This is a genomic window from Pantoea sp. X-Soil-TKNS-1279, assembly GCF_059730565.1.
Genome location: NZ_AP035948.1, coordinates 3,333,918 through 3,391,588, shown reverse-complemented (window position 1 = coordinate 3,391,588; position 57,671 = coordinate 3,333,918). Strand labels below are relative to the sequence as shown.

At 54.1% G+C, this 57,671-nt stretch carries 54 protein-coding genes and 5 tRNA genes (2 of these 59 cut by a window edge); 49 read left to right on the top strand and 10 right to left on the bottom strand.

All coding sequences use genetic code 11. The features are described from left to right. The 3 genes from garL to AC6I8N_RS15875 all read left to right on the top strand — a co-directional run. On the top strand, positions 1-232 hold the final stretch of the coding sequence (garL, locus tag AC6I8N_RS15885) for a 2-dehydro-3-deoxyglucarate aldolase (protein WP_021184542.1). It extends 539 nt beyond the left edge of the window; the window shows 232 of its 771 coding nt (coding positions 540-771); its start codon lies beyond the left edge, outside the window; its stop codon occupies positions 230-232. Positions 233-251: 19 nt separating this feature from the next. Continuing rightward, on the top strand, positions 252-1,136 hold the full coding sequence (garR, locus tag AC6I8N_RS15880; protein WP_021184541.1) for a 2-hydroxy-3-oxopropionate reductase: 885 nt from the start codon (positions 252-254) through the stop codon (positions 1,134-1,136). An 85-nt stretch (positions 1,137-1,221) separates the two neighbouring features. Continuing rightward, the gene (locus AC6I8N_RS15875; protein WP_497829447.1) at positions 1,222-2,361 is read left to right on the top strand and encodes a glycerate kinase; all 1,140 of its coding nucleotides are present in this window, start codon (positions 1,222-1,224) and stop codon (positions 2,359-2,361) included. Between the two features lie 62 nt (positions 2,362-2,423). Here the strand turns inward: AC6I8N_RS15875 and barA are convergent, their stop codons facing one another. After that, a complete protein-coding gene (gene barA / locus AC6I8N_RS15870) occupies positions 2,424-5,150 on the bottom strand; it encodes a two-component sensor histidine kinase BarA (protein WP_497829446.1) in 2,727 nt (908 codons plus the stop codon). 80 nt (positions 5,151-5,230) lie between these two features. Here barA and rlmD point away from each other — a divergent pair, with 80 nt between their 5' ends. The 6 genes from rlmD (at position 5,231) to queE (ending at position 13,968) form a co-directional block, all read left to right on the top strand. Continuing rightward, positions 5,231-6,547 (top strand): 23S rRNA (uracil(1939)-C(5))-methyltransferase RlmD, encoded by a 1,317-nt coding sequence (gene rlmD / locus AC6I8N_RS15865; RefSeq protein WP_208723727.1) that lies wholly within the window; start codon positions 5,231-5,233, stop codon positions 6,545-6,547. Between the two features lie 32 nt (positions 6,548-6,579). Then, complete coding sequence (gene relA, locus AC6I8N_RS15860) at positions 6,580-8,811, top strand: GTP diphosphokinase (RefSeq protein ID WP_021184537.1); 2,232 nt, start codon at positions 6,580-6,582, stop codon at positions 8,809-8,811. A 280-nt stretch (positions 8,812-9,091) separates the two neighbouring features. Beyond that, a complete protein-coding gene (mazG, locus tag AC6I8N_RS15855) occupies positions 9,092-9,883 on the top strand; it encodes a nucleoside triphosphate pyrophosphohydrolase (RefSeq protein WP_208723728.1) in 792 nt (263 codons plus the stop codon). Positions 9,884-10,137: 254 nt separating this feature from the next. Continuing rightward, entirely contained in the window at positions 10,138-11,775 is a 1,638-nt protein-coding gene (gene pyrG / locus AC6I8N_RS15850; protein ID WP_036626558.1) for a glutamine hydrolyzing CTP synthase, read from the top strand. A 75-nt stretch (positions 11,776-11,850) separates the two neighbouring features. Then, positions 11,851-13,149, top strand: a complete 1,299-nt coding sequence (gene eno, locus AC6I8N_RS15845) for a phosphopyruvate hydratase (protein WP_013510243.1) — start codon at positions 11,851-11,853, stop codon at positions 13,147-13,149. Positions 13,150-13,296: 147 nt separating this feature from the next. Then, positions 13,297-13,968 (top strand): 7-carboxy-7-deazaguanine synthase QueE, encoded by a 672-nt coding sequence (gene queE, locus AC6I8N_RS15840; protein ID WP_497829445.1) that lies wholly within the window; start codon positions 13,297-13,299, stop codon positions 13,966-13,968. A gap of 85 nt (positions 13,969-14,053) precedes the next feature. On the opposite strand, the gene queD is transcribed toward queE, so the two are convergent. After that, positions 14,054-14,416, bottom strand: coding sequence for a 6-carboxytetrahydropterin synthase QueD (queD, locus tag AC6I8N_RS15835; protein WP_190274667.1), 363 nt, complete (start codon positions 14,414-14,416; stop codon positions 14,054-14,056). Between the two features lie 292 nt (positions 14,417-14,708). Here queD and cysJ point away from each other — a divergent pair, with 292 nt between their 5' ends. The 3 genes from cysJ to AC6I8N_RS15820 are packed head-to-tail and all read left to right on the top strand — an operon-like array spanning position 14,709 to position 18,969. Further along, entirely contained in the window at positions 14,709-16,514 is a 1,806-nt protein-coding gene (cysJ, locus tag AC6I8N_RS15830; RefSeq protein WP_497829444.1) for an NADPH-dependent assimilatory sulfite reductase flavoprotein subunit, read from the top strand. Continuing rightward, positions 16,514-18,238 (top strand): assimilatory sulfite reductase (NADPH) hemoprotein subunit, encoded by a 1,725-nt coding sequence (gene cysI / locus AC6I8N_RS15825; RefSeq protein WP_208723731.1) that lies wholly within the window; start codon positions 16,514-16,516, stop codon positions 18,236-18,238. Before cysJ ends, cysI begins: the two co-directional genes overlap by 1 nt. Further along, the gene (locus tag AC6I8N_RS15820; RefSeq protein ID WP_497829443.1) at positions 18,235-18,969 is read left to right on the top strand and encodes a phosphoadenylyl-sulfate reductase; all 735 of its coding nucleotides are present in this window, start codon (positions 18,235-18,237) and stop codon (positions 18,967-18,969) included. Before cysI ends, AC6I8N_RS15820 begins: the two co-directional genes overlap by 4 nt. Before the next feature lie 48 nt (positions 18,970-19,017). Here AC6I8N_RS15820 and AC6I8N_RS15815 read toward each other — a convergent pair whose 3' ends face one another. Continuing rightward, positions 19,018-19,302 (bottom strand): YciI family protein, encoded by a 285-nt coding sequence (locus AC6I8N_RS15815; RefSeq protein WP_208723732.1) that lies wholly within the window; start codon positions 19,300-19,302, stop codon positions 19,018-19,020. Positions 19,303-19,311: 9 nt separating this feature from the next. Next, positions 19,312-20,331 (bottom strand): aminopeptidase, encoded by a 1,020-nt coding sequence (locus AC6I8N_RS15810; RefSeq protein ID WP_021184528.1) that lies wholly within the window; start codon positions 20,329-20,331, stop codon positions 19,312-19,314. A 246-nt stretch (positions 20,332-20,577) separates the two neighbouring features. On the opposite strand from AC6I8N_RS15810, the gene cysG reads away from it, so the two are divergent. From cysG to rpoS, 13 genes are all read left to right on the top strand, one after another. Continuing rightward, positions 20,578-21,993 carry a siroheme synthase CysG gene (gene cysG / locus AC6I8N_RS15805; protein WP_497829442.1) on the top strand — a complete coding sequence of 472 codons (1,416 nt, stop codon included), beginning with the start codon at positions 20,578-20,580 and terminating at the stop codon, positions 21,991-21,993. 9 nt (positions 21,994-22,002) lie between these two features. Continuing rightward, positions 22,003-22,911 (top strand): sulfate adenylyltransferase subunit CysD, encoded by a 909-nt coding sequence (gene cysD / locus AC6I8N_RS15800; protein ID WP_021184526.1) that lies wholly within the window; start codon positions 22,003-22,005, stop codon positions 22,909-22,911. Positions 22,912-22,921: 10 nt separating this feature from the next. Then, positions 22,922-24,349: a sulfate adenylyltransferase subunit CysN gene (gene cysN / locus AC6I8N_RS15795; RefSeq protein ID WP_497829441.1), complete on the top strand. Its 1,428-nt coding sequence runs from the start codon at positions 22,922-22,924 to the stop codon at positions 24,347-24,349. Further along, a complete protein-coding gene (gene cysC / locus AC6I8N_RS15790; protein WP_021184524.1) occupies positions 24,349-24,954 on the top strand; it encodes an adenylyl-sulfate kinase in 606 nt (201 codons plus the stop codon). Before cysN ends, cysC begins: the two co-directional genes overlap by 1 nt. 54 nt (positions 24,955-25,008) lie before the next feature. Then, positions 25,009-25,329 (top strand): DUF3561 family protein, encoded by a 321-nt coding sequence (locus tag AC6I8N_RS15785; protein ID WP_021184523.1) that lies wholly within the window; start codon positions 25,009-25,011, stop codon positions 25,327-25,329. 171 nt (positions 25,330-25,500) lie between these two features. Beyond that, positions 25,501-25,818, top strand: coding sequence for a cell division protein FtsB (gene ftsB / locus AC6I8N_RS15780; protein WP_036626556.1), 318 nt, complete (start codon positions 25,501-25,503; stop codon positions 25,816-25,818). A 3-nt stretch (positions 25,819-25,821) separates the two neighbouring features. Continuing rightward, the gene (ispD, locus tag AC6I8N_RS15775; protein WP_021184520.1) at positions 25,822-26,538 is read left to right on the top strand and encodes a 2-C-methyl-D-erythritol 4-phosphate cytidylyltransferase; all 717 of its coding nucleotides are present in this window, start codon (positions 25,822-25,824) and stop codon (positions 26,536-26,538) included. Further along, positions 26,538-27,020, top strand: a complete 483-nt coding sequence (gene ispF / locus AC6I8N_RS15770) for a 2-C-methyl-D-erythritol 2,4-cyclodiphosphate synthase (protein ID WP_497830702.1) — start codon at positions 26,538-26,540, stop codon at positions 27,018-27,020. Before ispD ends, ispF begins: the two co-directional genes overlap by 1 nt. Further along, positions 27,017-28,060, top strand: coding sequence for a tRNA pseudouridine(13) synthase TruD (gene truD / locus AC6I8N_RS15765; protein ID WP_021184518.1), 1,044 nt, complete (start codon positions 27,017-27,019; stop codon positions 28,058-28,060). Before ispF ends, truD begins: the two co-directional genes overlap by 4 nt. Beyond that, entirely contained in the window at positions 28,041-28,802 is a 762-nt protein-coding gene (gene surE / locus AC6I8N_RS15760; protein WP_497829440.1) for a 5'/3'-nucleotidase SurE, read from the top strand. Before truD ends, surE begins: the two co-directional genes overlap by 20 nt. Next, on the top strand, positions 28,796-29,422 hold the full coding sequence (locus tag AC6I8N_RS15755) for a protein-L-isoaspartate(D-aspartate) O-methyltransferase (protein WP_497829439.1): 627 nt from the start codon (positions 28,796-28,798) through the stop codon (positions 29,420-29,422). Before surE ends, AC6I8N_RS15755 begins: the two co-directional genes overlap by 7 nt. Positions 29,423-29,582: 160 nt before the next feature. Next, positions 29,583-30,671, top strand: a complete 1,089-nt coding sequence (nlpD, locus tag AC6I8N_RS15750) for a murein hydrolase activator NlpD (protein WP_415175589.1) — start codon at positions 29,583-29,585, stop codon at positions 30,669-30,671. A gap of 50 nt (positions 30,672-30,721) precedes the next feature. Beyond that, positions 30,722-31,714: an RNA polymerase sigma factor RpoS gene (gene rpoS, locus AC6I8N_RS15745; RefSeq protein ID WP_013510222.1), complete on the top strand. Its 993-nt coding sequence runs from the start codon at positions 30,722-30,724 to the stop codon at positions 31,712-31,714. Positions 31,715-31,880: 166 nt separating this feature from the next. Here rpoS and mutS read toward each other — a convergent pair whose 3' ends face one another. Further along, positions 31,881-34,442, bottom strand: coding sequence for a DNA mismatch repair protein MutS (mutS, locus tag AC6I8N_RS15740; RefSeq protein ID WP_497829438.1), 2,562 nt, complete (start codon positions 34,440-34,442; stop codon positions 31,881-31,883). Positions 34,443-34,787: 345 nt separating this feature from the next. Here mutS and mltB point away from each other — a divergent pair, with 345 nt between their 5' ends. Beyond that, entirely contained in the window at positions 34,788-35,870 is a 1,083-nt protein-coding gene (mltB, locus tag AC6I8N_RS15735; protein WP_021184513.1) for a lytic murein transglycosylase B, read from the top strand. Positions 35,871-35,956: 86 nt separating this feature from the next. After that, complete coding sequence (locus AC6I8N_RS15730; RefSeq protein ID WP_497829437.1) at positions 35,957-36,295, top strand: zinc ribbon domain-containing protein YjdM; 339 nt, start codon at positions 35,957-35,959, stop codon at positions 36,293-36,295. A 34-nt stretch (positions 36,296-36,329) separates the two neighbouring features. On the opposite strand, the gene AC6I8N_RS15725 is transcribed toward AC6I8N_RS15730, so the two are convergent. Then, positions 36,330-37,217: a dihydrodipicolinate synthase family protein gene (locus AC6I8N_RS15725; RefSeq protein WP_497829436.1), complete on the bottom strand. Its 888-nt coding sequence runs from the start codon at positions 37,215-37,217 to the stop codon at positions 36,330-36,332. 166 nt (positions 37,218-37,383) lie between these two features. On the opposite strand from AC6I8N_RS15725, the gene tam reads away from it, so the two are divergent. The 15 genes from tam (at position 37,384) to luxS (ending at position 48,118) form a co-directional block, all read left to right on the top strand. Then, a complete protein-coding gene (gene tam, locus AC6I8N_RS15720; protein WP_497829435.1) occupies positions 37,384-38,160 on the top strand; it encodes a trans-aconitate 2-methyltransferase in 777 nt (258 codons plus the stop codon). 100 nt (positions 38,161-38,260) lie between these two features. Further along, the gene (gene pncC, locus AC6I8N_RS15715; RefSeq protein ID WP_497829434.1) at positions 38,261-38,755 is read left to right on the top strand and encodes a nicotinamide-nucleotide amidase; all 495 of its coding nucleotides are present in this window, start codon (positions 38,261-38,263) and stop codon (positions 38,753-38,755) included. 96 nt (positions 38,756-38,851) lie between these two features. Further along, complete coding sequence (recA, locus tag AC6I8N_RS15710; protein ID WP_497829433.1) at positions 38,852-39,922, top strand: recombinase RecA; 1,071 nt, start codon at positions 38,852-38,854, stop codon at positions 39,920-39,922. Between the two features lie 106 nt (positions 39,923-40,028). After that, positions 40,029-40,538: a regulatory protein RecX gene (locus tag AC6I8N_RS15705; protein ID WP_497829432.1), complete on the top strand. Its 510-nt coding sequence runs from the start codon at positions 40,029-40,031 to the stop codon at positions 40,536-40,538. A gap of 136 nt (positions 40,539-40,674) precedes the next feature. Further along, positions 40,675-43,302: an alanine--tRNA ligase gene (gene alaS, locus AC6I8N_RS15700; RefSeq protein WP_497829431.1), complete on the top strand. Its 2,628-nt coding sequence runs from the start codon at positions 40,675-40,677 to the stop codon at positions 43,300-43,302. A 249-nt stretch (positions 43,303-43,551) separates the two neighbouring features. Next, complete coding sequence (gene csrA / locus AC6I8N_RS15695) at positions 43,552-43,737, top strand: carbon storage regulator CsrA (RefSeq protein ID WP_013510212.1); 186 nt, start codon at positions 43,552-43,554, stop codon at positions 43,735-43,737. A 284-nt stretch (positions 43,738-44,021) separates the two neighbouring features. Next, a tRNA-Ser gene (locus AC6I8N_RS15690) sits at positions 44,022-44,114 on the top strand. A 9-nt stretch (positions 44,115-44,123) separates the two neighbouring features. Next, positions 44,124-44,200, top strand: a tRNA-Arg gene (locus AC6I8N_RS15685). Positions 44,201-44,287: 87 nt separating this feature from the next. Further along, positions 44,288-44,364, top strand: a tRNA-Arg gene (locus tag AC6I8N_RS15680). Between the two features lie 58 nt (positions 44,365-44,422). Further along, positions 44,423-44,499 (top strand) — tRNA-Arg (locus AC6I8N_RS15675). A gap of 53 nt (positions 44,500-44,552) precedes the next feature. Further along, positions 44,553-44,629 (top strand) — tRNA-Arg (locus AC6I8N_RS15670). A 195-nt stretch (positions 44,630-44,824) separates the two neighbouring features. Next, positions 44,825-45,391: a fructose-1-phosphate/6-phosphogluconate phosphatase gene (gene yqaB / locus AC6I8N_RS15665; protein ID WP_415175012.1), complete on the top strand. Its 567-nt coding sequence runs from the start codon at positions 44,825-44,827 to the stop codon at positions 45,389-45,391. Then, positions 45,388-45,816 (top strand): YqaA family protein, encoded by a 429-nt coding sequence (locus tag AC6I8N_RS15660; RefSeq protein ID WP_497829430.1) that lies wholly within the window; start codon positions 45,388-45,390, stop codon positions 45,814-45,816. Before yqaB ends, AC6I8N_RS15660 begins: the two co-directional genes overlap by 4 nt. A gap of 31 nt (positions 45,817-45,847) precedes the next feature. Beyond that, positions 45,848-47,452, top strand: a complete 1,605-nt coding sequence (gene gshA / locus AC6I8N_RS15655; RefSeq protein WP_208723745.1) for a glutamate--cysteine ligase — start codon at positions 45,848-45,850, stop codon at positions 47,450-47,452. 150 nt (positions 47,453-47,602) lie between these two features. After that, positions 47,603-48,118: an S-ribosylhomocysteine lyase gene (gene luxS, locus AC6I8N_RS15650; RefSeq protein WP_036626543.1), complete on the top strand. Its 516-nt coding sequence runs from the start codon at positions 47,603-47,605 to the stop codon at positions 48,116-48,118. Between the two features lie 51 nt (positions 48,119-48,169). On the opposite strand, the gene AC6I8N_RS15645 is transcribed toward luxS, so the two are convergent. Both AC6I8N_RS15645 and AC6I8N_RS15640 read right to left on the bottom strand, forming a co-directional pair. Then, on the bottom strand, positions 48,170-49,456 hold the full coding sequence (locus AC6I8N_RS15645) for an HlyC/CorC family transporter (RefSeq protein WP_021184499.1): 1,287 nt from the start codon (positions 49,454-49,456) through the stop codon (positions 48,170-48,172). A 13-nt stretch (positions 49,457-49,469) separates the two neighbouring features. Beyond that, positions 49,470-50,270 (bottom strand): cytochrome C assembly family protein, encoded by an 801-nt coding sequence (locus AC6I8N_RS15640; RefSeq protein ID WP_013510206.1) that lies wholly within the window; start codon positions 50,268-50,270, stop codon positions 49,470-49,472. Positions 50,271-50,436: 166 nt separating this feature from the next. Here AC6I8N_RS15640 and ffh point away from each other — a divergent pair, with 166 nt between their 5' ends. The 5 genes from ffh (at position 50,437) to rplS (ending at position 53,946) form a co-directional block, all read left to right on the top strand. Continuing rightward, the gene (gene ffh / locus AC6I8N_RS15635) at positions 50,437-51,798 is read left to right on the top strand and encodes a signal recognition particle protein (protein ID WP_036626542.1); all 1,362 of its coding nucleotides are present in this window, start codon (positions 50,437-50,439) and stop codon (positions 51,796-51,798) included. A 142-nt stretch (positions 51,799-51,940) separates the two neighbouring features. Then, positions 51,941-52,189, top strand: a complete 249-nt coding sequence (gene rpsP, locus AC6I8N_RS15630; RefSeq protein ID WP_013510204.1) for a 30S ribosomal protein S16 — start codon at positions 51,941-51,943, stop codon at positions 52,187-52,189. 18 nt (positions 52,190-52,207) lie between these two features. Continuing rightward, a complete protein-coding gene (gene rimM / locus AC6I8N_RS15625; protein WP_497829429.1) occupies positions 52,208-52,756 on the top strand; it encodes a ribosome maturation factor RimM in 549 nt (182 codons plus the stop codon). Positions 52,757-52,791: 35 nt separating this feature from the next. Then, on the top strand, positions 52,792-53,556 hold the full coding sequence (gene trmD / locus AC6I8N_RS15620; RefSeq protein ID WP_021184497.1) for a tRNA (guanosine(37)-N1)-methyltransferase TrmD: 765 nt from the start codon (positions 52,792-52,794) through the stop codon (positions 53,554-53,556). A 42-nt stretch (positions 53,557-53,598) separates the two neighbouring features. Further along, positions 53,599-53,946 (top strand): 50S ribosomal protein L19, encoded by a 348-nt coding sequence (rplS, locus tag AC6I8N_RS15615; RefSeq protein WP_013510201.1) that lies wholly within the window; start codon positions 53,599-53,601, stop codon positions 53,944-53,946. A 67-nt stretch (positions 53,947-54,013) separates the two neighbouring features. On the opposite strand, the gene AC6I8N_RS15610 is transcribed toward rplS, so the two are convergent. Continuing rightward, on the bottom strand, positions 54,014-54,535 hold the full coding sequence (locus AC6I8N_RS15610; protein WP_208723748.1) for a GNAT family N-acetyltransferase: 522 nt from the start codon (positions 54,533-54,535) through the stop codon (positions 54,014-54,016). 300 nt (positions 54,536-54,835) lie between these two features. Here AC6I8N_RS15610 and AC6I8N_RS15605 point away from each other — a divergent pair, with 300 nt between their 5' ends. Both AC6I8N_RS15605 and tyrA read left to right on the top strand, forming a co-directional pair. Then, positions 54,836-55,915 (top strand): 3-deoxy-7-phosphoheptulonate synthase, encoded by a 1,080-nt coding sequence (locus AC6I8N_RS15605; protein ID WP_021184457.1) that lies wholly within the window; start codon positions 54,836-54,838, stop codon positions 55,913-55,915. Between the two features lie 6 nt (positions 55,916-55,921). After that, positions 55,922-57,043 carry a bifunctional chorismate mutase/prephenate dehydrogenase gene (tyrA, locus tag AC6I8N_RS15600; protein ID WP_497829428.1) on the top strand — a complete coding sequence of 374 codons (1,122 nt, stop codon included), beginning with the start codon at positions 55,922-55,924 and terminating at the stop codon, positions 57,041-57,043. Between the two features lie 33 nt (positions 57,044-57,076). Here the strand turns inward: tyrA and pheA are convergent, their stop codons facing one another. Next, positions 57,077-57,671, bottom strand: partial view of a bifunctional chorismate mutase/prephenate dehydratase gene (pheA, locus tag AC6I8N_RS15595; RefSeq protein ID WP_021184455.1) — the 3' portion only. Its footprint extends 569 nt past the window's final position; only the last 595 of its 1,164 coding nucleotides appear in the window; its start codon lies beyond the right edge, outside the window — the gene reads right to left on this strand; the stop codon is at positions 57,077-57,079.

The window sequence follows — 57,671 nt, the reverse complement described above, 5'->3', positions numbered from 1 at the left end:
CTCTGCTGCGCTGGGTTATCTCGGCCAGCCTGCTCATCCGGAAGTACTGAAAGTCATTAAATACATTTTTGAACGCGCCAAAGCGGCGGGTAAGCCGAGCGGCATTCTGGCTCCGGTAGAAGCCGACGCCCGTCGTTATCTGGAATGGGGAGCCAGTTTTGTTGCCGTTGGCAGCGATCTGGGTGTTTTCCGCAACGCCACACAGGCGCTGTGCGACAAATTTAAGAAGTAACTGACCAAGGGGCAACGTAATGAAAATTGGATTTATCGGCCTGGGCATCATGGGCAAACCGATGAGTAAAAACCTGCTGAAAGCGGGCTATTCGCTGGTGGTACGTGACAACAACGCAGCAAGTGAAGCCGAGCTGGTTGAGCTGGGGGCTACAGTCGCGAAAAGCGCGAAAGAGGTGGCGCAGCTGGTAGATGTGGTGATCACCATGGTGCCAAACTCACCGCAGGTGAAAGAAGTGTGCCTGGGCGAGAACGGCATCATTGATGGTGCGAAACCCGGCCTGATCGTGATTGATATGAGCTCCATTGCGCCACTGGCCAGCCGTGAAGTCCACGACGCACTGGCAGTGAAAGGCATCAAGATGCTGGATGCGCCGGTCAGCGGCGGTGAGCCGAAAGCAATTGAAGGCACGCTGTCGGTGATGGTTGGCGGCGATAAAGCGGTGTTTGACCAGTGCTACGACATCATGAAAGCGATGGCGGGTTCGGTGGTCCACACCGGTGATATTGGTGCGGGCAACGTTACCAAGCTGGCAAACCAGGTGATTGTGGCGCTGAATATTGCCGCAATGTCTGAAGCGCTGTCGCTGGCGACCAAAGCGGGTGTAAACCCGGAACTGGTCTATCAGGCGATTCGTGGTGGCCTGGCAGGCAGCACGGTGCTGGATGCCAAAGCGCCGATGGTGCTGGACCGCAACTTCAAGCCGGGCTTCCGCATCGATCTGCACATCAAGGATCTGGCTAATGCGCTGGACACCTCGCATGGCGTGGGTGCGCAATTGCCGCTGACCGCTGCGGTGATGGAGATGATGCAGGCGCTGAAGGCCGACGGTCTGGGTACCGCCGACCACAGTGCGCTGGCCTGCTATTATGAAAAATTAGCGAAAGTTGAGATTACCCGGTAGCTCGCGCGTCCGGTATCGCTGATACCGGACAGCCAGGTTGCCTTAGCAGGACGGATTTCCGTCATCAACCGCGCTCGGATTGCCTATGAAAATCGTTATCGCACCGGATTCGTATAAAGAGAGTTTATCCGCCCTGGAAGTGGCTTCAGCGATAGAAGCGGGATTCCGCGACATCTTCCCTGAAGCTGACTACGTAAAAATACCGGTCGCCGACGGTGGTGAAGGCACGGTAGAAGCGATGGTGGCGGCAACGCAGGGAAGCATTGTCAGGCTGACGGTCACCGGACCGCTGGGTGAGCCTGTTGATGCGTTTTACGGTTTGTCGGGTGATGCCCGCACCGCGTTTATCGAAATGGCGGCGGCCAGCGGCCTGGAACTGGTGCCAACCTCGCGTCGTGACCCACTGATTACCACCTCCTTTGGTACTGGCGAACTGATCAAGAACGCGCTGGATCGTGGGGTGGGACATATCATCATTGGTATTGGCGGTAGCGCCACCAACGATGGCGGCTCGGGCATGATGCAGGCGCTTGGCGCGCGTTTGCTGGATCAGCAGGGCAACGAGATTGCCTACGGCGGCGGGGCCTTGCCACAGTTAGCCCGCATTGAAATCGCTGGCCTGGATGCGCGCATTCGGCAATGTCGTTTCGAAGTCGCATGTGATGTGACCAATCCGCTCACCGGAGAACAAGGGGCTTCGGCGGTGTTTGGCCCGCAGAAGGGGGCGACACCTGAGCTGGTACAGCAATTGGATCGGGCATTGGCGCATTACGCCGATATTATTCATCGCGACCTGGATATTGATGTACTGCATATTGCGGGGGGCGGTGCGGCAGGCGGCATGGGTGCGGCGCTGCATGCGTTTTGCCAGGCTGACCTGCGTCGCGGTATCGAGATTGTTACCGAAGCGCTGGGCCTTGCCGAGCAGGTGCATGATGCCGATCTGGTGATTACCGGTGAAGGTCGCATCGACAGCCAGACCATCAACGGCAAAGTGCCGATTGGTGTGGCGCAGGTGGCAAAACGATTTAATAAGCCGGTCATCGGCATTGCGGGCAGTTTGACGGCCGATGTGGGCGTAGTACATGAACATGGGCTGGATGCCGTGTTCAGCGTGTTGTTTGGTATCTGCTCGCTGGAAGACGCGCTGGCGAATGCCGCGCAGAATGTGCGTCTGACGGCTCGTAACGTGGCGGCAACGATTAAGGTTGGCAACAGCCTGTAGCGGCGCGATTTATCGCGCCGGTTTTTCCCGTATCGCGCATGTAATTGCGTGATACGGGGGAATTATACCTGCAACAACGTGCGCGCTTCGCGTGCCACGTTTTCCATCTCGTCGCTCAACTCCAGCAATTCCGGCTCCAGCGCAGCAATATCACTTTCCTGATGCAGACTCTTTTCCAGTTGCCGACACAGTTCCTTCAAACGCGGTACGCCACTGTAGCTGGCGCTGCCATGTAGCTTGTGAATGATTTCACGCAGCCCGGTCACATCGTTGTTTTCCATACACTCTTCCACGCGCTGTGCCACTTCTGGCAGGAAATCCAGCAGCATCTGCAACAGATCGCGTGCGAGATCCTCCTTATGTGCTGCCTGGCGTAATGCCAACGCCCAATCCAGTGAAGGGGCCACCGCCGGGGCGGGTGAGCTGAGAGCGGCGTTACGCGGCGCATAACGTTGCAGCAGTTGGCTGAGTTTATCCTCATCAATCGGCTTCGCCAGATAATCGTTCATTCCGGCATTGATCAACTGCTCGCGTTCGCCATCCAGCGCATGAGCAGTGACCGCCACAATCGGCGTTGCTGCATGCAACGGCAGGCTGCGGATAATCTCACTGGCGCGGATACCGTCAATCTCCGGCATTTGAATGTCCATCAGAATCACATCCAGCGGGCGCAGACGTGCCTGGCGAATCGCCTGTTCGGCGTTGTCGCACAGAATGATGTGTTCGACCTGTTCCTCCAGCAGGGCACCGATCAACTTCAGGTTGGCCGGATTGTCATCTACCGCCATCACCGTCAACGGTTGGCGTGCCCCACGCGGCAGGGCTTCGCGTTGTCGGCTGTGGAAGTCGAGCAGCATCGGTAACAGGCGTGTCAGCGATACCGGTTTGGTCAGGCAACCGGCAATGCCGCGGGCACGCAGTTCATCGGCATGCAACATCATTTCACTGGGGAGCGCCAGCAACACCGAATCGGCGCGGCTTAACAGGTGCGTGATCAAGTCATCCGGTAAGGCCGATGTGGTTTTGCCGTCAACCGGAAGCCCCATCAACAAGAGCGGGAAGTGGGCATCGCCCAATTCTTCCAGCGTGGCGGCATGATGTACCTGCAACGGGGTGCCGCTCAGCATCTCCAGTACCGCTTTTGCCACCGCCGGATGCGGCTCGATGTAGGCCAACAGGGAGGGACGCAAATCCTCCAGCGCACGCGGATGCGGGGGCGCATTCGGATTGAGATCCAGTTGGATATGAACCCAAAAGGTCGACCCTTCGCCCTGGCGGCTGTGGAAAGCGATTTCGCCACCCATTTCATGTACCAACTTCTGGGTGATCACCAGACCCAGTCCGGTGCCGCCGTGACGGCGCGAGATGCTGGCATCCGCCTGACGGAATGCCTGGAATAGCTGCGTTTGTTGTTGATCGGAAATACCAATGCCGGTGTCGTGCACCTGAATTTCCAGTGCGACACGCGTGGTGTTGGTATTGCGCAGTTCAACGCGCAGGTCGATATGCCCTTGTTCGGTAAACTTGATGGCGTTGCCGATCAGGTTAATCAGAATCTGTTGCAGGCGCAGGGGATCGCCAATGACATTGTCCGGCACCTGTTGTTCCAGGCAAACGGTGATTTCCAGCCCTTTCTCGTGGGCAGAAGGCGCCAGCAACACCAGGGTTTCATCCAGCGTGGCGCGCAGGGGGAAGGGGATCGACTCCAGCACCAGTTTGCCCGCTTCCAGCTTGGAGAAATCAAGAACGTCATTGATGATGCTCAACAGGTTGGCGGCGGAGCGCTCAATGGTGCTCATATAATCGCGCTGGTTGGTGCTAAGGCCGGTTTTCAGCATCTGACGGGTGAAGCCAATCACCCCGTTCAACGGCGTGCGGAGTTCATGCGACATATTAGCCAGGAATTCGGATTTGATGCGCGCCGCTTCCTGGGCGCGTTTTTTCGCCAGATCCAGCTCGACGTTTTGGATCTCCAACTGCTCCAGCGTTTCCCGCAGGTCGTACGTTGCCTGGTCAATATTCTGCTGCATCTCTTCATGGTAGGCGGTCAGCGACATCGCCATCGCGTTGATACCGTTCTTCAGAATGCTCAGCTCGCCCAGCATGTAGCCTTCGACGCGGCTGTCGAGTTGACCTCGGCGAATGCGGTCCACGGTGGTGACCATATTACGAATCGGACCAGTGACGTCGCGCATCAGGCGGTAGGCGAACAGCATGGCGATACACAGGCAAAACAGCAGCAGCAGGGTGGCGACAAACACCTCTTTGTATTGCTCAAGACGTACTGATTGCAGATCCAGCTCGATCGCCACATAACCCAGCGGATTGCCGGTGGGCTTTGCATCTTCGCGCGGCAGTTCATCGACGGAATAGCGCTCCGACACGATCGGCGTGCGGAGCACCATCAGGTTGCCACGACGTTCAACCGAGACGCCATCTTCCAGCGTGGAGATATCCTCTTTCTGCACCAGACTGAGGTTCTGGTTGTTATTTGAGGTGACGTAGATGTGATTGTTGTTGTCGAAAACGGTAATCGCACGGACAATATCGGAATGTCGGCGATGCAGCAGGCTGACCAGTTCGCGTATCGCATCGCGGTTGTGCCATGTCATGCCATATTCGGCGGAAACCGCCAGCGGCTCGATAATGTTCGCACCCGCATCCTGGACCTGATGCTGCAATTCGTTATAGCGGTGAACCACGAAAAAAGTACTGAGCAACAGGCCAATCATCAGCGTTGGCGCCAGTATCAGGATCATCATTCGCGCCCGCAGGCTGTATTTGGTCATAATTAAGGCCTGGCGACTCCTGGCAAGTTTATCCCTGTGCAAACTGCACAACCCAATCAGAATAGAGAATTTACAACACTATGGCGCAATTTTACTCCGCAAAACAGCGGGTGACGACCAGGCAACGTATTACCGTCACTATCGAAGACCTTGATCCCTTTGGACAAGGTGTTGCGCGCCATAATGGCAAAGCGATGTTTGTCAGCGGTGCGCTACCCGGCGAGCAGGCTGAAGTGACGCTGTTGGAAGATAAACGCCAGTACGCGCGCGCAAAAGCCACGCGTATCACCAATCCCAGTGCAGAGCGAGTGGCACCGCGCTGCCCACACTTTGGCGTGTGTGGCGGTTGCCAGCAACAGCATGTCTCGGTGGCGTTGCAGGAACAAAGCAAAGCCAAGGCGCTGGCGAGGATGCTGAGTCGTGACGCCCCTTTGCCGGTGCGCGTCGATGAAATCATCAGCGGCCACGCCTGGGGTTATCGTCGTCGCGCGCGCTTGGGGTTGCAGTGGCACCCAAAACAGCAGCGTTTGCAGATGGGGTTTCGCCAGGCGGCCAGTAATGATTTGGTGGAGTTGACGCAATGCCCCATTCTGGCGCCCGAACTTGAAGCGTTATTACGGCCTCTGCACCACTGCCTCAGTGGCTTAAATGCGGTGAAACGTCTGGGCCATGTTGAACTGGTGCTGGCGGATAATGGCCCGCTGATGGTGCTGCGCCATCTTGATGCATTGTCCTCAGACGATCGTGCAAAACTGGAACGCTTTTCGCATGAACATGATTTGATGCTGTATCTCGCTGATGGTAGCGATGATCTGACAGCCCTGAAGCCTGATACGCCGTTTTATCGCTCATTCAACCTGCAACTGACCTTCAGCCCACAGGATTTTATTCAGGTGAATGATGGGGTGAATCAGCAAATGGTAGCGAAAGCCATCGACTGGCTCGACCTGAAGCCACAGGACCGGGTGCTGGATCTGTTTTGCGGCATGGGCAACTTCACATTGCCTATAGGAAAGTTCGTAGAAAATGCCGTTGGTGTGGAGGGCGTTGCAGCATTAGTACGGCAGGCAGCGTATAATGCAGACCTGAATAATCTGAAAAATGTCCGTTTTTTCCAGCATAACCTGGAGGAAGACGTTGCGCGCCAGGCATGGGCTGCGCAGGGATTTAATAAGGTGTTACTGGACCCGGCGCGTGCCGGGGCGGCGGGTGTGATGTCGCACATTGTTAAACTTGCGCCGGAACGCGTGGTCTATGTTTCTTGTAACCCGACAACACTTGCCCGCGACAGTCAGACATTACTGTCTGCGGGTTACCATTTGGAAAGGGTCGCGATGCTGGATATGTTCCCTCATACCAGCCATCTCGAATCCATGGTGCTGTTCAGCAAAACATAAGCGACACCTAAGTCGCTGTGGCAGGAGAGGATATGGTTGCGGTTAGAAGTGCGCATTTAAATACGGCGGGGGAGTTTGCCCTCGACCAGTGGATTGCCAGTTTGGGCATTGCTAACCCGCAATCCTGTCAGCGTCTGGCTGACACCTGGCGCTACTGTGAAGCCGAAACGCACGACCATCCTGATCAAGCTCTGCTGTTGTGGCGCGGTATCGAGATGGTGGAAATTCTCTCGATGCTGAGTATGGATATCGACAGCCTGCGTGCCGCGCTGATTTTCCCGCTGGCGAATGCCGACGTGGTCAGCGAAGAGGAGCTGGAGCAAACCGTCGGCAAAGGCATTGTTTCGTTGGTGCATGGCGTGCGCGATATGGATGCAATCCGTCAGCTGAAAGCGATCCATAACGACTCGATGGCCTCTGAACAGGTCGATAACGTGCGCCGTATGCTGCTGGCGATGGTGGAAGATTTCCGCTGCGTCGTCATCAAGCTGGCGGAACGTATCGCTCACCTGCGTGAAATGAAAGACGCGCCGGAAGATGAGCGCGTCCTCGCCGCGAAAGAAAGCACCAATATCTATGCGCCGCTGGCTAACCGCCTCGGTATCGGCCAGCTCAAATGGGAGCTGGAAGATTACTGCTTCCGCTATCTCCATCCCGATGAATACAAACGTATTGCTAAGCTGCTGCATGAGCGGCGTATCGATCGTGAACAGTACATCGAAAACTTTGTCGATAACCTGCGTAAAGAGATGCAGAAAGAGGGCGTGCGTGCTGAGGTGTATGGCCGTCCGAAACACATCTATAGCATCTGGCGCAAGATGCAGAAAAAATCGCTGGCGTTTGATGAGTTGTTCGACGTGCGCGCGGTGCGTATCGTCGCGGAACGTTTGCAGGACTGCTATGGTGCGCTGGGTACGGTGCATACCCTGTATCGTCACCTGCCCAGCGAGTTTGACGACTACGTCGCCAACCCGAAGCCTAATGGTTATCAGTCCATCCACACCGTGGTGCTGGGGCCGCAGGGCAAAACGGTAGAAATCCAGATTCGTACCCGTCAGATGCATGAAGATGCTGAGCTGGGTGTAGCGGCGCACTGGAAATACAAAGAAGGGCCGACCAGCAGCAATACACGCGGTGCAGCAGGCCATGAAGAACGTATCGCCTGGCTGCGTAAGTTAATCACCTGGCAGGAAGAGATGGCGGACTCTGGCGAGATGCTGGAAGAAGTGCGCAGTCAGGTGTTTGACGATCGCGTTTATGTCTTTACCCCGAAAGGGGATGTGGTGGACTTGCCTGCCGGTTCAACCCCGCTCGATTTCGCCTACCACATCCACAGCGATATCGGCCACCGCTGCATCGGCGCGAAAATTGGTGGGCGCATCGTGCCGTTCACCTATCAGTTGCAGATGGGCGACCAGGTTGAGGTGATCACGCAGAAGCAGCCAAACCCGAGTCGCGACTGGCTTAACCCGAACCTCGGCTATATCACGACCAGCCGTGGCCGTTCGAAGATTCACAACTGGTTCCGTAAGCAGGATCGCGACAAGAATATTATTGCTGGTCGCCAGATTCTGGATACGGAGTTGACGCAGCTGGATATCAGCCTGCGTGAGGCGGAGAAACTGCTGCTGCCGCGCTATAACGTCACCTCGTTGGATGAGTTGCTGGCGGCGATTGGCGGTGGCGATATTCGCCTTAATCAGATGGTTAACTTCCTGCAAGGCAAGCTGAATAAGCCGAGCGCGGAAGAGGAAGATCGCGAAGCACTGCGCCAACTGACGCAGAAATCGTATACGCCGTCAGCGCGTAAAGAGAGCGGCCGCGTGGTGGTGGAAGGGGTCGGCAACCTGCTGCACCACATCGCTCGTTGCTGTCAGCCCATTCCGGGCGACGATATCGTCGGCTTTATTACCCAGGGACGTGGCATCTCGATCCACCGTGCCGATTGTGACCAGTTGGCTGAGCTGATCTCCCATGCGCCGGAGCGCATTGTCGATGCGGTGTGGGGCGAAAGTTATTCCAGTGGTTATTCGTTGGTGGTGCGCGTCACAGCGAACGACCGTAGCGGTCTGCTGCGTGATATCACCACGATTCTGGCGAATGAGAAGGTGAACGTGCTGGGCGTCTCCAGCCGCAGCGATACCCGCAAGCAACTGGCAACCATTGATATGGATATCGAGATCTATAACCAGCAGGTGCTGGGCCGCGTACTGGCTCGACTGAACCAGGTGCCGGATATTATCGACGCACGGCGGTTACACTAATTTTTCTCCTCACCTTAACCCTCACCCTAACCCTCTCCCGCAAGCGGGAGAGGGAACTGATCGAGCCGCACATCGCCCTCTCCCTCTCCCCTATGGGAGAGGGAACCGATCAGCCGCATATCTCCCTCTCCCTTATGGGAGAGGGAGCCGATCAGGCGCACATCTCCCTCTCCCTTATGGGAGAGGGAACCGATCAGGCGCACATCTCCCTCTCCCTTATGGGAGAGGGCCGGGGTGAGGGTAACCGACCGCACCCAACTTATTCTTAAAGGATCCGCCCATGAATGCCCTCCAACGCCTGCTCACCATCATGCAAACCCTGCGCGATCCGCAGCAAGGCTGCCCGTGGGATCGTCAGCAAACGTTCGCCTCAATCGCGCCTTATACGCTGGAAGAAACCTACGAAGTACTCGATGCCATCCAGCGTGAAGATTTTGATGATCTGCGTGGAGAATTAGGCGACCTGCTGTTCCAGGTGGTGTTTTACGCGCAAATGGCCAACGAGCAGCAGCGCTTTGATTTTGAAGATATCTGCAACGCTATCAGCGATAAACTCGAACGCCGTCATCCGCACATCTTTGGCGATGTCAAAGCGGAGGACGCGCAGGAGGTGCTGAAAAACTGGGAAGCCATCAAACATAGCGAGCGTGCGGAAAAAGCGCAGCATTCGGCGCTGGATGATATCCCTAAAGCGCTGCCCGCGTTGATGCGTGCGCACAAAATCCAGAAACGTTGCAGTAACGTTGGTTTCGACTGGAATAGCCTGGGGCCGGTGCTGGATAAAGTGCATGAAGAGATTGACGAAGTGATGCATGAAGCGCAGCAGGCGGTGGTCGACAGTGACAAACTTGAGGAAGAAATCGGCGATTTATTATTCGCTACGGTAAATCTTTCTCGCCATCTTGGCAGCAAAGCGGAAGTGGCGCTACAGAAGGCCAATGACAAATTTGAACGCCGTTTTCGCCAGGTGGAAACGTTGATTGGCGCGCAGGGGATGGCGATGAGTGACGCCACGCTGGAGCAGATGGAAGAAGCCTGGCAACAGGTGAAACTCAGTGAGAACAAGGAGTAACGTGATCCGCTGCGATTTGTTGATTATTCCAGCGTTGTGCATAAAATCGCCGCTTGAGCTTACTCGATTCAGCCATGCGGTGACTTTGTGACGTGCGTCAACATTTCAACCCTGGCTATCCGCTATGTTACCCGCTGCACTGCGTAGGAGGAGAGGGTGGTGATTGATCAATTGTGGCAGGTGACGACTTCAGGTATACTGTTTTCCCGTCCTGGTTATTCCACCGTCTTTAAACCTAAACTCTCAGGTTCAGCATGACAACGAACTATATTTTTGTGACCGGCGGGGTCGTTTCCTCTCTGGGGAAAGGCATTGCCGCAGCCTCCCTCGCAGCCATCCTTGAAGCGCGTGGTCTGAATGTGACCATCATGAAACTCGATCCGTATATCAACGTCGATCCGGGTACCATGAGCCCAACTCAGCACGGTGAAGTTTTTGTCACCGATGACGGGGCCGAAACCGATCTGGATTTGGGTCACTATGAGCGCTTCATTCGTACCAAAATGACGCGTCGCAACAACTTTACGACCGGTCGTATCTACTCAGAAGTGCTGCGCAAAGAGCGTCGTGGCGACTATCTGGGCGCGACCATTCAGGTTATCCCACACATCACCAACGCCATCAAAGAACGCATCATTGAAGGTGGCGAAGGTCACGACGTCGTTCTGGTGGAAATCGGCGGCACCGTGGGGGATATCGAGTCACTGCCGTTCCTCGAAGCGATTCGCCAGATGGCGGTCGATGTGGGCCGTGAACACACCATGTATATGCACCTGACGCTGGTGCCGTACATGGCTGCCGCAGGCGAAGTAAAAACCAAGCCAACGCAGCACTCGGTAAAAGAACTGCTCTCCATCGGGATTCAGCCGGATGTGTTGATCTGCCGTTCTGACCGCGCCGTACCGGCTAACGAACGCGCCAAAATCGCGCTGTTCTGTAACGTTCCGGAAAAAGCGGTTATTTCACTGAAAGATGTCGACTCCATCTACAAGATCCCGGGTTTGTTGAAATCACAGGGTCTGGATGACTACATCTGCAAACGCTTCAACCTGAATGCCCCGGAAGCCAACCTGGCCGAATGGGAGCAGGTGATTTACGAAGAGGCTAATCCGGGCGGCGAAGTGACTATCGGTATGGTCGGCAAATATGTCGAACTGCCGGATGCCTACAAATCCGTGATTGAAGCGCTGAAACACGGCGGCCTGAAAAACCGCGTCACCGTTAACATCAAGCTGATCGATTCGCAGGATGTTGAAACGCGTGGTGTCGAATTACTGAAAGATCTGGATGCTATCCTGATTCCGGGTGGCTTTGGCTACCGTGGGGTGGAAGGCAAACTGATGACCGCGCAATACGCGCGTGAAAACAACGTGCCTTACCTCGGTATCTGCCTGGGAATGCAGGTTGCACTGATGGAATTTGCCCGCAATGTGGCGGGTATGGCTGGCGCCAACTCAACTGAATTTGTGCCAGACTGTAAGTACCCGGTGGTTGCGCTGATCACCGAATGGCGTGACGAAGAAGGCAACGTCGAAGTGCGTAGCGAGCAGAGCGATCTGGGCGGCACCATGCGTCTGGGTAGCCAGCAGTGTCAGCTTACGCCGGAAAGCAAAGTACGCCAGCTGTACGGCTCAGACGTGATCACTGAACGTCACCGCCACCGTTATGAAGTAAACAATATGCTGTTGAAGCAGATTGAAGCGGCGGGTCTGCGCATTGCGGGCCGTTCCGGTGACGATCAACTGGTCGAAATCATTGAGATTCCAAACCACCCGTGGTTTGTGGCCTGTCAGTTCCACCCGGAATTCACGTCGACCCCGCGCGATGGTCATCCACTGTTTGCTGGCTTTGTTAAAGCGGCGCAGGAATACCAGAAGCGGTTAGCGAAGTAAGTTTCACGAGCAGCGCGCGAAGTTTTCGCGCGTTGTTTGTCTTAGGATTGACTAACTTGTACTGAGGAAAATCGAATGTCCAAAATCGTAAAAGTCATCGGTCGCGAAATTATCGACTCCCGTGGCAACCCGACTGTAGAAGCAGAAGTGCATCTGGAAGGTGGTTTCGTTGGTCTGGCTGCTGCGCCATCAGGTGCATCAACCGGTTCTCGCGAAGCGCTGGAGCTGCGTGACGGTGACAAATCTCGTTTCCTGGGCAAAGGCGTGACCAAAGCGGTTGCGGCGGTTAACGGTCCGATCGCTGACGCGGTAAAAGGCAAAGATGCCAAAGACCAGGCGAACATCGATAAGATCATGATCGAGCTGGACGGTACTGAGAACAAATCCAACTTCGGTGCAAACGCCATTCTGGCCGTTTCTCTGGCTGCGGCAAAAGCGGCTGCGGCTTCTAAAGGTCAGCCGCTGTATGAGCACATCGCTGAACTGAACGGCACCCCGGGCAAATACTCTATGCCGCTGCCAATGATGAACATCATCAACGGTGGTGAGCACGCTGACAACAACGTCGACATCCAGGAATTCATGATTCAGCCGGTTGGCGCGAAGACTGTAAAAGAAGCCATCCGTATGGGTTCTGAAGTTTTCCATCACCTGGCGAAAGTGCTGAAAAGCAAAGGCATGAACACCGCAGTGGGTGACGAAGGTGGCTACGCGCCGAACCTGGGTTCTAACGCCGAAGCCCTGGCTGTTATCGCGGAAGCGGTAAAAGCAGCAGGCTATGAGCTGGGCAAAGACATCACCCTGGCGATGGACTGCGCCGCATCTGAATTCTACAAAGACGGTAAATACGTGCTGGCCGGTGAAGGCGGTAAAGCATTCACCTCTGAAGAGTTTACTCACTTCCTGGAAGATCTGACCAAACAGTACCCGATCGTCTCTATCGAAGACGGTCTGGACGAGTCTGACTGGGCGGGCTTTGCTTACCAGACCAAAGTACTGGGCGACAAAATCCAGCTGGTTGGTGACGACCTGTTCGTAACCAACACCAAGATCCTGAAAGAAGGTATCGAGAAAGGCATCGCTAACTCCATCCTGATCAAATTCAACCAGATCGGTTCTCTGACCGAAACTCTGGCTGCTATCAAGATGGCAAAAGACGCAGGCTACACCGCGGTGATCTCTCACCGTTCAGGTGAAACCGAAGATGCAACCATCGCTGACCTGGCGGTAGGTACTGCGGCTGGCCAGATCAAAACCGGTTCAATGAGCCGTTCTGACCGCGTTGCTAAATACAACCAGCTGATTCGTATCGAAGAAGCGCTGGGTGCTAAAGCACCTTTCAACGGTCTGAAAGAAGTTAAAGGCCAGGCGTAATCGCCTGCTGATGCTGCCGTAAGGCAGTGTCGCCTGTTGCTAAGCCCCGCTCCGGCGGGGCTTTTGCATTTTTGACGTAAAGCCGCTGTTGTTACCGGTGACAGATCTGCCATAATCTGCGCCTTGAATGAGTGAAGTGAGTAAAAAATGTACTACCCGATTAACGAAATGTTCCAGACACTACAGGGCGAAGGTTTTTACACGGGCGTTCCGGCGCTGTTCATCCGTTTGCAGGGATGTCCGGTCGGCTGTAGCTGGTGTGATACCAAACATACCTGGGATAAGCTGGCAGATCGGGAGACCTCGCTTGGTGACATTCTGGTCAAAACAGTGGAAAGCGACGCCTGGGGCAACGCTGACCCGGCGATGCTGCTGGAGACGATTCAGCGCCAGGGTTGGACGGCACGCCACATTGTGATCACCGGTGGTGAACCGGCCATCTACGATTTACGCCCACTGACCAGCGCACTGGAAGCAGCGGGCTTTGCCTGCCAGATTGAAACCAGTGGTACCCATGAAATTCGTTGTTCCGACGCTACCTGGGTGACGGTTTCACCTAAGGTGAATATGCGCGGTGGCTATGATGTGCTGCCGCAGGCGTTGCAGCGGGCTGATGAAATTAAACATCCGGTGGCGCGCGTGCGGGATATTGAAGCGCTGGATGTGCTGCTGGCGGGATTGCATGACGAGAAACCGCGTATTATCGCGTTACAGCCGATCAGCCGGGGTGATGCGGCGACCAAACTGTGCATTGAAACCTGCATCGCCCGTAACTGGCGTTTGTCGATGCAGACTCACAAATATCTCAATATTGCCTGATGACAGCCGTAGCGGCGCGATTTATCGCGCATCTTTGGGCCGCAGCGCCAATGCAAAAGCGCGACAAATCGCGCCGCTACGATTTCTAGCCGCGATAGACACAACCTGCGGTGCAGGTTTCTTTGATCATCACAGCGCTCAATTCTGGCAGAATCGGCTTCATCTCATCCCAAATCCATTTTGCCAGCACTTCACTGGTGGGATTCTCCAGACCGGGAATGTCATTCAGATAGTGATGATCGAGGCGATCATAGAGCGGTGCAAAGGCCGCTTTCAATTCTGCAAAATCCATAACCCAACCGGTATAAGCATCCACTTCCCCGGTAATTTCCAGCCGCACCAGAAAGGAGTGGCCGTGCAAACGACCGCATTTATGCCCCTCAGGTACATGAGGTAAGCGGTGCGCCGCTTCAAACTGGAACTCTTTAAACAACGTGGTAGACATAATGGCCTCAACATAAAATCCGCTGAAGTCTACCTGAAATACAGATTTTTAGCACCCGTTACCGCTGAACAGGGCATTTTACGCACTCAGCCTGAAGAAGCGATAAATTAACTCGTTGAATATAAATTGCTTTATTTACCACTTTTGCTGGTTAGCATTACCCGAAAAACCACTTAGTCATTTTGGTTATTTATTATGTCGAAGCTTTATTTAATCGTTAATATACGGGCCGGTAACCTATTCACTCTTCCGCCATTTTACGGTCCGGACTTCTGATACTGGAATTTTTAACGCGATGACGACTCAGGCACCCCCAGGTTCACTGCTGCCGCTAACCCCGGAGCAACTCGCGCGCTTACAGGCAGCGACTACCGATTTCTCTACCACCCAAATGGCATGGCTTTCGGGTTATTTCTGGGGCATGGTCAACCAGACGCCTGGTGCCGTTGCCACATCGGCACCGGTGCAGGCCGAGGCGCCGACCATCCTGTTGATCTCCGCATCGCAGACCGGCAATGCCCGTCGCCTGGCGGAACATCTGCGTGATGACCTGCTGGCGGCAAAACTGAACGTCAATCTGGTCAATGCCGGTGACTACAAATTTAAACAAATCGGCCAGGAAAAACTGCTGGTGGTGGTGACCTCCACCCAGGGCGAAGGCGAGCCACCTGAAGAAGCAGTGGCGTTACATAAATTCCTGATGTCGAAAAAAGCGCCGACCCTGAACGGCGCCGCCTTTGCCGTATTCGGCCTGGGCGACACCTCCTACGAATTCTTCAGCAAAGCCGGTAAGGATTTCGACAGCCGTCTGGCTGAACTGGGCGCAGAACGTTTGCTGGATCGCGTCGATGCCGATGTGGAATATGCGGAGCAGGCAAGCGCCTGGCGTAAGCAGATCACCGACATCCTCAAAGCGCGAGTGCCGAGCGAAGCGCCAGCCGTGGCAGCAGTAACCGCTGCGGGTAGCATTAATGAAATCCACAGTAGCCCCTACAGCAAAGAAGCTCCGCTGACTGCCAGCTTTGCCGTAAACCAGAAAATTACTGGCCGTGATTCCGATAAAGATGTGCGTCATATCGAAATCGATCTCGGTGATTCCGGTCTGCGTTACCAGCCGGGCGATGCCCTCGGTGTCTGGTTTGAAAACGATCCGGCGCTGGTTAAAGAGTTGCTGGAATTGTTGTGGCTGAAAGGCGATGAGCCGGTGACGATCCACGGTGAGACCTTGCCGCTGGCGGAGGCACTGCAACGTCATTTTGAGCTGACAGTTAATACACCGCAGATCGTTGAACACTACGCCGCGTTGTCACGTAACGACGTGCTGCTGGCGCTGGTCGGTGATAAGCCGAAACTCCAGCACTACGCGCAGAGCCTGCCGATTGTCGATATGGTGCGTCAGGCTCCGACTGAATTGAATGCAGAACAGTTGACCAGCCTGCTGCGTCCTTTGACGCCACGCCTCTACTCCATCGCCTCTTCGCAGGCAGAGAACGAGGCTGAAGTGCATATCACGGTGGGTGCGGTGCGCTACGAGATTGAGGGGCGTCAGCGTGGTGGCGGTGCTTCCACCTGGCTGGCGGATCGTCTGGAAGAAGACAGTGACATCCGGGTATTTATCGAACATAACGATAACTTCCGTCTGCCTGCCAACCCGGAAACCCCGGTGATTATGATCGGTCCGGGCACCGGTATTGCGCCGTTCCGCGCTTTTATGCAGCAGCGTGATAATGAGGGTGCAGGCGGTAAAAACTGGTTGTTCTTCGGCAACCCACACTTCACCGACGATTTCCTGTATCAGGTTGAATGGCAGAAGTATGTCAAAGACGGCTTGCTGACCAATATCGACCTTGCCTGGTCGCGCGATCAGGCGGAGAAGATTTACGTACAAGATAAGATCCGCGCTAAAGGTGCGGAAGTGTGGCGCTGGATCGAAGAGGGCGCACACCTTTACGTCTGCGGCGACGCCAATCGCATGGCGAAAGACGTTGAGCAGGCATTACTGGATGTGGTGGTCGAGCACGGTGCAATGGATCGTGAAACGGCTGACGAGTTTTTAAGTGAGCTGCGCATTGAGCGCCGTTATCAGCGAGACGTTTACTAATGAGTGAAAAACACCCTGGACCGCTGGTCGTTGAAGGCAAGCTTGTTGACGCCGAGCGTCTGAAAAAACAAAGCAACTATCTGCGCGGCACCATTCTCGAAGATCTCGACGATGGCCTGACCGGTGGCTTTAACGGCGATAACTTCCTGCTGATCCGTTTCCACGGCATGTACCAGCAGGATGATCGTGATATCCGTGCGGAACGTGCGGCGCAGAAACTCGAACCGCGGCATGCCATGATGCTGCGCTGCCGCCTGCCGGGCGGCATCATCACGCCAACCCAGTGGCTGGCGATTGATAAGTTTGCCACCGAAAAAACCATTTATGGCAGCATCCGCCTGACCAACCGCCAGACGTTCCAGTTCCACGGCATTCTGAAGAAGAACGTGAAACCGACGCATCAAATGCTGCATGAAGTAGGCCTCGATGCGTTAGCAACGGCCAACGACGTAAACCGTAACGTGCTCTGTACCTCGAACCCGGTGGAGTCGGCGCTGCATCAGGAAGCTTACGAGTGGGCGAAAAAACTGTCGGAGCATCTGCTGCCGAAAACGCGCGCCTATGCTGAGATCTGGTGGGATCAGGAGAAGGTTGCCACCACCGATGAGGAGCCGATCCTCGGTGAGACTTACCTGCCACGTAAGTTCAAAACCACGGTGGTGATCCCGCCGCATAACGACGTGGATCTGCACGCTAACGATCTCAACTTCATCGCCATCGCCGAGAAGGGCAAGCTGGTGGGCTTTAACCTGCTGGTGGGCGGTGGCTTGTCGATCGATCACGGTAACAAAGCCACCTATGCGCGCACCGCCAGCGAGTTTGGTTTCCTGCCGGTGGAGAAGATCCTTGATGTCGCGGCGGCGGTGGTGACCACCCAGCGTGACTGGGGCAACCGTACCGATCGTAAAAACGCCAAAACCAAATACACGCTGGAGCGCGTGGGCGTGGAAACCTTTAAAGCTGAAGTGGAAAAACGTGCCGGTATCACTTTCGGTCCGACGCGTCCTTACGAATTCACTAGCCGTGGCGATCGTATTGGCTGGATCAAAGGCGTCGATAAGAAGTGGCACCTGACGCTGTTTATTGAAAACGGCCGTCTGCTGGATTATCCGGGCCGTCCACTGAAGCGCGGCATTGCCGAAATCGCCAAAGTACATCAGGGCGATTTCCGCCTCACCGCTAACCAAAACCTGATTGTGGCGGGCGTGCCGGAGAAACAGAAAGCGCAGATTGAAGCCATTGCTCGTGAACACGGTTTGATGGAGCAGGTGACGCCGCAGCGTGAAAACTCGATGGCCTGCGTATCTTTCCCAACTTGCCCGCTGGCGATGGCTGAAGCCGAACGTTTCCTGCCTTCATTTGTGACCAGGGTCGAAGAGATCATGCACGGCCACGGCGTGGGTGATGAGCACATAGTGTTACGCGTTACCGGTTGTCCTAACGGCTGTGGCCGTGCCATGCTGGCCGAAATCGGTCTGGTGGGTAAAGCACCAGGTCGTTACAACCTGCATATTGGCGGCAACCGCATCGGCACCCGTATTCCGCGCATGTATCGAGAGAACATCACCGAAGGGGAGATCCTCGCCAGCATTGATGAGCTGGTTGGACGCTGGGCGAAAGAGCGTAACGGTGAAGAAGGTTTTGGCGACTTCGTGATTCGCGCGGGCATCGTGAAGCCAGTGGTTGACCCCGCCCGTGATTTTTGGGACCCGGAGGCAGTATGACGGTACTCGATCTCGCAGCACTGAATGATTTACCCAAAATTGATCGTGTGATGGCGCTGGCGGAAACCAACGCGCAGCTGGAAAAACAATCGGCAGAAGAGCGTCTGAGCTGGGCACTGAAGCAGTTGCCTGGCGCGTTTGTGCTGTCCTCCAGCTTTGGTATTCAGGCGGCGGTGTTGCTGCATATGGTGACGCAACAACAGCCGGATATTCCGGTGATCCTCACGGATACCGGTTATCTGTTCCCGGAAACCTATCGCTTTATCGATGAGCTGACCGATAAGCTCAACCTGAATCTTCAGGTGTTCCGTGCCGAAACCTCACCGGCCTGGCAGGAAGCACGCTACGGCAAGTTGTGGGAGCAGGGCGTCGAAGGGATCGAGAAATACAACCAAATCAACAAAGTGGAACCGATGAACCGCGCGCTGGAAACGTTAGGAGCGCAAACCTGGTTTGCGGGTCTGCGGCGCGATCAGTCCGGCAGCCGCGCGCATTTGCCGGTGCTGGCGATTCAGCGTGGCGTATTTAAAGTGCTGCCGATTATCGACTGGGATAACCGCCAGGTACATCAGTACCTGAAGCAGCATGGTCTGAAATACCATCCATTGTGGGACGAAGGCTATCTGTCTGTCGGAGATACGCATACCACCAAGAAGTGGGAGCCGGGGATGGCGGAAGAGGAAACACGTTTCTTTGGGCTGAAGCGCGAGTGCGGCCTTCACGAAGGTTAATCTTCTCACCGTAGCCGCGCGATAAATCGCGCCGCTACGGTTCGGTGATTAAATTCCAGTTAATGCCGCAAATGCCTCACTGGCACGCGTCACATTCACCTTGGTTACGTCGTAATTCGCCACCGCGACAAAGGGGTCTTCCGCCAGGATCGCATCCAACTCAGCACGTTCCATATCCTTTACCAGCACCATGCCGCCGGTACGCGGATCTTTACGTCCAGCCGCAATAAACGCGCCGCTGGCGAAATAGCGATCCAGCCACTCAATATGTGGCGCGAGCAGCGTTTCCACTTCGGCCACCGGGCGGAAATAGTTCAGATAAACCACGTACATATCAGATCCTCAGGTTGTTGGATTCGCCAGCTCGGTGAGCAGTGGCAACAGAATTTTCACGCTATCACGCGTGCGTTGCGTGATACGCCCCGGTAGCCAGTGGTCGAGATAGTTCAAACTATCACGTTCGGTTTGGTGGCGTACGCTGCCATCCGGGAAGTGGCGGCTACGCGCGCGCTGCTGTTGGCCATCTTTATTACCCAGCGCCCAGTTGCTGGCCGTCACGTCCAGCAGCGGCAACCCGGCTTTATCGAAGGGATTCACACCCGGATAATCCCGTGCGGTTAAGGTATGGGTCACAGCAGATATCCCCAGACGGTGCGCCAGTTGCACGGCACGGCCGCTGGTTTGCTTACGCACGGCGGAGGGGGTATTGATCCCGCTGTTAAAGTAAAGATGATCACCCACGATCAAACTGTTCAGATCAATCACCAAAAGGGTGTTTTTCTTCTCTTTGGCATCCATACGCGACAGATAATCATCCATCCCGTGCAGCCCGGTTTCACCGGCACTCAGCGCCACAAAGCGCACGCCATAATGCAACGGCGTTTTGCTTAACTGTTGCGCCAGCTCCAGCATTACGCCAAGGCCGGAGGCGTTGTCATCCACGCCCTGTAAACGCAGACCGCCAAGGTTGTTGTCGGTTTCACGGCTGCTGAGTGGCGTCCAGGTATCAAGATGCGCCACGATCAGGATCTCCTGTGGCGCGCTACCGGCACGCGCGGCGATCACCGAAGTGGCAGTGACTTTGTGCCAGCGCATCTGACCCTGTTTTTCGCGCCAGTTATAACCGGTATTAAACTGACGGGTATTGCTCTGATAACCTAGCTGAGTGAACTGCTGACGCAGGTAATCCGCCGTCATCAGCTCTGCCGGGCTACCACTCATCCGGCCTGGAAAATAGGTTGCGATATGGCGCAATTGTTGTTCGGCAAACTGCCCGGGTACGCTGTCTGTGGCCTGAGCAAGGAGAGGAAAACCGCCCGCTATCACTGCTGCCAGCAGGGCGCGGCGGAGGGTGGCAAACATAATGTGTCCTTTTCTGACATCCCGTCATGCTAAAAAAAATCTGCTTTAGTATGAAACTGTGACCGGTATTACACAATTTGAATTGCTCCGAAACGCCAGCAATATCATTTGCTAAGCACAAAATGTTCTCAACAATCCCGGCCCGTTATTCCATTCGGTAACTACTCATTCCAATTCGTAATTTCATCTGCCAGAAGGCAGGGACGTATAGTCGCGTTAACTTATTGTAAAACTGACAAGGTTAACGTGGATTATCTGCCTCTTTTTGCCGATCTCAAAAACCGTCCGGTGCTGGTTGTCGGCGGTGGCGACATTGCTGCGCGCAAAATCGAGCTGCTGCGACGCGCCGGGGCACGCGTGCTGGTCGCTGCGCGTGAGCTGGGTCATGAGTTGCAGGCGCTGCATGAGATTGCGGCGATTGAGTGGATTGCACAGACCTTTAATGCGGCGCAGTTGGATGGCGTGTTTCTGGTGATTGCCGCCACCGATGACAACGCCCTCAACAGCCAGGTATTTGAAGCAGCCAACGCGCGTCACAAGCTGGTGAACGTGGTGGACGACCAGCCGAAATGCAGCTTTATCTTTCCCTCGATTGTCGATCGTTCGCCGCTGGTGGTGGCGATCTCCTCCAGTGGCACCGCGCCGGTGTTGGCTCGCCTGCTGCGCGAAAAAATTGAAGCGCTGCTGCCGGCCAACCTTGGGCAAATGGCCGAGGTTGCCGGGCAATGGCGTGACAAAGTGAAACAGCGTTACCGTCAGATGTCAGAACGCCGCCGTTTCTGGGAACGTGCCTTTAACGGCCTGTTTGCCAGCCAGATGGCAGCGGGTAACGTCAATGAAGCGCGTCGCACCCTGGATCGCGAGCTGGAAAACGACAGCGACAATCAGGGCGAAATTACCCTGGTGGGTGCAGGCCCTGGCGACAGTGGTTTGCTGACGCTGCGTGGCTTGCAGGTCATGCAACTGGCCGATGTGGTGCTGTATGACCATCTGGTCAGTGACGAGGTGCTGGAACTGGTGCGTCGTGATGCTGACCGGATTTGTGTTGGCAAACGCGCCGGTGCTCATTCTGTCCCGCAGGAAGAGACGAATCGCCTGCTGGTGCAACTGGCGAAGCAAGGTAAACGCGTGGTGCGCCTTAAAGGTGGCGATCCCTTTATTTTTGGCCGTGGCGGCGAAGAGTTACAGGCCGCCAAAGCCGCTGGTATCCCGTTTCAGGTGGTGCCGGGTATTACCGCAGCCGCAGGCGCAACCGCCTATGCCGGTATCCCTTTAACTCACCGTGACCATGCGCAAAGCGTGATGTTTATTACCGGTCAGTGCCGCGCAGACAGCAACGGCATCGACTGGCCGTCACTGGCACGCGCACGTCAGACGCTGGCGATCTATATGGGCACGGTGAAGGCGGCGGAAATAGCCACCGGACTGATAGAACATGGGCGCGATCCGGCGACACCTGTCGCGGTGATTGGTCGCGGTACGCGTCAGGATCAACAGGTGCTGACCGGCACCTTAGACCAGTTGGAGGCGCTGGCCGCCGTCGCGCCGACGCCAGCCTTGCTGGTGATTGGTGAAGTTGTGAATTTGCACGGGCAACTCGCCTGGTTTCAACATTCAGCACAGCAGGGGACTCGCGAGTCCGCCGTTGTCAATTTGGCTTGAGGAAAAATTATGGACCAAAACCGACTCACTCATCTGCGCCAACTGGAGGCAGAGAGTATCCATATCATCCGCGAGGTGGCGGCCGAGTTCAGTAATCCGGTGATGATGTACTCCATCGGCAAAGACTCCTCGGTGATGCTGCATCTGGCGCGTAAAGCCTTCTATCCGGGTACGCTGCCATTTCCGCTGCTGCATGTTGATACCGGCTGGAAATTTCGCGAAATGTACGAGTTTCGCGATCGCACCGTCAAGGCGATGGGTGCAGAACTGCTGGTGCACCGTAACCCGGAAGGGGTCGCTATGGGCATCAACCCGTTTGTGCATGGCAGCGCTAAGCACACCGACATCATGAAAACCGAGGGCCTGAAACAGGCGCTGAACAAATATGGCTTCGATGCGGCCTTTGGTGGCGCGCGTCGCGATGAGGAGAAATCCCGCGCCAAAGAACGTATCTATTCGTTTCGCGACCGCTTCCACCGTTGGGATCCGAAAAACCAGCGCCCGGAGCTGTGGCACAACTACAACGGCCAGATTAACAAAGGTGAGAGCATCCGCGTGTTCCCGCTTTCCAACTGGACCGAACTGGATATCTGGCAGTACATCTTCCTCGAAAACATCGAGATTGTGCCACTGTATCTCGCGGCACCACGTCCGGTACTGGAGCGCGATGGCATGTTGATGATGGTGGATGATGACCGCATCGACCTGCAACCGGGCGAAGTAATCAAACAGCGTATGGTGCGTTTCCGTACCCTCGGTTGCTGGCCGCTGACCGGTGCGGTGGAGTCCGAAGCACAAACGTTGCCGGAAATTATTGAAGAGATGCTGGTCTCCACTACCAGCGAACGCCAGGGCCGTGTGATTGACCGCGACCAGGCCGGTTCGATGGAACTGAAGAAACGTCAGGGTTATTTCTAAGGAGACGCAGATGAATACCGTTATTGCACAACAGATTGCCGATCAGGGCGGCGTGGAAGCCTGGCTGACCGCGCAACAACATAAAAGCCTGCTGCGTTTCCTGACTTGCGGTAGCGTTGACGATGGCAAAAGTACACTGATTGGCCGTCTGCTGCACGATACCCGCCAGATTTATGAAGATCAGCTCTCTTCGCTGCACAACGACAGCAAACGTCATGGCACCCAGGGCGAGAAACTCGATCTGGCGCTGCTGGTGGATGGCTTGCAGGCCGAGCGTGAGCAGGGCATCACCATTGATGTGGCCTATCGTTATTTCTCGACCGAGAAGCGCAAATTTATCATCGCCGACACGCCGGGACATGAGCAGTACACCCGTAATATGGCGACCGGTGCGTCCACCTGTGATCTGGCGATCCTGTTGATCGATGCGCGTAAAGGCGTGCTGGATCAGACCCGCCGTCACAGCTTTATCTCCACACTGCTCGGCATCAAGCATCTGGTGGTGGCGATCAACAAAATGGATCTGGTGGCGTACAAACAGGACGTGTTTGAACAGATCAAGCAGGACTACCTCGATTTCGCCGCGCAGTTGCCAGAAGACCTCGATATTCGCTTTGTACCGATGTCGGCGCTGGAAGGGGATAACGTGGCATCGCCGAGCGAAACCATGCCGTGGTACAGCGGCCCGACCCTGCTCGATGTGCTGGAAACGGTGGAACTGAAGCGCGTGGTGGATCATCAGCCGATGCGTTTCCCGGTGCAGTACGTGAATCGTCCAAACCTCGATTTCCGTGGCTATGCCGGTACGCTGGCGTCGGGTGTGGTCAAGGTCGGCCAACGCGTGAAGGTGCTGCCATCGGGCGTGGAATCGACGATTGCGCGCATCGTGACCTTTGATGGCGATTTGCAGGCAGCTGCTGCCGGAGAAGCCATTACCCTGGTGCTGGAAGATGAGATCGACATCAGCCGTGGTGACCTGCTGGTTGATGCGGGAGCCGAGCTGAAATCGGTGCAATCCGCCACCGTTAACGTGGTGTGGATGGCCGAGCAGCCGCTACAGCCGGGCCAGAGCTATGACGTGAAGATCGCCGGTAAGAAAGCGCGTGGCCGGGTGGAAAAAGTGATCCATCAGTTCGACATCAACACGCTGGAAAAACGCAGCGCCGACAGTCTGCCGCTTAACGGCATTGGTCTGGTGGAAGTCACTTTTGATGAGCCGATGGTGCTGGACAAATATCGCGACAACCCGGTAACGGGCGGCATGATTTTCATCGATCGTCTGAGCAACGTTACCGTGGGTGCCGGATTGATTGAAGAACCGCAGAGCGCTAACCACGCCCAGGCAAGCCAGTTCAGCGAGTTCGAGCTGGAGCTGAATGCGTTGATTCGTCGTCATTTCCCGCACTGGAATGCACGCGACCTGTTGGGTGGTCAGTAATGGCGCAACACGATGAAAACGTGGTGTGGCACGATCATCCGGTGACCCGTGCTGAGCGTGAGCAGCAGCACGGCCATCAGGGTGTGGTGCTGTGGTTTACCGGGCTGTCTGGCTCGGGCAAATCCACGGTGGCCGGGGCGCTGGAGCAGGCGCTACATCGGCTTGGCGTCAGTACCTATCTGCTGGATGGTGACAACGTGCGTCACGGCCTGTGCCGTGACCTCGGCTTCAGTGATGACGATCGTAAAGAGAACATTCGTCGCGTCGGTGAAGTGGCCAAACTGATGGTGGATGCCGGGCTGGTGGTGCTGACCGCTTTTATTTCGCCGCATCGCGCTGAACGTCAGATGGTGCGTGACCTGCTGGCGGATGGGCAGTTTGTGGAAGTTTTTGTCGACACGCCGCTATCGGTGTGTGAAGCGCGCGATCCGAAAGGATTGTATAAAAAAGCGCGAGCCGGAGAACTGCGCAATTTCACCGGTATCGACAGTGTTTATGAGGCGCCAGAGGCGCCGGAAATCCACCTCGATGGTGAACAATTGGTTACAAAACTCACCGCCCAATTGTTAGACCTGCTGCGTCACCGCGATATCATCAGATCCTGAATAGACAGCGGCAAATCACCACGATTTGCCGCGATTAGCGTCAACAGGAACTCTATGCAGAACGTTACCCCTATGCTGGCACGCAAAGATGAACGCACCCAGGATGAGCCTCGCTCGTCGCTACCGGGTGGTGTGATTGGTTTTCTCTCGTATTGGTGTGCGCTGGCAATTCCGTTCCTGCTCTACGGTTCCAATACGTTGTTTTTCTTCCTCTATACCTGGCCGTTCTTCCTTGCTCTGCTGCCGGTATCGGTGCTGATTGGCATTGTCCTCAGCCTGATGATGCGTGGTCATCTGTTCTGGAGTGGAGTGGTGACGGCGATCGTGGTGGTATGCCTGTTCTGGCTACTCTTCTCATTTCTCTCCGGCTGGTAGGCCGTGCCTGATGTGCAAACGCGTCGGCAGGTTACAAAACTTTACCTGCCAATTGCCGCACCAGTGAATCAATATTTGTACGGACAATTGTCCGTAAACGGCATTTTCGTTGCTGGAGTGGAGTCCGGCGCGAAGTTATGGGATGATTGAGCCGTTTTTCAGGGGGCTGGGATGGGAAAACTGACGCTATTACTACTCGTTTTGCTCGGCTGGCTTCAGTATTCGTTGTGGCTGGGCAAAAACGGGATCCATGATTATACGCGCGTCAATGATGATGTTGCGTCACAACAGGCGAATAACGCCAAACTAAAAGCGCGTAACGATCAGCTGTTCGCCGAAATTGACGATCTCAACGGCGGTTCTGAGGCTATTGAGGAGCGCGCACGTAATGAGCTGGGCATGATCAAGCCTGGTGAAACCTTCTATCGTCTGGTGCCAGACCAGAGCAAACGTAACGCGCAACAAGCTGCGCAAAATCAACAACGATAAACCATGAACAACCACTCTTCCTCTGCGGATGTGATCGCCGTAGTGCCCGCTGCCGGTATTGGCAGCCGCATGCAGGCTGCCTGCCCGAAACAGTATCTGACCATCGGTCAACTCACCCTTCTTGAACATAGCGTTGCTCGTTTGCTGGCACATCCTGCGGTTAAACAGGTGATTGTTGCTATCAGTCCCGATGATGGCTGGTTTGATTCGCTGCCATTGGCGCAGGACACCCGCGTGCTGCGCGTCACCGGCGGTGAGACACGCGCCGAGTCGGTGCTGGCCGGTTTACAAGCGGTGACGCACGGGGAGTGGGTGTTGGTGCATGATGCGGCGCGGCCGTGTCTGCATCCTGATGATTTAGCGCGTCTGCTGGCGGTGCGTCAGCACAGCAAAGTGGGCGCGATTCTGGCGGCACCGGTGCGCGATACCATGAAGCGCGCCGAACCGGGTAAAGCCGCCATTGCGCACACCGTTGAGCGTGAAGATTTATGGCACGCGCTGACGCCACAATTTTTCCCCCATGCGCTGCTGATGGCCTGCCTGACGCGTGCCCTGAATGAGGGCGCGACCATCACTGATGAGGCCTCGGCGCTGGAATACTGCGGTTACCATCCCGAACTGGTGAGCGGCCGCAGTGATAACATTAAGGTGACGCGGCCAGAAGACCTGGCGCTGGCGGCCTTTTATCTTACCCAGATTCAGTTAAAGGAGAGCGCATGATGCGTATCGGTCACGGCTTCGACGTCCACGCCTTTGGAGGCGAGGGTCCTCTGGTGATTGGTGGGGTGCGTATTCCCTTCGAACACGGTTTTATTGCTCATTCTGATGGCGACGTGGCACTGCACGCGTTGACCGATGCGCTGCTGGGCGCAGTGGCGATGGGAGATATCGGTAAACTGTTCCCTGATACCGATCCGGCTTATAAAGGGGCGGATAGCCGTGGTTTGCTGGGCGAAGCCTGGCGCCGTATTCAGCAGAAGGGTTACCAGATCGGTAACGTTGACGTCACCATCATCGCCCAGGCGCCGAAAATGCTGCCGCATGTACCGCAGATGCGTGTGAATATCGCTGAAGTTCTTGGCTGTCATATGGATCAGGTGAATGTTAAAGCGACCACCACGGAAAAACTGGGTTTTACCGGGCGTGGCGAAGGTATTGCCTGTGAAGCTGTGGCACTGCTGGTGAAGGTGGCTAGCGCATGAGTGAACTGCTGTACCTGCACGGTAAGCCGCGCGCCACCGGCGTGATTAAAGCCAATCCAGAAGATTTTGTTGTCATTGAGGATCTTGGTTATCCCTATGACGGCGAAGGTGAACAGTTGCTGGTACGCATCCGTAAAATCGGTTGCAATACCCGCTTTGTCGCCGAAGCGCTGGCGAAGTTTCTCGGCGTGCATGTGCGTGATCTCAGCTATGCCGGGATGAAAGACCGCCATGCGGTGACCGAGCAGACGCTGTGTTTCCGTTTACCGGGCAACGCGATGCCTGATCTGTCTGAATTTAAGCTGGAAGGCGTAGAAATCCTGCAGGTGGTGCGCCACAAGCGTAAACTACGTACCGGTGCGCTGGCGGGGAATGCGTTTCGTCTGGTGATCCGTCAAATCTCGGATCAGACCGTGGTGGAACAGCGTTTACAGAAAATTCAGAAAAGCGGTGTGCCGAACTATTTTGGTGAGCAGCGTTTTGGCCGTGAGGGTAATAATCTGACCCAGGCACAGCAGTGGGCGCAGGATCGCTTCCGCCCACGCGATCGCAACAAAAAAGGCTTGTTGCTCTCGGCCACCCGCAGTCATCTGTTTAATCAGGTCACCAGCGCACGTTTGCAGCGAGACGGCAATCTCGACGCGGTGATGAGCGGCGATGCCTTGCAACTGACCGGGCGTGGTAGCTGGTTCGTCGCGCAGACAGAAGAATTGACTGAACTGCAACAGCGCGTGAATCAGGATGAACTGCGGATCACCGCGCCGTTGCCTGGTCGTGGCGACTGGGGCACCCAGGTGGAAGCGCTTGAATTTGAACAGCACAGCCTGGCAGGTGCGGCAGAATTGATTACACTGCTTGAGCGTGAACGTGTTGATGCGGCACGCCGCGCGATGCGTGTGGTGCCAAAGGACTTGCACTGGAACTGGTGGGATGATGTGACGCTGGAGATGGCGTTCTGGCTGCCTGCGGGCAGCTTTGCTACCAGCGTCGTGCGTGAGCTTCTCCAACAAGAAGGTAACGATGCGGATATTGCTGAGTAATGATGACGGCATTCATGCTCCGGGCATTCAGACCCTGGCGCGCGCACTGCGCCAGTTTGCTGAAGTCCAGGTGGTCGCACCCGATCGCAATCGCAGCGGCGCGTCAAACTCGCTGACGCTGGAGACACCGCTTCGTACCTTTACCCATGAAAATGGTGATATCGCCGTGCAGATGGGCACCCCGACCGACTGCGTGTTTCTGGGGGTGAATGCCCTGATGCAACCGCGTCCGGATATTGTGGTCTCCGGTATCAATGCCGGTCCCAATCTCGGTGATGATGTGATTTATTCCGGCACCGTGGCCGCCGCGATGGAAGGTCGCCATCTTGGCTTACCGGCGCTGGCGGTATCGCTGAATGGGCATCAACATTATGCCACGGCTGCCGCTGTTACCTGCGCGTTGTTGCGGGCGTTAACGCGTGAACCGCTGCGCACCGGTCGTATTCTCAATATCAATGTGCCTGATCTCTCGCTGGAGGAAGTGAAAGGCTTCCGCGTGACGCGTTGTGGCAGCCGTCATCCTGCCGACCAGGTCATCTGCCAGCAAGATCCGCGTGGCAACACCCTGTACTGGATTGGGCCGCCGGGAGAGAAACTGGATGCTGGCCCGGATACCGATTTTGCCGCGGTGGATGCGGGTTATGTCTCGATCACCGCGTTGCATGTTGACCTGACCGCCTCGGCGGCGCAGGTGGTGTTAAGCGATTGGTTGACCCAGGCGGAGGTGGATTTGGCATGGTGAACCGGCGCGTTGAAACCTTGTTGGCGCAACTGCGCGCCCAGGGTATCCATGATGAACATCTGCTGAAAGCCATCGCCGATGTGCCGCGTGAGCGTTTTATCGACGAAGCCTTCGAACACAAAGCCTGGGACAATGTCGCGTTGCCGATCGGTAGTGGGCAGACCATTTCACAGCCCTATATGGTGGCGCGCATGACGGCATTGCTGGAACTCAATGCTGACGCGCGCGTGCTGGAAATTGGTACTGGTTCAGGCTATCAGACGGCAATTCTGGCCCATCTGGTCAATCACGTTTATTCCGTAGAACGCATCAAAGGGTTGCAGTGGCAGGCGAAACGCCGCCTGAAGCAACTCGACCTGCATAATGTTTCAACTCGCCACGGTGACGGCTGGCAGGGCTGGGCCGCACGCGGTCCGTTCGATGCCATTATCGTTACGGCGGCACCTCCTGAAATTCCGACTGCGCTGATAGCACAATTGCGTGACGGCGGCAGAATGGTGCTGCCAGTTGGGGAAGATCAACAAGTGTTAAAACGTCTGTGCCGTCAGGGGGATGAGATGATCGAAGAGATTATCGAACCCGTCCGCTTTGTGCCTTTAGTACAGGGCGACCTGGCCTGAAGCTCTTCGTACTTGTTCACAACTGTTACATGGCACGGCGCAGTTGATCTTGTTACTATCCTTGTTAATCAATGCTAAAGGCCGTTTCAGCTGCATTATGCAGTGTAAAATGCGGTTGCGCAGACACAGTCATATCCAGGATTGCCATCACGGGGGATCAATGAGCACGGGAAGCACAACATTTCAATTACGCCGTCTGGCGGCACTGACACTGGTCGGATTTTGGCTGGCAGGCTGTAGCTCCAGCGATAATACACAAGCACCCATCAGCCAGATCGGTGGCAACGGTGGTATGAGCGATACCTCGGGTGGCGGCGTACCTACGATGCCGCACGGCGGAATGTTAAGCGGTGGCGTACCTTCTGCACCGCCATCGGGCGGAATGATTAGTGGTAATAATAATGTGACGACGCAAAATGGTCGCATTGTGTACAACCGAAATTATGGGAATATTCCGAAAGGTAGCTATGGTGGCGAAACTTACACCGTTAAACGTGGCGACACCTTGTTCTATATTGCGTGGATTACCGGCAATGATTATCGCGACCTGGCGCAACGTAACAACATCCCCGCCCCGTATAGCCTGAACGCCGGGCAAACGTTGCAGGTTGGGAACGGTGCCGGACAGTCAATTACCGGTGGTAACGCTATCACTGCCGCTGATGCAACTCAGGGTGGCGTACCTGTCACACCGGGTTCTTCGCAAATTAAATCTGCCCCGGTTGCACAGCAACCTGTTATTACGTATTCTGATGATTCGGGTAATTCTTCAGGCAGCAAATTGTTGCCGTCGAAAGGGGCAAATAATGTGGCAACGACCACAGCTCCGGTTATCGCACCACCCACAGTCAGCAGCACGACGGATAGCACAACCCCGGTGGGAAGCTGGCGTTGGCCGACTGATGGGAAGATTATCGATAACTTCTCCGCTGCGGAAGGCGGAAACAAAGGGATCGATATCGCCGGTTCGCGTGGACAACCTGTTGTCGCCACTGCTTCGGGTAGGGTGGTATACGCAGGCAACGCGCTCCGTGGGTACGGTAATTTAATCATCATCAAACACAATGATGACTACCTGAGTGCCTACGCCCATAACGACACAATGCTGGTCCGGGAACAACAGGAAGTTAAAGCTGGGCAAAAAATAGCTACGATGGGTAGCACCGGAACCAGTTCAGTACGATTGCATTTTGAAATTCGTTACAAGGGGAAATCCGTAAATCCGTTGCGTTACTTACCGCAACGATAATCCGGCAGAACCCAGGTGTTCTGCCCTTGGATCACGGGTAGGAGCCGCTTATGAGCCAGAATACGCTGAAAGTTAACGAGTTACACGAAGATGCGGAATTCGAGGAGAACGGAGCTGAGGTTTTTGATGAGAAGGCTCTCGTTGAGAACGAACCTGGTGATAACGATGTAGCGGAAGAAGAGTTGTTGTCACAGGGTGCGACGCAACGCGTTTTAGATGCGACGCAGCTCTACCTCGGAGAGATTGGTTATTCTCCATTGTTAACGGCGGAAGAAGAGGTGTTCTTTGCCCGCCGCGCATTACGAGGCGACATTCCTTCTCGTCGCCGCATGATTGAAAGTAACTTACGTCTGGTGGTGAAAATTGCCCGTCGTTACAGCAATCGTGGTCTGGCGCTGCTGGATCTGATTGAAGAGGGTAATCTCGGCCTCATTCGTGCTGTAGAGAAGTTTGATCCGGAACGTGGATTCCGCTTCTCGACTTACGCCACATGGTGGATTCGTCAGACCATTGAACGGGCAATCATGAACCAAACCCGTACTATTCGTCTGCCTATCCACATTGTTAAAGAGTTAAATGTCTATCTGCGTACCGCGCGTGAACTTTCGCACAAACTCGATCATGAGCCGAGTGCCGAAGAGATTGCCGAACAGCTGGACAAACCGGTTGATGATGTAAGCCGTATGCTACGTCTCAACGAGCGTATTACCTCGGTTGACACACCGTTGGGTGGTGATTCCGAAAAAGCGCTGCTGGATATCCTGGCCGATGAAAAAGATAACGGCCCGGAAGACACCACGCAGGACGATGATATGAAACAAAGCATCGTTAAGTGGTTGTTTGAACTGAATGCCAAGCAGCGTGAAGTGCTGGCGCGTCGTTTCGGCCTGTTGGGCTATGAAGCGGCAACGCTTGAAGATGTGGGCCGCGAAATCGGTTTGACCCGTGAGCGTGTTCGTCAGATTCAGGTGGAAGGGCTGCGTCGTCTGCGTGAAATTTTGCAGACTCAGGGCCTGAATATTGAAGCGCTGTTTCGTGAATAAACCGTAATCGCTACATAAAAACGGTGACCACTTGGTCACCGTTTTTTTATACCTGCGATTCAGGATGGTGATTTACACACGATCCCTTAAGCAGGGTTGTAGACCCTGGTGCTGACGTACATTCCGTAGCGGCGCGGTAAATCGCACCGCCACTGCTAACCCCTTGTCATACCAGCGTTTTTAGGCGATATATCCACTCCAGCGCCTGACGTGGCGTCAGGGTATCGGGATCCAATGCTTCCAGCGCTTCCACTGCCGGTGAGGTGTCCGCTACCAGTAATGGTAACTGAGAACCTTCCACCGTCGAGGCGGCAGTGCTCCCCGACAGCGCTTCCAGCTCCTTCAACTTGTGACGGGCTCGTTTGATCACCTCTTTCGGTACACCCGCCAGCGCCGCTACGGCAAGGCCATAACTTTTGCTGGCCGCGCCATCCTGCACGCTGTGCATAAACGCGATGGTGTCACCGTGTTCCACGGCATCCAGGTGCACGTTGACCACGCCTTCCATTTTTTCTGGTAGCGTTGTCAGCTCGAAATAGTGGGTGGCGAATAGCGTCATGGCTTTGATACGGTTAGCCAGGCTTTCGGCGCAGGCCCACGCCAGCGACAGACCATCATAGGTTGAAGTGCCGCGACCGATTTCATCCATCAACACCAGACTATGCTCGGTGGCGTTATGCAGAATATTGGCCGTTTCGGTCATTTCCACCATAAAGGTAGAACGCCCGGACGCCAAATCGTCAGCCGCCCCCACGCGGGTAAAGATGCGATCGATAGGGCCGATTACCGTCTCTTCAGCAGGCACGAAGCTGCCGATCCAGGCCATCAGCGCAATCAATGCCGCCTGACGCATGTAAGTACTTTTACCGCCCATGTTGGGGCCGGTAATAATCAGCATGCGTCGCTGTGCCGACAGCGAAAGCGGGTTGGCGATAAAGGGTTCTTTCAGAACCTGCTCCACCACCGGGTGTCGACCTCCCGTGATGCGGATCCCCGCTTTCTCCTGAAGCACCGGACGGCAATAGTTGAGGGTCCAGGCGCGCTCCGCCAGGTTACTCAGTACATCGAGTTCGGCCAGCGCCGCCGCGCTTAATTGCAGGGCTTCAAGATGTGGCAGCAGGCGGTCAAACAGCTCGTCGTACAGGCCTTTTTCCAGAGCCAGCGCTTTCCCTTTTGAGGTCAGCACCTTGTCTTCGTACTCTTTCAGCTCAGGAATGATATAGCGCTCGGCATTCTTAAGCGTCTGGCGGCGCACATAATGGATGGGCACCAGATGGCTTTGACCACGGCTAACCTGAATGTAGTAACCATGAATTGCGTTAAAGCCAACTTTAAGCGTATCCAGCCCCAGTTTTTCTCGCTCACGAATTTCCAGGCGGTCAAGGTAATCGCTGGCACCGTCGGCCAGCGCGCGCCACTCATCCAGTTCGGCGTTATAACCTGGCGCAATCACCCCGCCATCACGCACCAGAACTGGCGGTGATTCAATAATGGCATTTTCCAGCAATTCGCGCAGTTCGCTGAACTCGCCCATCTGGCTACGCAACTGCGTGAGTTGTGGCGCGTTCACCGTTTGCAGTAGGGTATTCAGCTCAGGCAACTGCTGGAAGGCATGGCGCATACGCGCCAGGTCGCGCGGGCGTGCGGTGCGCAACGCCAGACGGGCAAGGATACGCTCCAGATCACCAATCTGACGTAAAACCGGTTGTAGCTCTTCGCTGTGCGCCTGTAATTCCGCAATCGCTTCCTGACGACGTGCGATGGTGTCGACATCACGCAATGGCATATGTAACCAGCGTTTCAGCATACGACTGCCCATCGGCGTGACGGTTTTATCCAGCACGGCAGCCAGGGTATTGTCGGTGCCTCCGGCGAGATTTTGCGTGATTTCCAGATTGCGACGCGTGGCAGCATCCATGACCACGCTATCCTGCTGGCGTTCCATACTGAGCGAGCGGATATGCGGCAGTGAGGTGCGTTGGGTATCTTTGACATATTGCAGCAGACATCCCGCCGCGCGCAGCGCCAGATGCGCCTGTTCAACGCCAAAACCGTTGAGGTCGCGCGTGCCAAATTGCAGGTTTAACTGCTGGCGTGCAGTATCGATTTCATATTCCCAAAGTGGGCGACGACGCAGGCCGCGTCGTTGGTCGATAAGCGACATCGCCTGAAAATCTTCGGGATAGAGTAATTCGGCCGGGTTAGTACGCTGCAACTCGGCAGCCATCGTTTCCTGATCACCGGGTTCGCTCAGGCGAAAACGTCCTGAACTGATATCCAGCGTGGCGTAGCCAAAACCACGCTGGCTCTGGAAAATGGCGGCCAGCAGATTGTCCTGACGCTCCTGTAGCAGAGCTTCATCGCTGATGGTTCCTGGGGTGACAATACGTACGACTTTGCGTTCGACCGGACCTTTGCTCAACGCGGGATCGCCAATTTGCTCGCAAATTGCGACCGATTCTCCTAACTGGACCAGTTTCGCCAGATAACCTTCAACGGCGTGATAGGGGACACCTGCCATCGGAATGGGTTCGCCTGCTGACGCACCACGTTTGGTGAGAGAGATTTCCAGCAGCTGCGAGGCGCGTTTTGCGTCATCGTAAAAAAGCTCATAAAAATCGCCCATGCGATAGAACAACAGAATGTCAGGATGATCGGCCTTCAGACGCAGGTATTGCTGCATCATGGGCGTATGGGCGCTGAAGTCCATTTGCTCTGCTCCTTTCATCTCTTTCTCACTTTATATTTACTCTTTGATGACCTGCGGCGCATGGTTGCCACAGGGGAAGATGTCGTCATCACGATGGGGCAACAACGAAAGAGGGGATGTTACCATTTTTACGGCATCACCTTCATCCGCCCACGGGCTTTTCGGTTGCCGACCATAACAAATTGCTGCGTCAGGAAAAAATAAAAAAACGGGAAAAGAGTAAAGTATGGAGATGGGTCGCAAATTTTGTCTGTCAGCACGATGGCAGAGATAACTGACGTAAATTTAAGATATTGCCCTGTAAGTCGGGTATCTGAACGATTAATATGTGTGCTTTAGTTTCGTCTGGTTTATGGATATCCGATGCGTTTTAAGGTTGCTTTTCTCCCGCTTATTGCTCTGCTTGCTGCCTGTAGCAGTAAGCCTCATACATCTCAGCAGCCCGCTGTTGTTTCTGCCCCGCAGGGGGGCTTTTTACTGGATGCATCCCATGCAAATCAGCCCATGTTTGGCGATTTTGCCGGTAATCCCGCTGCTGAAAAATTTATTGACGAGATGGTGGCGAAGCATGGTTTTGACCGCCAACAATTGCATGCGGTAATTGGTCAGGCAAAGCGGTTGGATTACGTGCTGCGTCTGATGGACCAACAGGCACCGAGCTACACACCACCCACTGGGCCTAACGGTGCCTGGATTCGTTATCGCAATAAATTTATCACCCCTGATAATGTGCAAAACGGCGTTGCCTTCTGGAATCAATACCAGGATGCGCTGCAACGTGCCCAGCAGGTATATGGTGTGCCGCCGGAAATTATTGTCGGCATTATTGGCGTAGAGACACGCTGGGGCCGGGTAATGGGTAAAACCCGTTTGCTGGATGCGCTGGCAACCCTTTCGTTCAGCTATCCACGCCGTGCAGCCTACTTTAGCAGTGAGCTGGAAACCTTCCTGCTGATGGCGCGTACCGAACAGGATGACCCGCTGGATCTCCGTGGTTCTTTTGCCGGGGCGATGGGGTACGGCCAGTTTATGCCTTCTTCGTATAAGCAGTATGCGGTCGACTTCAACGGCGACGGACATATCAATTTGTGGGATCCGGTTGATGCCATCGGCAGCGTCGCTAATTACTTCAAAGCGCATGGCTGGCGGGCTGGCGAGACGGTTGCCGTCCCCGCCAGTGGCCAGGCACCTGCACTGGAAAATGGTTTTAAAACCATGTACCCGGTCAGCATGCTGGCAGCGAGTGGTTTGACGCCTCAAGGTTCGCTTGACGGTAACCAGCAGGCCAGTTTGTTGCGCCTCGATCTCGGCACCAGTTATCAATACTGGTACGGGCTGCCCAATTTCTATGTCATAACTCGCTACAATCACAGCACGCATTATGCTATGGCGGTGTGGCAACTGGGTGAAGCTGTCAGTAAAGCGCGGCAGGGTGCGATATTTTAATGCTGTCCTTACAGTTAGTAAGGAGATAAGATGGCGCCCCTTTTGCGGCGCCATCTTTGCCGCGACTTTTTCTCTGAGGAGCGCTTATGAATACCTTACCGGCCTGTCCTGAATGTCACGCTGACTATACCTGGCAGGATGGCGAGAAGCTGAACTGTCCATCTTGCGGCCATATCTGGTCTCTGGGTGCTGACGATGCAGCAACTGATGGACTGGTGGTGCGCGATGCAAATGGCAACCTGCTGGTGGATGGTGATAGCGTCACCGTTATCAAAGATCTGAAAGTCAAAGGTAGCTCTTCGACCCTGAAAATCGGCACGAAAGTTAAAAGCATTCGTCTGGTTGAAGGCGATCACAATATCGATTGTAAAATCGATGGTTTTGGGCCGATGAAGCTCAAATCTGAGTTCGTGAAAAAGAACTGATGATCGGACGGCTTAGCGCCGCCCGTATTCCTTTTTATGCCAGCAGGCGATCGATTTCCGCGCACTGCGCCGCACTCAATTCACCGCCGTAGTTGCGCGAATGGCTGGCCATTGACTCAAAACGGCGGGCGACGGCAGTTTTGATAGTAGTGACAAAATCATCACCAATGGTATAGATCGCCATTAATTGACCGATGCGTTGTTGAATGGTGGTTAACTGGCGCAAATCTCCTGCTCGCCACGCCTGCATTGCCTGCGCAAACAACTCCGGCACGATATTATTCAGACCTGAAATCACGCCAGCTCCCCCTGCCAGCAGATTAGGCAGCAAGTATTCGTCATACCCCGACAGCACGGCAAAATCGCTACGGACTTTTCGTGTTTCTTCAATCAGCGCACGATTGTGTGACAGGCAATCAACGGTATCTTTAATCCCGATAAAATTGGGCAATTCTGCCGCCAGCTCAGCCACCAGGGTCGGTGTCAGATCGCAACCAGTGCGCGCCGGGAAATTATAGGCGAACCATTTGCCACCCAATTGTCGGTCGAGAACTTTAAAGTAGCTCAGCAATTGTTTTTGCGTCTGACCATAGTAATAAGGCGGCAGCACCATCACCGCATCAAAACCGTTTTGCCATGCGCTTTCAGCCAGTTGCAGCATATCTGGCACGCAGGTACTGGATACGTTCGCGACCATCGTTAATGGCGAGAGCTGGCGGGCTTCGCGCAGCAAACGCAGCCTTTCCTGCTGGGTGAGCGAAGCAAATTCGCCAATGCTGCCCATTAACAAAATTGTATCAATTCCTGAATCATTGAGCCGGGAAAAGTGGCGACCCAGGGCATCAACATCCACGTTACCGTGGCTATCAAAAGGGGTTACCGACGGACACCAGACACCAGCCAGTGCAGGTTGTGTAGCCATAGCAAACTCCTTGTTATGAAAAATGAAACGTCGTTTTAACTTAATGCCCATTGTCATGACTGACCAGACCCTGATGTTAAAAAAGGTGAGATACCGCACTTTTCCTCCCTGCAAAGTGGAAAAAGCGGGTAGTGTTTGGTTCTTCGGGTAAAACAGGAGCGTTCAAATGCAAGACTGGAATCCACAGCTGTATCGGCAGTTTGAAACAGAAAGGACTCGGCCAGCCCGCGAGTTGCTGACACGGATTGCAACCCTTGATGTGCGCTATGCCACGGATTTGGGGTGTGGGCCGGGTAACAGTACTGAATTGTTGGCACAGGCATGGCCGGAAGCGATCGTCACCGGCATCGACAGTTCAGAGGCCATGTTGGAGCAGGCACGCGAGCGCCTTCCGGATTGCCGTTTTGCGCAGGCTGACATTCGTCATTGGCAGGCGGAGCAACCGCAGCAGGTGATTTACGCCAACGCCTCATTGCAATGGTTGGGCGATCACCAGACGTTGCTGCCGCATCTGGTCAGTCAGCTCGATATCGGTGGTTCTCTGGCGATTCAGATGCCTGATAACCTTGAGGAACCCTCACATCGCCTGATGCGTGAAGTGGCGGCGACTGAGCGTTGGCGAACTCATATTTCGCCCCAGGCTGCCGATCGTAAACGCTTACTTACCACCGAACAGTATTATGATTTGCTGAACGATGCTGGCTGTGAGGTTGATATCTGGCGCACCACTTATTACCACGTTATGTCCGATGCGCAGGCCATCATTACCTGGTTGCGTGCAACGGGATTGCGTCCTTTCCTCGCTGGTTTGGATGAAAGCCAGCAAAAAGCCTTTTTAGTGGAATATCATCAGCGATTAATTCCTGCTTATCCGAGCCGTAGCAATGGCAAGGTTTTGCTGGCTTTCCCGCGTCTTTTTATGGTGGCGATGAAAACCCGCTGAAACTTGTGGAAGCCCGCGCGCAAAACGCAACATCAGGCTTGAAAAGGGTCCTTCGCTGCACCATTTCCTGTTAACGTGAGCGCCAGATAAGGAGAAGGCGATGAACGATGCACAGTTACAACAGTTGAGTCGTCACATTGGTGAACAGCTGAAAATGCGCAAGGCAACCATTACTGCGGCGGAGTCCTGTACTGGCGGCTGGATTGCGAAAGTATTTACCGATATCAGCGGCAGTTCTGCCTGGTTTGAACGCAGTTTCGTTACCTACAGCAACGAGGCTAAACAGCAGATGGTTGGCGTGCAGGCCAGTACGCTGGCGCAGTTTGGTGCGGTGAGTGAGCAAACGGTGCGCGAGATGGCCGCAGGGGCCGCGAAAGAAGCAGCGGCGGAGTATGCCATTGCCGTCAGCGGTATTGCGGGGCCGGATGGCGGCACGCCGGATAAGCCGGTTGGCACCGTCTGGTTTGGCTTTGCCGGACCGAAAGGGCGCGTAGTGGCGCAGTGCCAACGCTTTGATGGCGACCGTGATGCAGTGCGGCGTCAATCCGTCGCCTGGGCGTTGCAAACGCTGCATGATGAATTTCTGACAAATTAAACTTGATACTGTATGACTGTACAGTATAATTACCGGCAACAGAACGCGAGCTGGCATACAGAAATGCCTGCTTACCCGGCATGATTAGGAGTGGAAATGGCGATTGACGAAAACAAACAGAAGGCTTTAGCTGCCGCGCTGGGCCAGATTGAGAAACAATTTGGTAAAGGCTCCATCATGCGCCTGGGTGAAGACCGCTCGATGGACGTTGAAACCATCTCCACCGGTTCTCTGTCACTGGATATCGCACTGGGTGCAGGTGGCTTGCCAATGGGCCGTATCGTTGAGATTTATGGCCCGGAATCTTCAGGTAAAACCACGCTGACCTTACAGGTGATTGCCGCAGCACAGCGCAAGGGTAAAACCTGTGCCTTTATCGACGCTGAACATGCGCTGGATCCGGTTTACGCGAAAAAACTGGGTGTTGATATCGATAACCTGCTGTGTTCTCAGCCGGATACCGGTGAGCAGGCGCTGGAAATTTGTGACGCGCTGGCGCGTTCCGGTGCGGTCGATGTCATCATTGTTGACTCCGTTGCTGCGCTGACGCCGAAAGCCGAAATTGAAGGCGAGATTGGTGACTCCCATATGGGTCTGGCTGCACGAATGATGAGCCAGGCGATGCGTAAGCTGGCCGGTAACCTGAAGCAGTCCAACACGCTGCTGATTTTCATTAACCAGATTCGTATGAAAATTGGTGTGATGTTCGGTAACCCGGAAACCACCACCGGTGGTAACGCACTGAAATTTTATGCTTCCGTACGTCTCGATATTCGCCGCATCGGTGCCATTAAAGAAGGTGACGAGGTCGTGGGTAGCGAAACGCGCGTGAAAGTGGTGAAAAACAAAGTTGCGGCACCGTTCAAACAGGCTGAGTTCCAGATTATGTACGGTGAAGGCATCAATACCTTCGGTGAACTGGTCGATCTGGGCGTGAAGCACAAGCTGGTTGAAAAAGCGGGTGCCTGGTACAGCTATAACGGCGACAAGATTGGTCAGGGTAAGGCCAACGCGACCAACTTCCTGAAAGAGAACCCGGCGATTGCCAATGAAATCGATCAGAAGCTGCGCGATATGCTGCTGACCGGTGCAACCGTCACTGGTGCTGCTGCGGATGTTTCCGCTGACGACTACGAAGAAGCCAGCGAAACCAACGAAGATTTTTGATACCTCAACGGGAGCGTTCTGCTCCCGTTTTGTTTTTCCCCGCCAGCACTTTCCCTCTTTGAATTCTTGCTTTACCCTGCGCCACTGTCTGAACAAGGTAGATCATATGTCATCATCACCGACACCCGCGCCAACGTTTTCCCGCTTACTGGATCGTGCGATGCGCATCCTGTCTCAGCGTGATCACAGCCGTGAAGAGCTGAAGGGAAAACTACAACTTTCCAATCAACGCTCAGCCTGGATGAAGCAGGAAGCGGTCGAACCGATCCCGGATGAACTGCTGGATCAGGTGGTTGATTGGTGTCAGCAAAACGGTTGGTTAAACGATCAACGTTTCACGGAGCGTTTTATCCTGAGCCGCAGTCGCAAAGGTTATGGCCCACAACGTATCCGTATGGAGCTGCAACAAAAGGGCATCGCGCGCGATGAAATTGACCAAGCGCTGTTTGATACTGAGGTCAACTGGGTGGCGTGCGCCGCTAGCCTGGCAACGCGCAAGTTTGGCGAACCGTTACCAAAAGACTGGGCTGGGAAGAGCAAGGTCCAGCGTTTTTTGATGACAAAAGGCTTTTTGATGGAAGATATTCAGGCCATTTTCAGAAATTTTGATGACTGAAAGGCGATGGGATTTTACTTCCCACTGAAGAAAATTTATCTTATTCCCACTTTTTGTTCCTCAGTCAGCGGTGGGTCGGGCGCATGCGGCTTGCCAGACGAAAGGGAACGTTCGTTAGCGTGATTCCAGGAAATTTATGAGCAAGAGCACTGCTGAGATCCGTCAAGCGTTTCTCGACTTTTTTCATAGCAAGGGACATCAGGTTGTAGCCAGCAGCTCCCTCGTACCGAACAACGACCCGACGCTGCTGTTTACCAACGCCGGGATGAACCAGTTTAAAGACGTTTTCCTCGGTCAGGATAAGCGCGATTACTCGCGTGCGACCACGGCGCAGCGTTGTGTGCGTGCCGGTGGTAAGCACAACGATCTCGAAAACGTGGGCTACACTGCACGCCATCACACCTTCTTTGAAATGTTGGGCAACTTCAGCTTTGGCGACTATTTCAAAAAAGACGCGATTGCATACGCCTGGGAACTGCTGACGGGTGAGCAGTGGTTTAAGCTGCCGAAAGAACGTCTTTGGGTCACCGTCTATGAAACGGACGATGAAGCCTATGACATCTGGGCGAATGACATTGGTATTCCACGCGAACGTATTATTCGCATCGGTGATAACAAAGGTAGCGCTTACGCTTCTGATAACTTCTGGCAGATGGGTGATACCGGCCCGTGCGGCCCGTGCAGTGAAATCTTCTTCGATCATGGCGATCATATTTGGGGTGGCCCGCCGGGAAGCCCGGAAGAAGATGGCGACCGTTACATTGAAATCTGGAATATCGTGTTCATGCAGTTCAACCGTCAGGCCGACGGTACCATGCTGCCGCTGCCAAAACCTTCGGTGGATACCGGCATGGGCCTGGAGCGTATTGCCGCGGTATTGCAGCACGTAAACTCCAACTACGAAATCGACCTGTTCGCCAAACTGATTAAATCAGTGGCTGAAGTGACGGGTGCGACTGACCTCAGCAACAAATCACTGCGCGTTATTGCTGACCATATCCGTTCCTGTGCTTTCCTGATTGCTGATGGTGTGATCCCTTCGAATGAAAACCGTGGTTATGTGCTGCGTCGCATCATTCGTCGTGCAGTACGTCACGGTAATATGCTTGGCGCAAAAGATGCCTTCTTCTACAAACTGGTTGCACCGCTGATTGAAGTGATGGGTTCAGCGGGTGAAGATCTGCAACGCCAGCAGGCTCAGGTAGAGAATGTTCTGAAAGCGGAAGAAGAGCAGTTCGCGAAAACGCTGGAGCGTGGTCTGGCATTGCTGGATGAAGAGCTGGCAAAACTACAGGGTGATACTCTTGATGGTGAAACCGTCTTCCGTCTCTATGACACCTTCGGCTTCCCGGTAGACCTGACAGCAGACGTCTGCCGTGAGCGTAATCTGAAGATCGATGAAGCTGGTTTTGAAGTGGCGATGGAGCAGCAACGCCAGCGCGCACGCGAAGCCAGTGGCTTTGGTGCCGATTATAACAGCGTAATTCGTATTGACTCGGCCTCAGCGTTTAAAGGCTACGACCAGTTGGCGTTGGCTTCCACGGTGCAGGCGCTGTTTGTTGACGGTCAAGCGGTTGATCAGGTCAGCGCAGGGCAGGACGCGGTAGTAGTACTGGATGAAACGCCGTTTTACGGTGAGTCAGGCGGGCAGGTGGGTGATACCGGTGTACTGGCTGGGAATAATGCTGAATTTAGCGTCCAGGATACACAGAAGTATGGTCAGGCGATTGGTCATATCGGTAAGCTTACCCAAGGTCAACTGCGTGTCGGCGATCGCCTGAATGCACAGGTTGATGAAGAGCGTCGCGCACGTATTCGCCTGAACCACTCGGCGACACACCTGCTGCATGCTGCGTTGCGTCAGGTTCTCGGTGACCATGTAGCGCAGAAAGGCTCGCTGGTAAACGACAAATACCTGCGTTTCGACTTCTCCCATTTTGAAGCGATGAAACCGCAGGAAATCCGTCAGGTTGAAGATATCGTCAACGCCCAGATTCGTCGTAACCTGGCAGTTGAAACCAATATCATGGACCTGGAAGCAGCCAAAGCGAAGGGCGCAATGGCGTTGTTTGGCGAGAAATACGACCAGCGCGTACGCGTGCTGAGCATGGGTGATTTCTCCACTGAGCTTTGTGGTGGTACGCACGCAGCACGTACCGGTGATATTGGCCTGTTCCGCATTCAGTCTGAGTCAGGTACCGCAGCCGGCGTGCGTCGTATTGAAGCCGTTACCGGTGAAGGCGCTCTGGCGCAAGTTAATGCGCAAAGCCACCAGTTGCAGGATATCGCGCATCTGGTGAAAGCCAATAGCAGCAATCTGAACGAAAAAGTGCGTGGTCTGGTAGATCACGTACGTGCTCTGGAAAAAGAGTTGCAGCAACTGCGTGACCAGCAGGCTGCGCAAGAGAGCGCATCCCTCAGTAGTAAAGCCGTGGATGTGAAAGGCACCAAGCTGCTGGTGAGCGAACTGAGCAACGTTGAGCCTAAGATGTTGCGTACTATGATGGATGATCTGAAAAACCAGCTTGGTTCCGCGATTATCGTGCTGGCAACCGTTGCTGAAGGCAAAGTGTCACTGATTGCCGGGGTAACCAAAGACCTGACTGACCGCGTCAAAGCGGGTGAACTGGTCGGTGAGCTGGCCGCACAGGTCGGTGGTAAAGGCGGTGGCCGTCCGGATATGGCACAGGCGGGCGGTACTAATCCGCAGGCGCTGGCCGGTGCGCTTGCAGGTGTGCAGGACTGGGTTAGCAATCGACTGTAACGAAATAAAACTAAGCATCGTGAGGAGCGCCAGGAACAGATGTTCCGGCGCTTTTTAACGCGATGTGCACCAGGTAATGACAAAGTCAGGTTGAGGCAGTGTATTTCGGCTAAACTAACTATCAGCAGAATGTATTGGCGTGACAAACCACAATGGTGTATTTGTCATAGACATTGTTCGGCAGTATATGATGGATATGGCCGGGAACCCGAACAGGCCCGACTCTTTTAATCTTTCAAGGAGCAAAGAATGCTTATTCTAACTCGTCGAGTTGGTGAAACCCTCATGATTGGCGATGAGGTGACTGTAACGGTGCTGGGAGTTAAAGGTAACCAGGTCCGTATTGGCGTCAATGCACCTAAAGAGGTTTCAGTGCATCGCGAAGAGATCTATCAGCGCATCCAGGCAGAAAAAGCTCAGCCTACGAGTTACTAACGGATTCAGCGCCTCGCTTTGCGGCGAGGCGCTACCGCTTTTCCCCTGCTTTTCTGCTTTTCCTGTTATTTTCCTCTTTCTCATTTTGTTATCTGTATCGACCTTTTACTGTTGATTAATCACTCTTTTTGTCGGCAAATTGCGCGGATTGTTTGTCATTTGTGCAAACAAACTTGTAGTGGGAAAAATTGTTTGACTTATAAGTGCGGGAAAGTAATATGTGCGCCACGCAGTGCCGATGAGCGGAAACAAAGTTCAGCAGCACAGTTCGTAAGAACGCGTAAGGTGAGGTGGCCGAGAGGCTGAAGGCGCTCCCCTGCTAAGGGAGTATGCGGTCAAAAGCTGCATCCGGGGTTCGAATCCCCGCCTCACCGCCATTTTTCGATGCATCCATAGCTCAGCTGGATAGAGTACTCGGCTACGAACCGAGCGGTCGGAGGTTCGAATCCTCCTGGATGCACCATCGAAAAAGATGTCGTAAAGAGTGAACGAGCAGTTCCTTTCGTGGTGAGTTGTTAGCACCCTGCGTTGTACAAGAATTTTCAGAAATGCATCCATAGCTCAGCTGGATAGAGTACTCGGCTACGAACCGAGCGGTCGGAGGTTCGAATCCTCCTGGATGCACCATTCTTCGTATCATTCCCAGGTTGATTTCAGTAAGTCCATCGCAAGAAAATCTCTCAATGCATCCATAGCTCAGCTGGATAGAGTACTCGGCTACGAACCGAGCGGTCGGAGGTTCGAATCCTCCTGGATGCACCATTCTTTGTCTCATCATCAACTTCAGTCAGTCCGTCGCAAGAAAAACTCTCAATGCATCCATAGCTCAGCTGGATAGAGTACTCGGCTACGAACCGAGCGGTCGGAGGTTCGAATCCTCCTGGATGCACCATTCTCTCCTCTTTACTCGCCGTTCAAATAAAAACACTGAATTAACCGTCATTTATGCGCGGTACCGTTTTCTCACCTTTTTCTTAAATCCAAAATTGCTAATGCTTTCAAAGCATTTGCTGTTAAGCACACCTGGCGACAACCTGAGCGCATTACGTTAAAGTAAGGGCACCTTTGCAGGATGTCCGGAGTGACAATGTACGACCAATACGACGCCTTGATTTTCGATATGGACGGCACGATTCTCGATTCCGAGCCGACACATCGAAAAGCCTGGCATCAGGTTCTCAGCCGCTATGGTTTCACCATTGATGACGAAAAAATGGTGAGCTTTAACGGTGCGCCTACCTGGCAGCTGGCGCAATTTATCATCGAGCAAAACAACGCTACGCATGATCCACATCAGCTGGCGGCGGAAAAGACCGTGGCCTTCAAAGCGATGTTGCTGGATAGCGTTCGTCCGTTGCCGTTGATGGAAGTGGTCAAGGCTTATCATGGCCGTCGTCCGATGGCGGTGGGGACCGGCAGTGAACACAGCCTGGCGGAAGCGTTGCTGAAGCAGTTAGGGGTTTATCATCTTTTTACCGCAGTCGTCGGCGCCGATGATGTCCTGCGCCATAAACCGCAACCTGATACCTTTTTGCGCTGCGCCGAGCTGATGGGCGTTGCTCCCGCACGATGTGTGGTATTTGAAGATGCTGATTTTGGCGTGCAGGCAGCTAAAGCGGCAGGTATGGATGTGGTTGATGTCCGTTTACTGTGAATGACTATCTGACTTATGGCTCGTTATTTGGCAGTAGCTTTCTGAGTGCCACTCTCCTTCCGGGAAGCTCAGAAGCGATGCTGGTTGCCCTACTGATCGCCCAAAAAGGGTCGGTCTATGGGTTGCTATTGGCTGCATCAGTGGGAAACACGCTGGGCGGCTTGACGAACATTTTTCTTGGTCGCCTGATGCCACCAAAAGGGCAGGGGAGATGGCATAACACAGCAATGACGTGGTTACACCGATTCGGACCTGCAGCCCTGTTGTTTAGCTGGCTACCCGTGGTGGGCGATCTGCTCTGCGTCTTCGCAGGCTGGTTGCGCGTTGGCTGGCTTCCGGCGTTGTTGTTTCTCGCCATCGGTAAAACACTGCGTTACATCGTTATCGCGACGGTCACTTTGCAAGGTTTGCAATGGTGGCATTGATTCGCACAGATTCGAGGCTACGGTTAACATTATGCTGAACAAAAATAAATTATTCGCACAGCGGGAGGTTAATGTGATCCCGGACGTATCAAAAGCGCTTTCCTGGCTGGAAGCGCATCCCGACGCGTTAAAGGGTATCGGCCGTGGCATTGAACGCGAAACGTTGCGTGTCGAGCCAGATGGTCACCTGGCAACCACCGGGCACCCTGAGTCCCTGGGGTCAGCGCTGAAGCATGATTGGATTACCACCGATTTCGCTGAAACGCTGCTCGAGTTCATCACGCCTGTTGATCAGAACATTGATCACATGCTCAGTTTCCTGCGCGATATTCACCGCCATGTGGCGCGTGAGCTGGGTCAGGAGCGCATGTGGCCGTTTAGCATGCCCTGTATCATCGACGATGCGGATAAAATCGAGCTGGCGCAATATGGCAGCTCCAATATCGGCAAAATGAAGACGTTGTATCGTCAGGGCTTGAAAAACCGTTATGGCGCGCTGATGCAGACCATTTCAGGCATCCATTACAATTTCTCACTGCCGCTGTCATTCTGGCGTGAGTGGGCGGATGTCAAAGACGCGGAAAGCGGTAAGGAGACCATCTCCGCCGGGTATCTGCGCCTTATTCGTAACTACTACCGTTTCGGCTGGGTGATCCCGTATTTGTTTGGCGCATCACCAGCCATTTGCTCCAGCTTCCTGCAAGGTCGGGAAAGCAATCTGCCGTTTGAAACGAACGATAAAGGTACGTTGTGGCTGCCGTATGCCACCTCATTGCGTTTGAGCGATCTTGGCTATACCAACAAATCGCAAAGTGGACTGGGTATCACCTTTAACTCGTTGGAAGGCTATGTGGCGGCATTAAAAGCGGCGATCAAAACACCTTCTGAAGAATACGCTGCCATTGGCACCAAAGATGCCGATGGTAACTGGTTGCAGCTGAACACGAATGTGCTGCAAATTGAGAACGAGTTGTATGCGCCGATTCGTCCGAAACGCGTGACACGTAGCGGTGAAGCACCTTCAGACGCGCTACAACGCGGCGGCATTGAATATATTGAAGTTCGCTCGCTGGACATCAATCCGTTCTCCGCGATTGGTGTCGATGCCAATCAGGTGCGTTTCCTCGACTTGTTCCTGATTTGGTGTACGCTGGCGGATGCGCCGGAAATGAGCGCGGATGAGTTGCTCTGTAGCCGCAAAAACTGGAATCGTGTGGTGCTGGAAGGTCGTAAGCCGGGCCAGATGATTGCCGTGGGATGCAGCGCGACGCAGCATACCCTGGTTGAAGTGGGCAAGGCGTTGTTTGCGGATCTGCGTCGGGTGGCAGAAGTGCTCGACAGCAACGAGGGCAGCACGCAATATCAACAGGTTTGCGATCAACTGGTGGCATCGTTTGATGATCCTGAGCTAACCTATTCGGCGCGTATCCTTCATGCGATGAAGGAAAATGGTTTGACCGGAACCGGTGTGGCATTGGCTGAACAGTATCGTCATCTGTTGTGTGAAGAGCCGCTTGAGGTTCTGAGCGAGGATGATTTTACGCGTCAGGCACAGGCTTCCGTGCTCGCGCAGGAGACGCTGGAACAGAGTGATACGCTGGATTTCGCCAGCTATCTCGCCAGCCGGGAAGGGTAAAAAAGAAAAGGCCACATCACTGTGGCCGAATTAACATCTCTGTTGTCAGGGATGATGATAACAAATGCGCGTCTTTCATATATTCAGACGTTGGGCGAACAGAAAAGTTTCATCGTTTTAAAAAAAATTCTCAAAACAGGAGGTGACAATATGCCACTGCTGGATAGTTTTACTGTAGATCACACCATCATGGCGGCGCCCGCAGTGCGTGTTGCGAAAACCATGAAAACTCCTCATGGCGATACCATCACCGTTTTTGACCTGCGCTTCTGCCGACCAAACAAAGAGATTCTGACCGAGCGCGGTATTCATACGCTGGAGCATCTTTTCGCCGGATTTATGCGTAACCACCTGAATGGTGAAGGCGTGGAAATCGTCGATATTTCACCGATGGGTTGCCGCACGGGTTTTTACATGAGCCTGATTGGCGCGCCGGATGAGCAGCGTGTGGCAAAAGCGTGGAAAGGGGCGATGGAAGACGTTCTGAAAGTTAAAGAGCAGAACCAGATCCCGGAATTGAACGAGTATCAATGTGGTAGCTACAAGCTGCACTCACTGGACGAAGCGCAGCAGATTGCGCGCAACGTGCTGGCACATGAGATTGGCGTTAACTATAACGACGAGCTGAAACTGCCGGAAGAAAAATTGCACGAACTGCACATCTAGTTGCTATTGATGCAGAAAGAAAAATGCCGCGTTAATCGCGGCATTTTTATGTCAGGAACCAATTGATGATTTGAGCGGCGTGTGCGGTGTAATGCGCACCTGCTTCACCATGTTGTCCTGCACATCGAGAATATCGATATCATACTTGCCGACCTGAACCTGAGTATTCACCTGCGGAATCTCTTCCAGCACTTCCAGCAGCATACCGTTGATGGTGCGGGCTTCCTCTTCCGGCAGTGACCAGTTGAACGCTTTGTTAATTTCGCGCACGTTAGCACCCCCCTCAATCAGCACTGAACCGTCATTCTGCGGCATCACTTCTTCTGCCAGCGTGGGAGACATTGAGGTGGTGAAATCACCGACGATTTCTTCAAGGATATCTTCGATGGTTACCAGACCTTTGATATCGCCGTATTCATCAACGACCAGTCCGACCTTCTTCTTATTGCGCTGGAATTTCACCAGTTGAACGTTCAGCGGTGTCCCTTCAGGCACATAGTAGATTTCGTCGGCAGCACGCAGTAGCGTTTCTTTGTTAAACTCTTTTTTCTCGGTCATCATGCGCCAGGCTTCGCGCACACGCAGCATGCCAACACAGTCGTCCAGTGAGTCGCGAAACAAAACAATACGGCCATGCGGCGAATGGCTGAGCTGACGCACCACCGATTTCCAGTCGTCGTTAACGTTAATGCCGACAATCTCGTTGCGCGGCACCATGATGTCTTCAACGCCAACCTTTTCCAGATCCAGCACGGACAGCAGCATATCCTGATTGCGACGCGACATAAGGCTACGCGATTCATACACAATGGTACGTAGTTCTTCTTTACTCAACGCTGAGCTAATTGAACCATCGGTTTTAATGCCGACCATCCGCATCAGAACTCGCGTAATGGTATTCAACAGCCAGACCAGCGGTAGCATGACGTATTGCAGGGGCGCGAGGAGAAAACTGCTGGGATAAGCGACCTTCTCCGGGTAGAGCGCAGCAATCGTTTTAGGCAGAACCTCGGCGAAAACCAACACCACAAAAGTCAGGATACCGGTGGCAATCGCTACTCCGGCGTCGCCGTATAAACGCATACCCACGATGGTGCCTAACGCTGATGCCAGGATGTTGACCAGGTTGTTGCCGATCAACACCAGGCTGATCAAACGATCAGGGCGACGCAGCAACTTCTCGACGCGGCGCGCGCTGCGCTGACCGTTTTTCGCCTGATGGCGCAGTTTGTAGCGATTGAGCGTCATCATGCCGGTCTCAGAACCGGAGAAATAGGCCGAGACCAGCACCATGATGACCAGCGTGATGATCAGCGTGGTGGTTGAAACATGTTCCAACGCAAAAATTCCTTTAGTGAGAAGATTGGGTGAGCAGGTGTTGCAGTACGCGGCTGCCAAAGTAGGCCATTGTCAGCAAAATTGCACCGCTGCAATTGAACCAGACGACACGGCGACCGCGCCAGCCCTCGTGGTAGTGTCCCCAGAGCAAAACGATATAAACAAACCAGGCAATGATCGACAGCACCGCTTTATCCACATTCTCGGCGCTGAACAGATTGTGCATATAGAACAGACCGGTCACCAGCACCAATGTCAGCAGCACGACGCCAATCTGGGTGATGTGAAACATTTTGCGCTCAATGCTGAGCAGCGGCGGCATATCCTGAGTGAAGGCCAGCTTTTTATTTTTCAGCTGATAATCGATCCACGCCAGTTGCAGCGCATACAGCGCGGCAATAATCAGGGTCGCGTAGGCAAATAGCGACAGACCGATGTGGATCATCATGCCTGGCGTGGTTTCCAGATGGGTAATAAAAGCGTTAGGCACGAAAGTGGCAAACGCCAGATTGATCAATGCAAAGCTATAGACAACCGGCAGCAGCAGCCAACCGCGATTGCGCGAGGCGACGATAGTCATAATGGCGCAAATCAGCAGGCTGACCAGCGAGCCAATATTTAACAGGCTGAGATTTTGCCCGTTATCGACGGCAAAAATGCGTTGTTGTAACGCCACGGCGTGGGCTATTAACGCCACACAGGCGGAAAGCACAGCAAAACGCCGCCAGCCACCATTGCGTTTCAGCAGGCTGGGGATGATCAAAGCAAGGCTGAGAGAGTAGGCGAACAACGCCACGATCGCGAAAACGAACATAGATCCTTTCAGGTGTCAGTCAGATAAGGAAAAAAGCAGTATAACGTCAGCCGCAGCAGGCTCCAAACGATCTGAAGGTCAATTGCAGAGATCGGCCTGGCTTCGTGTTATAATCCGCCGCATTGTGTCGCCCAGGCGGCCTCGCTATGTTTCTAAGTGAGAGAGCATGTTTGATAATTTAACCGATCGTTTGTCGCAAACCCTGCGCAATATCAGCGGCCGCGGAAGGCTGACCGAAGACAACATCAAGGACACGCTGCGTGAAGTACGTATGGCGTTGCTGGAGGCGGATGTCGCGCTGCCGGTAGTCCGTGAATTTATCAACCGCGTTAAAGAGCGCGCGGTCGGCCATGATGTGAACAAAAGCCTGACGCCAGGTCAGGAATTCATCAAAATTGTTCGCAATGAACTGGTCGAGGCGATGGGTGCAGAAAATAATGCACTCAACCTGGCCGCGCAGCCGCCGGCTGTGGTGCTGATGGCTGGCCTGCAAGGTGCGGGTAAAACTACCAGTGTCGCCAAGCTGGGTAAATTCCTGCGTGAGAAGCATAAGAAAAAAGTGCTGGTTGTCTCCGCTGACGTCTATCGCCCGGCGGCGATCCGTCAGCTGGAAACATTGGCGCAGCAGGTTGGCGTGGATTTTTGTCCGTCGGACCTGAGCCAGAAGCCTGTTGATATCGTCAACAACGCGTTGAAAGAAGCGCGCCTGCAATTCTACGACGTCCTGTTAGTGGATACCGCCGGTCGTCTGCACGTTGACGAAGCGATGATGGACGAAATCAAGCAGGTTCATGCCGCGATCAATCCGGTAGAAACCCTGTTTGTTGTGGATGCGATGACCGGCCAGGATGCTGCCAACACCGCGAAAGCGTTCAACGAAGCGCTGCCGTTAACCGGTGTGATCCTGACCAAAGTCGATGGTGATGCCCGCGGTGGTGCGGCGCTGTCGATTCGTCACATTACCGGTAAGCCCATCAAATTCATGGGTGTTGGTGAAAAAACTGAAGCGCTGGAGCCGTTCTATCCGGATCGTATCGCCTCACGTATCCTCGGCATGGGCGATGTGCTGTCGCTGATTGAAGATATCGAAAGCAAGGTTGACCGCGATCAGGCGGAGAAGCTGGCGAAGAAACTGAAAACCGGCGATGGCTTTGACCTCAATGACTTCCTTGATCAGCTGAAGCAGATGCGCAACATGGGCGGCATGACAAGTTTGATGAGCAAGCTGCCGGGCATGGGACAGTTGCCGGATAACGTGAAATCGCAGATGGACGATAAGCTGCTGGTGCGTATGGAAGCGATCATCAACTCGATGACGCGCAAAGAGCGCGAGAAGCCGGAAATCATCAAAGGTTCCCGCAAACGCCGTATCGCTCTGGGTTCAGGCATGCAGGTGCAGGATGTTAACCGACTGCTGAAGCAGTTCGATGATATGCAGCGCATGATGAAGAAAATGAAGAAGGGCGGCATGGCGAAAATGATGCGCAGTATGAAGGGCATGATGCCGCCAGGATTCCCCGGTCGCTAAGGTGACCGGCTAAATGCCGGAAAAGTGAGATGCTCAGGTTGCTTTTTGCGCCAAAATGAGTAAAATTTTCGGGCTTTTTATATTGCACCCGGGCCCCGTTCCTCGATGGGGCCCGGTTGTTTTATTAACTAATGAGGATGTTATGGTAACCATTCGTTTGGCACGTCACGGCGCTAAAAAGCGTCCGTTCTATCAGGTCGTCGTTACTGACAGCCGCAATGCTCGTAACGGTCGCTTCATCGAGCGCGTAGGTTTCTTCAACCCGATCGCTGCTGGTCAGGCTGAAGGTCTGCGTCTGGATCTGGACCGTATTGAGCACTGGGTTGGCCAGGGCGCAACGCTTTCTGATCGCGTTAACGCGCTGATCAAAGAAGCAAAAAAAGCAGCTTAATCTGTCACGGTGGTGAGCATGAGCAGAAAACCTGCCGCACAGCCTCCCGCTAACCCGGTTGTACTGGGGAAGATGGGTGCCGCTTACGGCATTCGGGGCTGGCTCAAAGTGTTTTCTTCCACCGAAGAAGCCGAAAGTATCTTCGACTATCAGCCCTGGTTTATTCAGCACGCCGGTCAATGGCAGCTGGTCGAACTGGAAGGCTGGAAGCACCACAATCAGGACCTGATCATCAAAGTCAAAGGCGTTGACGATCGGGATGCCGCGGCTCAATTAACCAATTGCGAAATTACGGTTGATTCCGCGCAGCTGCCACCGCTGGAAGAGGGTGATTACTACTGGAAAGACCTGATGGGTTGCAAAGTAGTAAACCTCGAAGGCTACGAAATGGGCAAAGTCATTGATTTGATGGAGACCGGCTCGAACGACGTTCTCGTCGTTAAGGCAAACCTGAAAGATGCATTCGGTGCACAGGAACGGTTAATACCGTTTCTTGATGAACAGGTTATCAAGAAAGTCGATCTCTCTACTGGCACTATTGAAGTAGATTGGGATCCTGGTTTTTGATCTCCGGACAAACCGGTAACGCAACGGCGAACGCGATGTGGATTGGTGTTATTAGCCTGTTTCCAGAGATGTTTCGCGCTATTACCGATTACGGGGTAACTGGCCGGGCAGTAAAAAATGGCCTGCTCAACATCGAGAGCTGGAGTCCTCGTGACTTCGCGCACGACCGGCACCGTACCGTAGACGATCGTCCTTACGGCGGCGGACCGGGGATGTTGATGATGGTGCAACCCTTGCGGGACGCCATCCACGCAGCGAAAGCAGCGGCGGGGGAAGGTGCTAAGGTGATTTATCTTTCACCTCAGGGACGCAAACTCGACCAACAGGGCGTTTGCGAACTGGCGACACATCAGAAGTTGATTCTGGTCTGTGGTCGCTATGAAGGAATAGATGAGCGCGTTATTCAAACCGAAATTGATGAAGAATGGTCAATCGGTGATTACGTACTCAGTGGCGGTGAGCTGCCAGCCATGACGTTAATTGACTCGGTCGCCCGGTTTATTCCTGGCGTGCTGGGAAAACAGGCGTCAGCCGATGAGGATTCGTTCTCGGATGGTTTGCTGGATTGCCCGCACTATACCCGACCTGAAGTGTTAGAAGGAATGGATGTACCGGCAGTTTTACTGTCGGGGAACCATGCCGATATTCGCCGTTGGCGCCTGAAACAGTCGCTAGGCCGTACCTGGCTGAGAAGACCTGAACTTCTGGAAAACCTGGCTCTGACTGAAGAGCAAGCAAGGTTGCTTACTGAGTTCAAGCGTGAACATCAGCAGCAACAAAACGATGAGGCGGAAGAGTAATCTTCCCTGACTATCAGTTTACCCAGGATAAGAGATTTAATTATGAGCAACATTATCAAGCAACTTGAACAAGAGCAGATGAAACAGGACGTACCTTCCTTCCGTCCGGGTGATACCGTGGAAGTGAAAGTATGGGTCGTTGAAGGTTCTAAGAAACGTCTGCAGGCATTCGAGGGCGTGGTTATCGCTATTCGTAACCGCGGTCTGCACTCTGCATTCACTGTTCGCAAGATTTCTAACGGCGAAGGCGTTGAGCGTGTCTTCCAGACTCACTCTCCGGTAATTGACAGCATCGCTGTTAAACGTCGTGGTGCTGTGCGTCAAGCCAAACTGTACTACCTGCGTGAGCGTACTGGTAAGTCTGCTCGTATCAAAGAGCGTCTTAACTAAGAGCTCGCGTAAGCGACATCTCAAAGTTAATAGCAAACAAGGGGTTGGCATCTGCCAGCCCCTTTTTTTATCCGCGTTTTAAGTGATAAATGGCGGTATTCACCGGGCCACTTTCCAGCACGATTAAACCGTAGCGGTAATCGACAAAGCTGAAGCCACTGCGCTCTGCCACTGCGCGGCTGGCGCGGTTATCTGCTGCTGCAAGAATCTCCAGCAACTTCACCTCGGGTGACTGGAAGCCTAACGCAATCAGTTGGGCGACTGCGCGTGTTGCTACTCCCTGACGCTGAGCTGTCGATCGGACCCAATAACCTAATGCGCAAAATTCTCCAGGCTGTTGAGCAAAACGAATACCGGCACCGCCCAGCAACTGATCGTTTTCATCGACAATCGCGAACTCTTCGGCTTCTCCTTTGACGCGCTGGATATGAGTAAAGTTGATCCAACTGCTAGCCTCATCGCTGCAATAATTATCGTGTGCCCACGCCATCCAGGGCGTCAGACTGGTGAGGGATTCATTCACTGCCTGGGCAAAAGAGGCGGCGTCCTGCAAATGAAAAGGTCGAAGACCAACATGGCGAATACTCATAAAACTGATCCTGAAAAGCTACGTATAACAGAATGTTAGCGCAGGTCGGCGCAATAATCTTATGTTGTTTTGAATGTTGGTGTAATTAATTATTTACACTTACTTATTGGGCTTGTGGGGTATTTTTTTAATTTAACATCATGTTTTTAAAATAATAAATTTATATTTTTCATGGTGAGGAAATGATGTGGTAATAAAAGTGTACATCTGTGGATTGCATCATTTACGGCTTATGGTAAAGTGAGCGCCATCCTCAGTGAGGATCCCAACACGCATAAACGAGTAAAAAGGATCGCTATCATGCAAAAAGACGCGCTGAACAATGTGCATATCGCCGATGAACAAATTTTAATTACCCCCGGAGAACTGAAGGCGAAATTCCCGCTGAGTGCTGCTCAGGAAGCGCAAATTGCCGCTTCACGTCAGACTATCTCCGATATCATCGCTGGCCGCGATCCGCGACTGCTGGTGGTATGTGGTCCTTGTTCAATCCACGATACTGAAGCTGCACTTGAATACGCGGGTCTGTTGAAAAACCTTTCTGAACAGTTGAAGGATCAGCTGTACATCGTTATGCGTGTCTATTTTGAGAAACCCCGTACTACCGTCGGCTGGAAAGGGTTGATCAACGATCCCTATATGAACAACTCGTTTGATATGGAAGCCGGGCTGCACATTGCGCGTCAGCTGCTGGTGAACCTCGTGGAGATGGGACTGCCGCTGGCGACGGAAGCGCTCGATCCGAATAGCCCACAATACCTTGGTGATCTGTTCAGCTGGTCAGCGATTGGTGCGCGTACCACCGAATCTCAGACCCATCGCGAGATGGCTTCAGGTCTTTCCATGCCGGTTGGCTTTAAAAACGGTACTGATGGTAGCCTGGGCACTGCAATTAACGCCATGCGCGCTGCTGCGATGCCGCACCGTTTTGTCGGTATCAACCAGGCCGGTCAGGTTTGCCTGTTGCAGACCCAGGGCAATCCGGATGGTCATGTGATCCTGCGTGGTGGTAAAGCACCCAATTACGGCCCGGAAGATGTTGCACAGTGTGAAAAAGAGATGCTCAAAGCGGGACTGCGTCCGGCCTTAATGATAGATTGCAGCCATGGCAATTCTAACAAAGACTATCGCCGTCAGCCCGGAGTAGCCGAATCGGCTATTGCCCAGATTAAAGATGGAAACCGCTCCATTATTGGCCTGATGCTGGAAAGCCATATTCATGAAGGCAACCAGTCATCTGAGCAGCCGCGTAGTGAGATGAAATACGGTGTGTCCGTCACCGATGCCTGCATCAACTGGGATACTACCGAAACCTTACTGCGCGAAATCCATCAGGATCTGCAGGGAGTGCTGTCGGCGCGTCTGTCACACGAGGTGTAATGAGTCATGGTGGCTGAACTGACCGCGCTACGCGATCAAATCGATGAAGTAGATAAAGCCCTGCTCGGGTTGCTGGCGAAGCGACTCGAGCTGGTTGCTGAAGTAGGTGAAGTAAAAAGCCGTTATGGCTTACCGATTTATGTGCCAGAACGCGAAGCCAGTATGCTGGCTTCACGTCGTCAGGAAGCCGAGGCGCTCGGTGTACCACCGGATCTGATTGAGGATGTGCTGCGCCGTCTGATGCGGGAATCCTACACCAGTGAAAACGACAAAGGCTTTAAAACTCTGTGTCCGACGCTGCGTCCGGTGGTGATTGTCGGTGGCCGTGGTCAGATGGGGCGTCTGTTTGAGAAGATGCTGAACTTGTCTGGTTATCAGGTTCGCTTGCTCGATAAAGAGGATTGGGACCAGGCTGACGCGTTATTGAAAGATGCCGGTATGGTGATTATCAGTGTACCGATCCATCTGACAGAACAGATTATCGCGCAACTGCCAACGTTGCCGGAAGACTGCATTCTGGTCGATCTGGCATCGGTGAAGAATCGACCATTGCAAGCGATGCTGGCGGCTCATAATGGCCCGGTGTTGGGGCTGCATCCGATGTTTGGTCCGGACAGTGGTAGCCTGGCAAAACAGGTTGTGGTGTGGTGCGACGGGCGTCAGCCAGAGGCGTATCAGTGGTTCCTTGAACAGATTCAGGTGTGGGGTGCACGGCTCCACCGCATCAGTGCTGTTGAACATGACCAAAACATGGCCTTTATCCAGGCGCTGCGTCACTTCGCGACCTTTGCGTATGGTCTGCATCTGGCGGAAGAGAACGTCAATCTGGATCAGCTGCTGGCATTGTCCTCACCGATTTATCGGTTGGAGCTGGCGATGGTTGGGCGGTTGTTTGCTCAGGATCCACAGCTTTACGCAGATATCATTATGTCCTCAGAAAGCAATATCGCGCTGATTAAGCGTTACTATCAGCGCTTTGGTGAGGCGATTACCTTACTGGAGCATGGTGATAAACAAGCGTTTATTGAGAGCTTCCAGCGTGTGGAACACTGGTTTGGTGACTACGCGAAACGCTTCCTGGTTGAGAGCCGCAGCATGTTGCGTTCAGCCAACGACAGCCGACAATAAAAGAAAAGGGCATCCGCAAGGATGCCCTTTTGCTTAGATGCGCGGCTCTACCGGCACCACATTCTCACCCGGATAACAGCCGAGCACTTTCAACGAACGCGTCAGACCGCGTAACTCTTCCAGCGCGCGCTGCATGCTGTCAGATTGCAGATTGCCTTGCACATCGATGTAAAACATCTCTTCCCACGGGTTGCCGTTAATCGGGCGCGACTCCAGCTTGCTCATGATCAGGTTGTGCTGACGCAGAACCAGCAGCGCTTCAACCAGCGCGCCCGCCTGTTGGCCCGTCGCCATAATCAACGTTGTCTTTGCCGGAACCTGGTCGGAGACATCAATCGGCTTACGTGCCAGCACAATAAAACGTGTATGGTTCTGCTGCTGATTAGCCAGATCACGTTCCAGCACCTGTAATTGATACAACTCGCCACCGGCTTCGCTGCCGAGTGCGGCGACTTTTGGTGAATTCATCGCAGCCACTTTTTCCATCGCGGCGGCAGTGCTTTCGGTGTACTCAATTTTCCATTGCGGGAAACGGTTGATGAATTGGCTGCACTGTTGGAATGGTTGGGGATGGCTGTAGACGGTTTCAATCTGCTGTAAATCGGTGTTGCCACTGACTAACACGCAA

Coding starts and splice junctions, on each gene's coding strand:
- garR (WP_021184541.1), top strand. CDS start 252: ATGAAAATTGGATTTATCGGCCTGGGCATCATGGGCAAACCGATGAGT.
- AC6I8N_RS15875 (WP_497829447.1), top strand. CDS start 1,222: ATGAAAATCGTTATCGCACCGGATTCGTATAAAGAGAGTTTATCCGCC.
- barA (WP_497829446.1), bottom strand. CDS start 5,150: ATGACCAAATACAGCCTGCGGGCGCGAATGATGATCCTGATACTGGCG.
- rlmD (WP_208723727.1), top strand. CDS start 5,231: ATGGCGCAATTTTACTCCGCAAAACAGCGGGTGACGACCAGGCAACGT.
- relA (WP_021184537.1), top strand. CDS start 6,580: ATGGTTGCGGTTAGAAGTGCGCATTTAAATACGGCGGGGGAGTTTGCC.
- mazG (WP_208723728.1), top strand. CDS start 9,092: ATGAATGCCCTCCAACGCCTGCTCACCATCATGCAAACCCTGCGCGAT.
- pyrG (WP_036626558.1), top strand. CDS start 10,138: ATGACAACGAACTATATTTTTGTGACCGGCGGGGTCGTTTCCTCTCTG.
- eno (WP_013510243.1), top strand. CDS start 11,851: ATGTCCAAAATCGTAAAAGTCATCGGTCGCGAAATTATCGACTCCCGT.
- queE (WP_497829445.1), top strand. CDS start 13,297: ATGTACTACCCGATTAACGAAATGTTCCAGACACTACAGGGCGAAGGT.
- cysJ (WP_497829444.1), top strand. CDS start 14,709: ATGACGACTCAGGCACCCCCAGGTTCACTGCTGCCGCTAACCCCGGAG.
- cysI (WP_208723731.1), top strand. CDS start 16,514: ATGAGTGAAAAACACCCTGGACCGCTGGTCGTTGAAGGCAAGCTTGTT.
- AC6I8N_RS15820 (WP_497829443.1), top strand. CDS start 18,235: ATGACGGTACTCGATCTCGCAGCACTGAATGATTTACCCAAAATTGAT.
- AC6I8N_RS15815 (WP_208723732.1), bottom strand. CDS start 19,302: ATGTACGTGGTTTATCTGAACTATTTCCGCCCGGTGGCCGAAGTGGAA.
- AC6I8N_RS15810 (WP_021184528.1), bottom strand. CDS start 20,331: ATGTTTGCCACCCTCCGCCGCGCCCTGCTGGCAGCAGTGATAGCGGGC.
- cysD (WP_021184526.1), top strand. CDS start 22,003: ATGGACCAAAACCGACTCACTCATCTGCGCCAACTGGAGGCAGAGAGT.
- cysN (WP_497829441.1), top strand. CDS start 22,922: ATGAATACCGTTATTGCACAACAGATTGCCGATCAGGGCGGCGTGGAA.
- cysC (WP_021184524.1), top strand. CDS start 24,349: ATGGCGCAACACGATGAAAACGTGGTGTGGCACGATCATCCGGTGACC.
- AC6I8N_RS15785 (WP_021184523.1), top strand. CDS start 25,009: ATGCAGAACGTTACCCCTATGCTGGCACGCAAAGATGAACGCACCCAG.
- ftsB (WP_036626556.1), top strand. CDS start 25,501: ATGGGAAAACTGACGCTATTACTACTCGTTTTGCTCGGCTGGCTTCAG.
- ispD (WP_021184520.1), top strand. CDS start 25,822: ATGAACAACCACTCTTCCTCTGCGGATGTGATCGCCGTAGTGCCCGCT.
- ispF (WP_497830702.1), top strand. CDS start 26,538: ATGCGTATCGGTCACGGCTTCGACGTCCACGCCTTTGGAGGCGAGGGT.
- truD (WP_021184518.1), top strand. CDS start 27,017: ATGAGTGAACTGCTGTACCTGCACGGTAAGCCGCGCGCCACCGGCGTG.
- surE (WP_497829440.1), top strand. CDS start 28,041: ATGCGGATATTGCTGAGTAATGATGACGGCATTCATGCTCCGGGCATT.
- AC6I8N_RS15755 (WP_497829439.1), top strand. CDS start 28,796: ATGGTGAACCGGCGCGTTGAAACCTTGTTGGCGCAACTGCGCGCCCAG.
- nlpD (WP_415175589.1), top strand. CDS start 29,583: ATGAGCACGGGAAGCACAACATTTCAATTACGCCGTCTGGCGGCACTG.
- rpoS (WP_013510222.1), top strand. CDS start 30,722: ATGAGCCAGAATACGCTGAAAGTTAACGAGTTACACGAAGATGCGGAA.
- mutS (WP_497829438.1), bottom strand. CDS start 34,442: ATGAAAGGAGCAGAGCAAATGGACTTCAGCGCCCATACGCCCATGATG.
- mltB (WP_021184513.1), top strand. CDS start 34,788: ATGCGTTTTAAGGTTGCTTTTCTCCCGCTTATTGCTCTGCTTGCTGCC.
- AC6I8N_RS15730 (WP_497829437.1), top strand. CDS start 35,957: ATGAATACCTTACCGGCCTGTCCTGAATGTCACGCTGACTATACCTGG.
- AC6I8N_RS15725 (WP_497829436.1), bottom strand. CDS start 37,217: ATGGCTACACAACCTGCACTGGCTGGTGTCTGGTGTCCGTCGGTAACC.
- tam (WP_497829435.1), top strand. CDS start 37,384: ATGCAAGACTGGAATCCACAGCTGTATCGGCAGTTTGAAACAGAAAGG.
- pncC (WP_497829434.1), top strand. CDS start 38,261: ATGAACGATGCACAGTTACAACAGTTGAGTCGTCACATTGGTGAACAG.
- recA (WP_497829433.1), top strand. CDS start 38,852: ATGGCGATTGACGAAAACAAACAGAAGGCTTTAGCTGCCGCGCTGGGC.
- AC6I8N_RS15705 (WP_497829432.1), top strand. CDS start 40,029: ATGTCATCATCACCGACACCCGCGCCAACGTTTTCCCGCTTACTGGAT.
- alaS (WP_497829431.1), top strand. CDS start 40,675: ATGAGCAAGAGCACTGCTGAGATCCGTCAAGCGTTTCTCGACTTTTTT.
- csrA (WP_013510212.1), top strand. CDS start 43,552: ATGCTTATTCTAACTCGTCGAGTTGGTGAAACCCTCATGATTGGCGAT.
- yqaB (WP_415175012.1), top strand. CDS start 44,825: ATGTACGACCAATACGACGCCTTGATTTTCGATATGGACGGCACGATT.
- gshA (WP_208723745.1), top strand. CDS start 45,848: ATGCTGAACAAAAATAAATTATTCGCACAGCGGGAGGTTAATGTGATC.
- luxS (WP_036626543.1), top strand. CDS start 47,603: ATGCCACTGCTGGATAGTTTTACTGTAGATCACACCATCATGGCGGCG.
- AC6I8N_RS15640 (WP_013510206.1), bottom strand. CDS start 50,270: ATGTTCGTTTTCGCGATCGTGGCGTTGTTCGCCTACTCTCTCAGCCTT.
- ffh (WP_036626542.1), top strand. CDS start 50,437: ATGTTTGATAATTTAACCGATCGTTTGTCGCAAACCCTGCGCAATATC.
- rpsP (WP_013510204.1), top strand. CDS start 51,941: ATGGTAACCATTCGTTTGGCACGTCACGGCGCTAAAAAGCGTCCGTTC.
- rimM (WP_497829429.1), top strand. CDS start 52,208: ATGAGCAGAAAACCTGCCGCACAGCCTCCCGCTAACCCGGTTGTACTG.
- trmD (WP_021184497.1), top strand. CDS start 52,792: ATGTGGATTGGTGTTATTAGCCTGTTTCCAGAGATGTTTCGCGCTATT.
- rplS (WP_013510201.1), top strand. CDS start 53,599: ATGAGCAACATTATCAAGCAACTTGAACAAGAGCAGATGAAACAGGAC.
- AC6I8N_RS15610 (WP_208723748.1), bottom strand. CDS start 54,535: ATGAGTATTCGCCATGTTGGTCTTCGACCTTTTCATTTGCAGGACGCC.
- AC6I8N_RS15605 (WP_021184457.1), top strand. CDS start 54,836: ATGCAAAAAGACGCGCTGAACAATGTGCATATCGCCGATGAACAAATT.
- tyrA (WP_497829428.1), top strand. CDS start 55,922: ATGGTGGCTGAACTGACCGCGCTACGCGATCAAATCGATGAAGTAGAT.